This is a genomic window from Sphingobium sp. L-44 (assembly GCF_056859495.1).
Genome location: NZ_JBSXOQ010000055.1, coordinates 1 through 49,065 on the forward strand (window position 1 = coordinate 1; position 49,065 = coordinate 49,065).

Genomic DNA, 49,065 nt, shown 5'->3' on the forward strand with positions numbered 1-49,065 from the left:
TCAATCCGTAAGCGAGGTACCAGCGCACACATAGCAGGATGATTGTTGCGTCAAAATGCCGACCCTTGAACATCAAACCTCGCCACAAAAGCCAATCCTTTCGATGTCATAATCGGCATCGCGGGAATTTGCGACAGAACCTCATTATCGCGGTATGGCGGTGGGCAATATCCTGCACGGCCACGTCCCGGCGCTCGGGCGCGACGCCGACTTCAAAGTGTATCTGGTCGCGCCGCGCGGGGATTTCGCCACCTGGCGCGCGACGCGGGAAGCGTCCGGTTATGACGTGCGCTCGTTTGAAGTGCGCGCGCGCCCGGTGAGCGCCATTAAGGGCCTGCGTCCGGGCATGAGCGTCCTGTTCGACTGGCCGCAATGAGCCCGTTCCGGCGGGCTCTGGGCCGGGAGCTGTGGCACCTGCGGCATTCCCGCTGGGATCTCGTCGGCTTGATCGTGATGCCCGCGATCCTGCTGTTTCTGGTTTCGGCAATGCTCTGGCACGGTGCAATGCGCGACGTGCCATTGATAGTCGTCGACAGCGACGGCAGCGCGGCAAGCCGCGAGATGATCCGCGTGCTCGACGCGTCTCCCATGATTCATGTCACCACCTACCGCACCAATGAGGAACAGGCCGTGCGCGACGTCCGGCGGGACGATGCGATGGGCTTCATCCACTTGCCGGCCGGCCTTGGCGAAGGATTGCGGACACATCGCACACCCGTGGTGCGCGTGCTCTACAATGCCAGCTTCCTGTCCGCGGGCATGCTGTTGGCGCGCGGCGTGGAGGAGGCGATGCAGGATGCGGCGCCCGCGATCATCGCCGGTCAGCTGTCGGCCCATGGCCTGCCGCCGGTCCGCACCCGCCGCATCGTGGTCGAGGCGACCGCCCTGGGCAATCCGGCGTCCAGCTTTGAATGGTATCTGGGCCTGTTGATCTATCCCGCAGTCCTGCACCTGCTGACGGCGTGTGTGTGTGCCCTGGCGCTCGGGCGCGAACTGCAAGGCCGCTCCCTTGCCCGATGGGCGTCGGAAAGCGGCGGGATCACGCCGGCGCTGGTCGGCAAGATGCTCCCCTATGTGGCGGTGGTCAGCCTATGGGGCGTCGTCTGGTTGCTCTACCTTACGCTGGGCCGCGGCTGGCGCGTCGACGGGAGCATCGCCCTGATCGTCGCTGCACAGACGCTATTCTATGCCGCCACTGCCGCAATCTCCTCGTTGCTGATTGCCGCGACGCGGGAGACAGCGACGGCCCTGTCGGCGAGCGCTGTCTATGCAGGCTCGGCCCTCGCCTATTCGGGCGCGACGCTGCCGCTCAACGGCGCCCATCTCTTCGCCCGCTTCTGGAGCAACGTCCTGCCCTTGACTCATTACGTGGCATTGCAGATGGGCCAGATCAGCGACCTCGCGCCAACGGCGGCCATTTCCCCGGCGCTGGCGCTGCTGGGCTATGTCGTGATCGCGGGCGGGATCGCGGTCCTGCTGATCGCCCGGCAGGCCCGCCGCGCATGACCTTCGGCCAGGCCTTTGTCGGGACATGGCGCGCTATCCTGCGATCGCGCACCCTGCTCAGCACCATGCTGCTCTCCGTTGCGCTTTACGGCTTCTACTACCCGGCGCCCTACGCGCACGAGACGGCGCAGCGGCTGCCGGTCATCATCGTGGACCAGGACAACAGCGCGCTCAGCCGCGCCATGGTTCGCGACCTCGACGCGACCCGCGCGGTCGAGATCGTTGCCACGGCGTCGGACGTCGCCGAGGCGCGCCGGCGGATGCGCCGGGGTGATGCGGATGGCGTCATCCTCGTCACCCAAGGGCTCGAGCGCCAGCTGCGCACGGGCGCGCCAGGCGCGGGCATCGGGGTGTGGGTCAATGCCACTTATCTGCTGCGGGCCAGCACCATCGGCGAGGCGATTACCTCGGTCGTCGAGGACCTGGCCGCAGAGCGGCTTCTTCCCGGCGGCCAATCGGTGCGGGCGGGATTACCGATCAAGGTGACGGCCGAGCCCCTGTTCAACCGTACCGGCGGGTACAAGAGCTATGTCTTTCCGGCCGTGGCCGTTATCATCGTGCAGCAGACGCTGCTGTTCGGCGCCGCGACCTTCATGGGCGGCCGCCGACGCGAGGGGCGCTGGCGGATGCGGCCGCTCGAATTTGTCGGCAGCCTGGCGGCGCTTGCGTCGGTCGGAATCCTGAACTGCCTGTTCCTGTTCGGCCTGATCTTCTGGTTGCAGGACGTGCCTACGAACGAGAACCTGCCGGCACTGCTGTTGGCGGTGCCCCTGTTCGCGACGGCCGTCGCCGCTCTGGGACTGTGGATCGGCAGCTTTTTCGACTGCTCCGAACGCGCGATGGTCATCTTGGCACCCACATCGGTGCCGCTGTTCTTTCTGACCGGGACGGCCTGGCCGCTGGGGCAGATGCCGCGGTTCGTCCAGCTGCTCGCCTCCCTCGCCCCCTCGACGCCCGGCGTGCATACCTTTGTGCCGCTGAACCAGATGGGCGCCTCGATCACCGATGTTTCGGGGGGAATGGCGCTGCTTGCGATGCTGGCGCTGATCTACGGGTTAGCTGCGGGGGTGCGAGTGATCGGCGGCCGGTCGAGCAGATGAGGAGCGTGGCCCCCTGTCCTGACCTACCCGGGTCGAGCCAGATAATCCGGATGTCAGAGCGCCACGCATTGATTAGGTAAACCAAGCGGTGTATATCGTCATGGACATGGCCTCAGCAGTCTGATCTTGAAGGCTAGAGCAAGAGCGGAGACGATTGTGGATGCAGGTCGGATCGGTCGAGTAGCGTTCGGCGCACTCCTGGGCATAATCGGGCTCATCCTCGCCGCAGGGGGCGCCTGGCTCGTCTCTCTGGGAGGCAGCGCCTATTACGTTATTGTCGGCGTCCTGCTTGCGGTCGCTGGCCTGCTCTTCATCCGCCGAAAGCCCTTGGGGCTGTACGTCTACGCTTTTGCGTTCCTTTTCACGCTGTTGTGGTCATTCTCGGAGGTTGGGCTGAAAGGCTGGTCTCTGGTGCCGCGCTTGGCCGGGCCGGCCATATTGATGTTCTTCGCGCTCCTGCTCGTGCCCCAGCTGCCGATCTCGAAGGCACGGCGCGTCCGAAACTACGGTCTGCTCTCTCTCGCGGCGGTGCTCGTCGCTACCACCGCGGCAGTCCTCGTGGTAGAAGAGCCTCGTCCCGGCCAGATCGCGATGGCCTCGGCCGCCCTTTTCGACAGCCCCGCCAATGGCCCGGCTCGCGGCGAGTGGGGGGCCTATGGCGGCGGTGCCAGCGCCCAGCGTTATTCGGATTCGTCACAGATTACCGCCGGAAACGTCGGCTCCCTCAAGCTCGCCTGGACCTACCATACCCGGAACATTCCCAAAGCGTTCGGATCCGAGCTGACGCCGCTGAAGATCGGCGATCGTCTCTACGGGTGCACGGGCATGAACCGCATGTTCGCGCTCGACCCCGCGACCGGTCAGCAGATCTGGTCGTTCGATCCGCACGTCGACAAGAAGTGGGTGCCGTACACCGCCGCCTGTCGCGGAGTCGCTTACTACAAAGTGCCTGACCAGCCTGCCGGCGCGCTTTGTGCCGAACGGATCATCGAAGGCACGCTGGACATGCGCCTCATCGCCGTCGACGCGGCGAGCGGGCGGCGTTGTCCGATGTTCGGCGCCAACGGCGAGGCCGACCTGCGGGTGGGTCTCGGTCAGAAGGAGAGCCTGAACGCGGCTCCGAAACCGCTCATCCCCGGCACGGCCGCCATCACGGCGCCGCCATTGATCGTGCAGGGGATCATCGTCACCGGTCAGCAGGTTACTGACGGGCAGCGCCGCTGGGCGCCCTCGGGTGTCATTCGTGGTTACGATGCAGTGACCGGCCAGCTGGCCTTCGCCTGGGACATCAACCAGCCGGAGGTCACCAAGGCGCCTCCTTCGGGCGGATATTATTCGTTCGGCACGCCCAACAGTTGGGCCACGGCGGCCGGCGATGAGAAACTCGGTCTCGCCTACATCCCCATGGGCAATTCCGCGGCGGACTATTGGACAGGCCTGCGCAGCGCCGAGGAGAAGAAGTTCAATTCGGCGATCGTCGCGCTCGACGTGCACACCGGCAAGCCCCGATGGGTCTTCCAGACGGTCCACGCGGACGTCTGGGACTATGACCTTGGCTCCCAGCCCAGTCTCATCGAGTATCCGACGCCTCGTGGACGCGTTCCAGCGCTTCTCGTCGCGAGCAAGCAAGGCGAGATGTACATCCTCGATCGCGCCACGGGCCGGCCGCTTCATCCCGTGCAGGAGCGGCCGGCGCCCGGCGGAGGCGCCGAGCCTGGACTGCGCTCGAAGACGCAGCCCTATTCGGGTTTCCACAGCCTCGCCTATCCGGACATCACCGAGAAGGACATGTGGGGGCTGTCGCCCATCGACCAGATGATCTGCCGGATCAACTTTCGACGTGCGGCCTATCAGGGGCGTTATACGCCGCCGCGCGCCGGCCAATACAATATCGAGTGGCCTGGCTATAACGGCGGCTCCGACTGGGGCAGCGTCGCCATCGACCCGTATCGCGGCGTGATGATCGCAAACTACAACCTGACCGCAAACTACAACAAGCTGATTTCCCGAACGACTGCGGACAAGAAGGACTTATACCCGATCGGGGATCCGAGAGCCGCAGGCGGATCCGGCGCAGAAGGCAACGGAGCTCAAACCGGGGCACCCTATGCCATTCTCGTGAATGCGGGCTGGACGATGCCGACAGGAGTGCTCTGCACCGCACCGCCATATGGCGGCATCCGTGCCATCGACCTTCGGACTGGCAAGACCGTGTGGGATCGCCCGTTCGGAACGGCACGGAGGAATGGTCCGTTCGGCATACCCTCCTTCCTGCCCATGTCCATCGGGACTCCAAACAATGGCGGTTCCGTGGTGACCCGTTCGGGCTTGGTCTTCATCGCGGCGGCCACGGACAACCTGATCCGGGCCATCGACATCAGAACAGGCAAGACATTGTGGAGCGATGTCCTGCCAGGCGGCGGACAGGCCAATCCGATGATCTACGAGCAGAACGGGAAGGAATATCTCGTCATCATGGCAGGGGGCCATCACTTTATGAAGACGACGCCCAGCGATGCCCTGGTGGCGTATGCGCTACCGCGATGATGAGAATGCGACGCTTTGGATCGCGGCCTTGCCTGGATGAGATCGCGGCTGGTCTGGACGCCCGGTGCCAGGGCAGGGGCGCCGAAGCCGTCGAGCGCAGGCAGGAGCCGGTCGGCGGCTCTTGCCTTGCGCTCCGCCCGGCTCGTTCAACGGTCGTCAACGTCTGACTGATGCTGGCTCGACCGACTAGCAGTTCGAACGCATCGCCCCGCCGGGACGGGGTCAGTCCGCGCGCTACCAGCCCGGCGCCGGGTTCCCCTTCGTCTCTAGGACAAAGGGCATGAAGCCATGACTTGTCCGCCTTTAACGACCGATCCAGCATCCTCTCCTGATCGGGCCACACCCTCGTGCTGACGCGATCCGCGCGGCGAGCCATGGTCGCGCTCCCGCTGGCGCTCGGGAGCGCCTGCGCTCCCGCGACGCTCGATCCGGCCGGCCCGGTCGCCGCTGGCGAAAAGACGCTGCTTTTAAATTCGCTGGCGATCATGCTGGGCATCGTTGTGCCGGTGATCATTGCGACGGTTGCCTTTGCCTGGTGGTTTCGCGCGTCCAACACGCGTGCCAAGTACCGCCCAGACTGGGCGTACTCTGGAAAGCTGGAGCTTCTGGTCTGGTCGGTGCCGTTGCTCGTCATCATCTTTCTGGGTGGCATCGGCTGGGTCGCGAGCCATGAACTCGATCCGCAACGCCCGCTTGCCTCGCGGCAACGGCCGATTACCATTCAGGTCGTTGCGCTCGATTGGAAGTGGCTCTTCATCTACCCCGAGCAGCGCATCGCCAGCGTCAACCGGCTTGTTATACCAGCGGGCGTCCCGATCAGCTTTCGGATCACGTCCGGAACTGTGATGAACAGTTTTTTCGTGCCGCAGCTCGGCAGCCAGATCTACGCGATGGCGGGCATGGAGGCGAAACTCAACCTTATGGCCGATCGACCCGGCCGGTTCCGCGGCCTATCTGCGCACTACAGCGGCGAGGGCTTTTCCAACATGAGCTTCATCGTGGACGCCGTCCCCGCCCAGGACTTTGCCGCATGGACGGCGCGCGCAAAGGGGCAAGGTCCTGTGTTGAACGGGCAGAGCTATCTCGCCCTTGCTAAGCAACAGGGGAATTTCGCACCCGTCGTCTATAGCAGCGTGCCGCCTCGCTTCTTCGAGGCGGCAGTCAGACATGCGGGCGCACCTGTTCACGAGGTTGACCGTGCAGGCAGGGAGGATTGAGCATGCTTGGCAAGCTCACCCTCCAATCGATTCCCTGGGATCAGCCGATACCTCTCGTCGCGGCCGCCGTCGTCGGGGGCGCATTGCTCGCCACACTGTTATGGACGTGGCGCGCCGGGCATGTGCCGTATCTGTGGAGCGAGTGGATCACTTCCGTGGACCACAAGCGCATCGGGGTCATGTATTGCATCTTCGCCCTGGTGATGCTGGTCCGCGGCTTCATCGACGCGGCCATGATGCGCAGTCAGCAGGCGATCGCGTTCAACAACCCGGGCTACCTGCCGCCGGATCACTATGATCAGATCTTTTCCGCGCACGGCACCATCATGATCTTCTTCGTGGCGATGCCGTTCATGGTGGGACTCATGAACTTCGCCGTGCCGCTGCAACTGGGGGTTCGCGACGTCGCGTTTCCGACCTTGAACAACGTCAGCTTCTGGCTGACCGCCAGCGGCGCGCTGCTGGTAAACGTCAGCCTGGTGGTCGGCGAGTTCGCCAAGACCGGTTGGCTCGCCTACCCGCCCTTGTCGGAGCTGCGCTTCTCGCCCGGTGTGGGCGTGGACTATTACCTATGGGCGCTTCAGATATCCGGCGTTGGCACGCTGCTTTCAGGCGTGAACTTGGTCACCACGATCCTGAAGATGCGTGCGCCAGGCATGGGCTACACGCGTATGCCGATGTTCTGCTGGACGTCGCTGGCGTCCAACCTGCTGATCGTCGCGGCCTTTCCCATCCTCACGGCGACGTTCGCGATGCTGTTGCTCGACCGCTATCTGGGGTTCCACTTCTTCACCAACGAGCTTGGCGGCAACCAGATGATGTTCGTCAACCTTATCTGGGCCTGGGGACACCCCGAGGTCTACATCCTGATCCTTCCCGCCTTCGGCATATTTAGCGAAGTGGTGTCCACCTTCTCCGGCAAGCCGTTGTTCGGCTATCGATCGATGGTCATCGCGACGATGGTGATCTGCATTCTGTCCTTTATGGTGTGGCTGCACCATTTCTTCACCATGGGGGCCGGCGCGGACGTCAACGGCTTCTTCGGCGTGACGACGATGATTATCGCGGTACCAACGGGCGTGAAGGTCTTCAACTGGCTATTCACGATGTACGGTGGCAGGATCCGTTTCGACGTCCCGATGATGTGGGCCGTGGCATTTATCGCCACCTTCGTCATCGGCGGGATGACGGGTGTACTGCTCGCAGTTCCACCCGCCGACTTCGTGTTACACAATTCGCTGTTTCTCGTAGCACACTTCCACAATGTCATTATCGGCGGCGTGCTGTTCGGGGCCTTCGCGGGCTACAACTATTGGTTTCCCAAGGCGTTCGGGTTCCGCCTGCACGATGGCTGGGGCAAAGCCGCTTTCTGGTTGTGGGTGACGGGTTTCTACGTCGCCTTCATGCCCCTCTATGTGCTCGGGCTGATGGGCATGACGCGGCGCATGCAGCACTACGACGTTCCCGGCTGGCACCCTTGGCTGGTCCTGGCCGCGTTCGGCGCGACATTGATCGCCGGCGGAATCGTGTGTCAGGCGATGCAGCTTTACGTCTCGATCCGCCAGCGGGAGATGTTGATCGACGAAACCGGCGACCCGTGGGATGGCCGCAGCCTGGAATGGATCACGACGTCACCGCCCCCGCCGTTCAATTTCGCCGCACTCCCCAATGTTGAGGGCGAGGAATCCTATTGGGATCTCAAATTGCAGGCGCACCAACGCCGCGAGCTGTCCGAGCGACCAGACTATGCCGCATTCTCGATGCCGCGCAATTCGCCCACCGGCTTCGTCACCGCGTTCTTCACCACCGCCATCGGCTTTGCGGCCGTATGGCATATCTGGTGGCTGGTCCTCGTCGGCTTCCTGGGCGCGTGGGCGACCTTCGTTGCGTTCGCGTGGCGCGACGAGAACAAATACGAGGTCAGCGCGGAGCGGGCCAAACACCTCGATGACAGGCGCCGCGCGGCCAAGGCCAGGATGCTCAACCTCCCCGCAGAGAACCCTGCATGAGCGCTGTAGCCGCCCGCCAACGGCACGCGGGAAAAGGTGATCCCCACAAGCTGGGCCGCGACGTTCCGCGAAGCGAACGGGGCCCTGCGCCCGAGAAAATCGTCGTCGCGTATGGCTTCTGGATTTTCCTGCTTAGCGACTTCATCATGTTCACCGGCTTCTTCGCGGCATACGCGGTACTGGCGAAGGCCACCGCGAACGGCCCCGCCGCGCATGACATCGTGGAACTGCCGCTAGTCGGCGCCGAGACGGCCCTGCTGCTGACATCGAGTCTCACATGCGGAATGGCAGGCATCGCGACCCGCGTGCAGAACCAGCGGTGGTTTCAGGTGGCGATGGCGATAACGGCGCTACTCGGCACCGGATTCCTTGCGCTGGAAGGCTATGAGTTTCTCAAGCTGATCGGCGAAGGTCACGGACCGCAGCGCAGCGCCTTCCTGTCCGCCTTCTTCGCACTGGTCGGATGTCATGGCATTCACGTCGCGCTCGGCCTGAGCTGGCTCACGACGATGATGGCGCAGGTATACGCGAAAGGCTTCCGCCAGGAGATCGTTCGCCGCATCGCATGCTTCAGCCTGTTCTGGCATGCGCTCGACATCATCTGGGTCGCTTTGTTCACTACCGTATATCTGTTGGGAGTCGCCGGATGAACGACCAGGCTAGTTCTGACGACGACCGCGAGCCGGGAAAGTATAACAGCGACGAGGTTGATGTCCGTGCTGAGGTGAAGACCTACCTTGTCGGATACCTGCTCGCCGCCATCCTCACTGCTGCGTCGTTCCTAGCAGTAAACAGCGGCTTCATCTACGGTCCGGGTATCCCGGTTGCGCTAATCGCCCTGGCCGTGGCGCAGATGGGCATCCATAACGTCTTCTTTCTGCATATCACGACTGGACCTGACAACACCAACAACGTCCTTGCGCTTGCGTTTGGCGTGCTGATCATCGGTCTCGTCCTGATTGGCTCCATCTGGATCATGAGCCACCTCGATCACAACCTGATGTCGGCCGCCATGCCATCGATGTAAGCGAGGGGTGTCGATGCGGCATGGTGATCGGACCAGCACGCACAGCCGGATCGTCTTCCGGCTCAAATGGGCGTGCCGACCATGTCCGCGGAGAGGCATGCGGATCAACGTCTATGACGGTGGCAGGCCTGTACACGGCCCCTCTAAAGTCTACCTCCCCGTTCGCGCCGCCTTTCCGTTAGGCTTGATCACGGGCTGGTCGCTGATCGACCGCCGAGCCGAGGAGCCGATCGGTCACCATCGCATCACATCCTTGCTCCGACCGATCCAGATGAACGCCGATCATAGACTTGCTGAACGGCGAACCTGACCGCCATCCCATCGAGGACGCGCTAGAGCGCTGCGTCGTCGATACGACATCTCGCAGAGGCCGTATCGGGGCCGCGTCAGCGGAAACTGCCCTTGGACAGCGGACCGGCCTGCCTTTTCGATCGGCCCGACTGCCATGAGCGAACCATTGGGGCACTAGCACGAGAGGTGTTAATTCGTTGTCACGCGGTATGGCCGCCGCCGCCGCGCTCAGATCACCTCGCCGAAACCACTTGACCATTTGGTAGCCTAACTGCCCTTTACGTCAATTGGAATTTGCGACAGGAGCAAGTCATGGTTGCGTGCAGCAGCATCGGCGACTGGCGCAGAGTGGGATGAAGGGCGGAGCGATGCTGTGGACGGCTAAATCGGCGACAGCGGCCGCCTTCGCTGCCGAATGCTGGCCAGTTGCCCGCCGGAAGAGGGATGAGAGGCACGGGATCGTCGAGATCGGATCGTGCGGCGGACGCATCTGCGACCGACTGCTCACCCCGGGGGCTCGCGCGACCGCGAGAGGATGGGGCATTGCGCGCCGCGGCTCGCGGACTGGTCAGATCTTATCCGCCGGCGAATGGCACCAAGCGGCCAGGCGCGCGGCATTCACGAGAGGACGAAACGCGATGGGCTGACGCGGCTTCCCGCGAAGCTGCGGTCAGCCGAGTCGAGTAGGGATGGTTTGCATGACCGAACGTGACGTGATGACCTTCGATGTGGTGGTCGTGGGGGCGGGCCCGGCCGGGCTTTCGGCCGCGATCCGGCTCAAGCAGTGCGCAGCCGCGGCCGGTTGTGAGGTGTCGGTGTGCGTGCTGGAAAAGGGATCGGAGGTTGGCGCACACATCCTGTCGGGCGCGGTGGTGGATCCGATCGCGCTCGACGAATTGATCCCAAACTGGCGCGAGACGGGCTGCCCGCTCGCCGCCGTGCCGGTGACGGAGAACCATCACTGGTTCTTGACGGAAGCGCGCCAGTTCGGGCTACCGCAGACTGTGCTGCCCGGCTTCATGCACAACGAAGGCACCTACACGGGCTCGCTCGCCAACCTCTGTCGCTGGCTGGCGAGTCGGGCCGAGGAATTGGGCGTCGAGATCTATCCGGGGTTCGCGGCGGCCGAACTGCTGCTGGACGAGGTGGGCGCGGTCAAGGGAGTCGCCACGGGAACGGCGGGAATTGCCCGGGACGGTACGCACCGGCCCGACTACCAGCCCGGTGTCGAGCTCCATGCCCGTTATACGCTGCTCGCGGAGGGCGCACGCGGAAGTCTGACGAAGCTCGCCAAGCAGCTGTTCGACCTGGAGCGCGATTGTCAGCCGCAGATTTACGGTCTGGGCATCAAGGAGCTCTGGGATGTCCTGCCGGAGAAGCACGCGCCCGGTCGCGTCATCCACACGCAGGGCTTTCCGCTGAACGACGCGGTCGGCGGCGGCTTCCTCTACCATCAGGCAGACGGACAGGTGGCGCTCGGCTTGGTGACGGGGCTGGGCTACCGCAACCCCTACCTGTCGCCCTTCCAGGAGTTCCAGCGCTGGAAACAGCACCCCGCCATCCGCGGGGTGATCGAGGGCGGGCGCCGCGTATCTTACGGTGCACGGGCGATCAACGAAGGCGGATGGCAGTCGGTACCGCGGCTCGCCTTTCCGGGAGGCGCGCTGATCGGCTGCTCTGCGGGGTTCGTGAACGTGCCGCGCATCAAAGGTACCCACACCGCCATGAAATCCGGCATGCTCGCGGCGGAATCGGCCTTCGCTGCGGTTGCGTCGAACCGCGGTGGCGACGTGCTGGCCGACTACCAGCCTTCCGTAAACGCGAGTTGGATCGCGACGGAGCTCAAGCTGGTGCGCAACGCCGAGCCCGCCCTCGCGAAGTTCGGTCCGGCGTTCGGGACGCTCTGGGCCGGCGCGGACATGTGGATGCGCTCCTTCGGCTTGGGCCTGCCCTATACGTTTCGCCACCGCCACGATCACCAGGGCCTGCGTCGCCGCAATCAGGCCAGGCCCATTGCGTACCCGAAGCCGGACGGAGTGGTCACCTTCGACCGGCTGTCGTCACTCTTCCTGTCCAACGTCAACCACGAGGAGGATCAGCCGAGCCACCTCCGGCTGAAAGATGCGGCGGTACCGATCACAGTCAACCTGCCGCTCTACGACAACCCCGAGCAGCGATACTGTCCGGCGAACGTCTATGAAATCGTGGGTGCCGAGGAAGATAGGCCGCGGCTCCAGATAAATGCGCAGAATTGCGTCCATTGCAAGACGTGCGACATCAAGGATCCGACTCAGAACATCGAGTGGGTCGTGCCCGAGGGCGGTGGCGGCCCCAACTACCCCAACATGTGATGGAGACGCCATTGCCCGAAAATCCGACCACCGCCGTCGAAGAACTAGTTAATCTGCTGAACATGGAGCAGGTCGGACCCGACCGGTTTGAGGCATCATGCGCTGTTGGCGACCGGTCGCCCCGTACCTTCGGGGGGCAAACGGTGGCGCTGGCGCTGGTGGCCGCTCAGCGCGCCGGGCCGGAGGGCATGACGACGCACGCGCTGCATGCCTCGTTCCTGCGGCCGGGCGATCCCCGCCAGCCCGTCGACCTGGAGGTCACCCGCCCGTTCGAGGGCCGCAGCTTCGCCCACCGGGCGGTGGTCGCCGCGCAGGGCGGCGTGCCGATCCTGCATCTCGCCGCCTCGTTCCACCGGTCGGAGGACGGCTTCGCACACGCGCCCGCGATGCCGGACGTGCCAGGGCCGGAGGCGTCATCCGACTTGAAGGCGCAGGCGGCGGCAGGGAAGAGCGGGCGACCGCCGGTCGCTCTGTTGAGCCGGCTGAACGCGTTCGACGTGCGGGTCGCCGCCGTCCGGACGGACACACCCCCCAGTCAGGCCTTCTGGTTCCGTCTTGCCGCCCCCCTCCCCGTACCGGAGCTGGCGGAAGCGGTGCTCGCATTCGCCAGCGACTTTGCGCTGATCACCACCGCCGTACTGCCGCATGCCGTCAGCTATTTCTCGCCCGCTCTGCAGACCGCGAGTCTGACGCATGCCATCTTCTTCCACGAGCGGCCGCCGGTTTCCGATTGGATGCTGTACGCCATGGACAGCCCTTGGGCCGGAAAGGCGCGCGGGTTGGCACGGGGCAGCATCTTCGGCCGGGACGGCCGCCTGCTGGCGAGCGTTGCTCAGGAAGGTTTGATCCGGCGGCGCACGCCGGACGCTTCGCGCGCACGCTGATCGAACTCGGCCCGTCGGGATGATGTTGACTGCCGGACCCTTAGAGGGACGGAGACCGCCCGGGACACTGACGCGATAACGGATGCTGCTGCGGCGAGTCCCGCTCAACCGCTTGGGCGGCTTCCCGTGCGAGCGCACCTTTCCGGGCCGTCAGAGGCGACGGGATCATCCGGCAAAAAACGAAGCAACGCTCCGGAAATTGTTAGGTGGAAGGGCGCAGCGTCGGTCACATCTGGAGAGAAACTCTTCGGTGCAGGCCGACGGATCACGAGCCAAGCGGAAGGCAGGATGGGCATCTGTGGCGCCGGCGAGAAGGCATGCCCGACGAGATCTGGTCGTCACGCCCCTTCGTTCGCCCGGAACCGAATGGGACCTTGAGTTGTCGGTGCAGGGACGCCGCGACGATCCGAGGAAAGATTCAGATCCTGCACCGTGCATCCATGCTTCTCTTCAGTCATCCGCATAGCCGAGCGGCGCTCGTCCGCGATGATAGTCGTCGGGCAGGATCTGCCGTCCGATGGGCGGCACTTCGGGCCGAACGCGCCCGAGGGGTGGGAGGACGCCTTCAAGCCCGGCACGTGCCACATAGCCCTCACCATCTATGCGCGTGACGATGCCGCGGTGAAGGTCGCGGTGGATCACGCGATGACGGAATATGATCGGTCGCGCGGGGTGACGCTGGTCGGCACGCACAGCTTTGGTGCCGACGCCGACGCCAAGAATCCGTTCGGCTTTCGCGACTCGATCTCGCAACCGAGCGTCGCGGGCAGCGGCGTGGAGCCGCAGCGCGGCCAGAAACGGTCGATCGCGGCAGGCGAGTTCATCCTAGGCGAGAACAGCGAGACGGGTAGCCCCGTGGCGATGCCGGAGCCTGCCGAATTGGGGCGAAACGGCTCGTTCGTGGTGCTTCGCAAGTACGAGAGCGCTGTCGGCGCCTTCAACGACTTCCTTCGCAGCCGGGTGGATGGCGAGGCGGCGGAAGAGAAGCTGGGGGCCAAGATGTTCGGCCGCTGGCGCAGTGGCGCGCCGCTGGTCCTGACGCCCGAGAAGGATGACGAGGCGCTTGGCGCTGATCACTTGCGGAACAACGGCTTCGACTTCTCCGAAGATCCCACGGGGCTTGCCTGTCCGCATTCAGCGCACATGCGCCGGCTCAACCCTCGTGACAGCCAACTCACAATCATGACCGACGTCAACATCCACCGGGTAATCCGCCGATCATCGACTTTCGGTCCAAAATGGAGCCGGGACGTAACGGCTGCCGATGATGCAAGGGGCGATCGCGGTATCTTCTTCATCTTCATCAGCGCCCGCGCGTATGACACGATCGAAATTCTCCAGCAGGAGTGGATCAATCTCGGCAACTTCATCGATCTGGGGTCCGAGCGTGATCCGGTCGTGGGGCTGCACGAGGAGCCCGGCACCTTCACCATCCCGAATGAACCGGCACGCCAGCGGGTTGCCGGCGTTCCTACCTTCAACCGCCTGAGGGGCGGCGAGTATTTGTTCATGCCGTCGTTGACCGCGCTCCAGTGGATCGGGGGAGCAGGCTGGCAAGGTGAGTGATACGCCTGTGCGGCTTAACTGTTAAGCTCGCGCTGGAACTCGCTTGCGATAGGTCGGACGCGATCTCCAACCACGCCTGCCTGGCCGTGCTGACGTGAATGGAACGTCATCGCTGGTTCAGAATATGGGCGAGATTGAGGATGCTGACGCGAGCGGCCTCTCTACGTCGAGCCTCTCAACGTAGTCCTTGATGTCCAGCGATGCGTTGCCGTTATGCGACCTTCTTCCGGCATTACGACGATGTGCCGGCGCTGGTGGCTAACACGGTGGCGGCTCTCGCAGCCGCGGCGCGCGAGCGCGCGACGAGGTCGCGCCGGCCCTGGTCGGAGGTGACCGCGCCGAGACAGGGCGGATCGTGATGCGCTATGTGGTCGGACACGAGGGCGCCTGCCGCGCGCTGCTGGTCGGGGCCGGCGATGCGGTTCAGGGCATCGTGCTGCGCGAGATCGCCCAGCAGACGGCCGCCATCGGCGACTTCGCGCCGGGTTGGCTGCCAGGCACGCTGGCCGTGCGGTTCGCGGTCGCGAGCATGAGCGCGGTCGTCCGATGGTGGCTTGTCGAAGCGCCGGAGAGAAGCTGGGAGGAGACCGCCACCCTCCTGGACCTGCTCGTCAGCCTGCCGCCGGCGGCGCAGCCGCGCAACGAACTCGGCACCTGATTGCGGGGTTGTAAAGCCGCGGCATGCCTTCGCCGGATCCCAGGGCATATCAATTTGTCATCGAGCAGTGCACGGGGATCAAAAAGTCTGCGTCGCGCATTCGAGATCGGGACAAGGAGAACTGCCCAGTGCTTCGCTCGTTCCTCATCGGCCTGGTGGCTGGCCAGCGCGGCATTACGCCGCTGGCCGTAACTGCGACGGCGACTCGTCGCGGTGAGATCCCTGCCGAACTGCCACTGCAAAAGCTGATGCTGAACCCCGTGATCGCGGCCGGAACCGCCGCTTTCGCGGCAGCGGAAATGGCCGGCGACAAGATGAAGACGGCGCCCGACCGTACCGTGCCAATCGGGCTTGCGGTCCGCAGCATCACCGCCGCCTATGCCGGAGCCGCACTCGCCCCGCGTGACAAACGCTTGTCCGGTGCGGCCATCGCCGTAGCCGCCGCGGTCGTATCGGCCTATCCCGGCTTAGCCGCCCGCAAGTTTGCGATGAAACGTTACGGACAGACCGCGACCGGCTTCGTCGAGGACGCGATCGTGTTCGCGAGCGGGCTTGCCATCGCCAATCCCAAGCTCATTGCGGAAAAGGCCTAAGTAGGCGCGATAGCGGCCGCTTGAGATGCAGCAGTCTCAAATGGCCTGCCCTTTGTGCGTCGGTGCTTGATGCCGCAAGCGCAACAGCGCTATCGCAGAGAAGCCTTACCTAGAGCATGATCGTGTCACGTTGACGCATATCCCGAGTTCCTGAGGTAGTTGGCGCATTCGTCGGGAGTGAAGCAGTCGAGCAGTTGGCCGATGCGCCGCCAGGTGGCCTCGACCGATCGCTCGGCGGCTTGGCGCATCAGGTGCTTGAGCTTGGCAAAGACCTGCTCGATTGGATTGAGGTCAGGGCTGTAGGGCGGAAGAAAGAAGAGCTTGGCGCCGGTGGCGCGGATGGCGCGCCGGACGGCCAGGCCCTTGTGGCTGCCGAGATTGTCCATCACGACGATGTCGCCCGCCCGGAGCGTTGGCGCGAGGATCTGCTCGACATAGGCCTCTGTGCATTGTAGGGACACGGATTCACGGTAGGCATCGACGTCAGGGGTAGCGAACTATTTGCGCAGGTTCTCGATGCCAAGTTCGCGCCATATCCAAGTGAAGTCGTAGGTGGCCATCGGGTCGTTCGCGTCGAGTTGGCTGCTGCTGCGGTTTTCGAGATGCTTGAGCCACCCGGCTACTCGGTGCCGGCCTGCGGCAGTTTGAACGGCTGCGCGCGGGGTGATGTCGCCGAGCATGCCGACGGGTTCATCGAGCGTCGCGCGGTACTGACGGTCGAGCATGGCATGGATGAGCGGGGTTGCAACCTCTGGCGCAATGGCGGGTGCCGGTTCGGATGATGTCAGCCCCTCGGCCCGCGCCGCCATGGCCTGTTCGACCGTCTCAATCGTGGTCAGCGGCGAGCCGACCAACCCGGCGAGCGCATCGTTGATAAGCGCGGTGCCGCGTTTCGCTCGCTCGGCCGAGGTGACGGCGAGCATCAGGGCGCGGCCTTTCAATTCGACATTGCCGAGCACCGGGGTGCCGTCCGCCATCGTCACACCCCACGCCATGCGCCCGGTGCTTTTCGCTTTTCCGTTCGGTTTCTCGCCCAGCCAGTTCCAAAAGTGCGTGGTTTCCCGCTGAAGCGCAGGGACAGTATCAAGCCGCTCGCCGACCAGCGCCTGGGTCACGCCGCGTGCGAAGGGAAAGCGCACGCGGTGGAACATCACCTCCTCGCCATCAATGTTGTGCAGCGTGGGGATGGGCGCCGGTCCCATGGTCTTGGGAACGACATCGAACAGCCATGCCGTGCTGATGAGGGCCGGAAGTGCAGCCAGATCGTCGGCGTCTAGGTTCAACGCGGTGCGCGGGCTGCGCTTGCCCTTCGAGCGCCGTAGATCGGCGACGAGCGCCTCGGCCGCCTCCATCGTGAACGACAGCACGCCGCCCGACAGGAGGTGCTTGCCTCCGACCTGCACGACGCGGGCACCGATCCTGTCCCATTGCTTCAGCGTCTGCGAGGCGCTGCGCTCGGATACTCGAAGCGGCTCGCCGCCCCGGATCAGGTCGCGCACGAGGAAGCCGCTGCCGGGCTCGACCTCGCTGACCTCGTGGAGGCTCATCACTGACGATCGAAGGGCACGCAGGTAGATTTTGGTCGGGCCGCTCTCATTCCAGCCCCGGCGCCGAATATAGTCATCGACGATGTTCCGGTCGGGTTGGATGGTGCGCGTCAGCAGATCCTCGAACGCGCATCCCCACAACACGCCGGCCCAATGATCGCCGACGATGTCCGCCAGCTCGTCCGCTTCGAAGTCGAACTCCTCCATCGCCAGCCCGAGATGATCGCCGAGCGCCTCGCCCAGATGCTCGCCCCAGGCCGGCGAGGTGGCGAACTTCATGACGCCGGACAGATCGTGACCACGCTTCATGCCTGTTCCCTCTGCTGCTGACTGAATTGCTGGCGGTGCGCGGCGACGATGCGCGAGACGGTGGGTTCACTGACGCCGTAGAGCCGCGCCATCTCGGCACCGGACTTGCGGCCGGACGTGACGGACTCGGCGATTTCGCGGCGCTGCTTGTCGCCGAGCTTGGGCCGACGCCCGCCGATCCGTCCTTCTGCGCGAGCCTGGGCAAGGCCGGCGCTGGTACGCTCGCGGATCATGGCCCGCTCGAACTCGGCGAAGCTTCCCACCATCTGCATCATCATCCGCCCTGCCGCGGTGGTGGTGTCGATCGCCTCGGTCAGTGAGCGGAAGCCCGCGCCTGCCAGCTCGATCCGCTCCATGATGTGCAGCATATCCTTTAGGCTGCGCGACAGCCGGTCAAGCTTCCAGACGACGACGACGTCTCCGTCGCGCAACTGGCCGATCATCTCCAGAAGCTTGGGTCGGTCCCACCGCCCACCGCTGGCGGTCTCCTCGAACACCCGCTTGCAGCCGGCCGCATCGAGCGCGCGCCGCTGCGCGGCGTTCGACTGGTCGTCGCCCTTCGACACGCGGGCATAACCGATCAGATAGGGTTCGCGCGTCATCTGCGTCTCTTTCACAAACGGCCGTATCTGGAGGCGGAAACAGCATGCACCAATTTCCGCAGCCTTGGGTCTTTCACAATCCTCTTTCACTAAGCCAACAAAAGGCAAGAGGTTTTTGGAGGATGAAACATGCCCGCACGTATTCCGATGACCCAGCGGCAGCGCGCCGCGTTGCTTGCTTTGCCCGACAGCGAGGCGGCGGTGGTGCGACATCATGGCCTCGATGCCGAGGACCTTGCTGCGATCGGCTTCGCACGCACTCCGGCGACCCGCTTGAGCTATGCCCTGCAACTCTGCTGCCTGCGCTATCCGGGGCGACATCTGCGCACAGGCGAGCTGTTGCCTGCAATCATGCTCGACCACATCGCCGAACAGGTCGGAGTGGATGCAGGCGTCGTCGCCGACTTCGCGCGGCGAGCGCCGACCCGCTACGATCAGCTTGCCGCCATCAAGGCGCGCTTCGGATTCACCGATCTGAGCCGGCCAGCGCGCGGCATCATGATGACTTGGCTGGAAACCGAAGCCATGGCTATCGTGGACGGGCGCATTTTGCTTGATCGATTGCTGGACGAGCTGCGCACGCGACGCATCGTCATCCCTGGCATCAGCGTCGTTGAGCGGATGGCGGCCGAGGCGATGCTTCGGACGGAAACCGATCTGGTCGCCGCGGTCGATGCTAAACTCGATGCGGATATGCGTCAGCGTCTCGATATGCTGATCGATGAGAAGGTACATGACCGGCAGAGCCGCTTGTCCTGGCTGCGCGAACCAGAGCCCCGCGTCGCGTCAGCCTCGCTTGCCGAAATCCTCGAGAAGGTCGCGATAATCCATAGGACCGGTATTTCCAGCATTCCGGTCGATCCCCTGCACGAGCCCCGCCTGACGCAGTTCGCCCGCGAAGGCGTGCGATATACAGCCCAGGCTTTCCAACAGATGCGCGTCTCCCGCAGGCGGGTCATCCTGCTTGCAACGCTGCGCGAGATGGAGGCCACGCTTACCGACGCGGCGATCGCCATGTTCAGCGCCTTGATGGGACGCGCTCACCTTCGTGCTCGCAAACGCCTGGAGCAGAGGGTCGCGATTTCGGGACGCGAAGGCCGCGATCGGCTGATGCGGATCGCCACTGTGCTGGAAACAGTTAGCCAGGCAGCACGCGCCGGCGGAGATATCGGTGCGGCCCTCAGGGATATCGTGCCTCTCGACATGCTCGATGCTGATGCCGCAATCATCCGTCGTACCGCGGCACCTCACAGGGACGATGTGCTGAGCGAGATCGCAGCCGAATACCGGACCTTCAAGCGAACAGGGCCTCTATTCCTGCAAGCGCTCGATTTCCACGGTCGGGCCGGCACCGCGGCATTGCGCGACGCGATGGCGATCCTGTCGAATCTTGATGGCGACTGGCGCAAGCCCCTCCCTGCCGACGTTCCGCTCGGTCATGTCGAGCGGCGCTGGCACCGCCATGTCGTGGTCGCCGGCAAGATCGACCGGACGCACTGGGAGATGGCGACTTACGGCGCGCTCACCAATGCACTGGCCTCGGGTGATATCTGGGTGCCGAGGTCAAGGCTGCACAGGTCGCTGGACGTGCTGCTCGCGCCGTTATCCGGCGCAGCGCTGCAACCGCCGTTCTCGCTCGGTAATCCACACGCATGGCTCGATCAGCGCGCCGCGCAGCTCGACAGCGCCTTGCGCGACGTCGCCCACAATCTGGCCGGACGCGATGCTGCCCTGTTCGCTGGCGAGCGATTGCGATTTCCCAAGGAACTGAAGGACGATGATGCCAGGCACGACGAAGGACGGCGCCTGACGCTTGCCTGCTACGACATGCTGCCTGCCACGCGTATCACCGACGTGTTGTCGCAAGTCGAACGCTGGACCGGCTTCACCCGGCACTTCGGGCACGTCTCGACCGGGTTGCCGCCTGGCGATGAGCAGGCCTTCCTCGCCACTCTGATTGCCGAAGCGACCAATCTTGGGCTGTCGCGCATGGCCGAGGTATGCGGCGCAGGGTCACGCCGCGCGCTGCTGCGCATGCAGACATGGCACATGCGCGAGGAAACCTTTCGGGCGGCGCTCGCCTGTCTGACCGACGCCATCCACGCCGAGCCGATCGCCGCCTGGTTTGGGCAAGGACACCGGGCTTCCGCGGATGGCCAGGCCTTCTACCTGGGCGGGCCGGGCGAAGCCGGCGGAGCGGTCAACGCCCATTATGGTCGCGACCCAGTGGTCAAGATCTACACCACCATCACCGACCGCTACGCGCCGCTGCACCAGACGGTGATCGCCGGCACGGCAGGAGAAGCCATCCATGCGCTCGATGGGCTCCTCGGCCATGACAGCAACGCCGATCTGACCGCGCTGCACGTCGATGGAGGCGGCGTTTCCGACATCGTATTCGCGACGATGCATCTCCTCGGGCTCGATTTCGAGCCGCGCATTCCTCGCCTGTCCGACCGGCGCCTCTACGCTTTCGAACCCTCGAAGCGCTATGGCAGGCTTGCGCCACTGTTCGGTCACAGGCTCAACCGGGACCTGATCGTCAGCCACTGGCCCGATATTGAACGTGTCATTGGCGCGATCCGTCACCGCACCGTCACGCCATCGTTGATCCTGAAGAAGCTGTCCGCCTACCGCCAGCAGAACAGCCTCGCTGCGGCGCTGCGGGAGATCGGGCGGATCGAGCGCACGCTGTTCACGCTCCGCTGGTTCGAGGATCCGGCTCTGCGCCGTACCGTCACTGCCGAGTTGAACAAGGGCGAGGCCCGCAACAGCCTTGCCCGGGCGGTCGCCTTCCATCGGCTCGGCCGTTTTCGCGACCGTGGCCTGGAGAACCAGCAGACCCGAGCGGCCGCGCTCAACCTCGTCACCGCAGCGATTATCCTGTTCAACTGTCGCTATCTGGGGCGCGCCGTCGACGAAATGCGTCGTCGAGGAAGCCCCATCGATCCAGCTATGCTGTCCCGGCTCTCGCCGTTGGGTTGGGATCGCATCAATCTCACCGGCGATTATGTCTGGTCCGATCACCTCGATCTCGACGCCAACGGCCTCATGCCGCTGCTCATCAAACCGCTACCGTGAATCCGTGTCCTGATAATGCACAGGGGCCTTTTGAGGCAGATGAAACGACTCCTGACGAAACGTCGTGCGACGAGTCCGGCGACCTGAGATCGTCGCGCAGCCACTGGGTCACTTGGCGATGATCCAATCCGGTTCGGCAGTGGCGGCGCAGTCCTCGAACGTCGATCGCATCCGCGGAGCCGACGGGCCGGCTTGTGCATGAGCCGCCCTGATTTTGCCGCTGGGCAGTACGGCAGGTTGCGAAAAATGCTTGCTGTGTCCCGGTCGGCGCGCGGGCGTGCAGCTCGCGCCTCGCACGATCACACGCGCAGCAGTCGCCCCACCGCCCGCATGATCGTCGCCCGGCGCGCCGCGTGCTCGGCAGCGTCGCGTGCAGCTCCGGTCATGCACCAGAGCTGGGTGAGGGCGGCGACAAGCCGGACGACATCCAGGGGCGTGAAGTCGGCGACGATCCGCCCCTCGGCCTGCGCCGCTGCGATCCCGTCCAGCTTCTCCCCGAGAAGGACCTCGCCGGCCGGGAGCATCAGAACATCCTGGCCACGCTCCAAATGATGCCAGGTCAGCAGCCTCCACAGGCGCGGGCGTTCGACCAGCAAGTCATAGGTGCGCCCCGCATAACCCTCAAGATCATTGGGATCGAAGCGATCGGCCTGCGCCGCGTCCATCACTTCCTGCGTCAGCGCGGCATCGAAGAGCGCCTCCTTGTCCCCGAAATAGGTGTAGAGCATCGGCTTGCTGATACCCGCCGCCTGCGCAATCCGGTCGATCCGCGCGCCCGCCAGCCCATGGGACGCGAACTCCTCGGTCGCTGCAGCCAGGAGCGTCTCGCGGCTCTGTGCGGCATTCCGCCGGGTTCGTTGCTTCATCACACCTCCAAGCATTGACGCATTCCAGGTTTCAAGTTACCTACCAGTTGGTAATATATGGAGTAACATATGTCCAATCACTGGTTTCTCACGGGCGCGTCCAGCGGTATCGGCCGCCATCTGGCCGAACTGATCCTGGCCGCTGGCGACGACCTTACCGCGACGGCCCGCAAGCCCGAAAGCCTCGATGATCTCGCGGCGAAATATCCGAGCCAGCTGCGCGTCGAAGCGCTCGACGTCACGGTCAAGGACGATATTGCTGCGGTCGTGGCCCGGGCGCAGGCGCGTCGACCCGTCGATATTCTGGTCAACAACGCCGGCGGCGGCGTGATCGGCGCCACCGAAGAGATGTCGGACGCCGAGGTCGAAGGCCAGATCGCGCTCAATCTCATGGCGCCCATCCACATCACCCGCGCCTTTGTCCCCGCCATGCGGCTGCGCGGGAGCGGCCGGATCATCCAGATCTCCAGCGCTAGTGGTCAGGGCTCGCTTCCGACGAGCAGTCTCTATCATGTGGCCAAATGGGGCCTGGAGGGCTTCAGCGAATGCCTCCGCCAGGAGCTTGAACCCTTCAACCTGTTCGTGACACTGATCGAGCCGGGCGGGGCGCGCACCAGCTTCAGCCACAATCTGCAATTCGCCAGCGAGATCGCCGCGTATCGCGATACGCCCGCCGGCCATATCCGCAAGATGTTCGAGACCGCCGGAAACGAGCTCTACACGCTCGACCCGCAAAAGATCGCGCAAGCGATCGTTGATGTCGCAACCAGCGACCATCCGCCGCTGCGCGTGACTCTGGGGGGTGACGCTTTCGGCGTTGTCCAGGCGGCGCTGCAATCGCGGCTCGCCTTTCTGCAGTCCCAGGAAGCGCTCGCGCGCTCGGTCGCTTTCGACAGTTGAGCTTTTCCGTCTTCCAGCTTTCGTCTCCGCGCGGTGCGACGCGCCTCACCGGGGCCCGGCAACCCTGTCGTCAGCGCCGTTATCCGATACTTAGGTATAGTCATCCGACACGATTGCAGAGGCGCCACACGGGCAATCGCTTGGTACCATCGCAAGAGAGGAAAACCCTCGCGGTCGCCAATCAAGGGTGCGCAGACCTTCGCAGTCGCGTGCCCTTGATGCGGCAGCGCGCCGCCCAGCCACGCGCGTCATGAACGGGAGCGGCCTTCTGCGAAACCCAACGCTCCGCCGCATTTTCTATAAGCTCTCGCTCGAATTGCTGCGCGCCGCCTTCTTCTTCCTGCGATTGGGCTTGAAGAATGACGAGTGTTTGTGCGCGCGTCTCAATAGGCGAGGCACACGGCTTCCGGTCGCCGCCGCCGTTCTTTGTCACAATGGCAAACGGCTACGGCCGGCGACCCTGATCGATCCGGCGTGCGAGCACGTCGGCAAGGATGACTTCGTGTGGATCAAAATGTCCCAGCCCAGCGAAACAGAACTTGCCGACATCGCCGGGAATTACGGCCTTCATCCGCTTGCCATGGAAGGTGCCGACAACGGCCACCAGATTTCGAAGCTCGACGATCACATGCTCAGGGTTGAGAGCGCCATCACCGGCATCCGCGACATCCTGATCTCGGTGTTCGAGGCGAGTCACCTGCTCGAACAGCAGCGCCAAGGTGCGATCACCCGTTAGCTTGCCGCCCGGGATGCGATCCTCGCGGTGCCTACCGCGATTGCCGGAATCTACGGCATGAATTTCGAGAATATGCCCGAACTGAAGACGCAATGGGGATATTTCGTCATCCTCGGCGTCATCGCTGCGGTCTGCATTGGGCTCTACATCCGGTTCAAACGTAGCCACTGGCTTTGACGGCGCAGATTGGCTTTCCACATCGCGCCGGGCTGAGGCTGCCGGGGGCCGGCCGCCATAACTCAATGCTTTCGCAGAACCTCGGCGCGGTGCCGGTCCAACGCATCGAGCAAAGCCCTGCCGATCAAAGGCTTTGCGAGAACGTGATCGAAGCCCGCCTCGGCGGCCCGCCAGGCCAGCAGCGTGTCGTGAAAGCCTGAGATCATGATGGCGCGTCCCGACCATCCGATCTCGCGAAGGTGACGCAGCATCGCGAATCCGTCGATGTCGGGCATGCGATAGTCGAGGATGACGCAGTCTGCCTCCTTCGCGCGGGGGTCGGCCAACAGCGCGTGGCCGGTCGTATATCCCCACACGGCATAGCCGCGCGATCTCAGCAGCAGCTGGAGGCCACGCCGCACGCCGGGATCGTCGTCGGAGACGAGGATGGTGTATCTGCCATCATGCTGAGTGGAACGGACCGATGGCATTGCGAGAAGCGGACACCCGTGTGACGATTGCACCATCGATCGCATATCGCGCCTCGTCCCGTCGCTACGTAGAGGTCGCAGTCACTTCGGCTTGCGGCCCATGCCCGCGGCAAAGGCGATCCGCAGGGCTTCGGACAAATTGCGGACCTCGAGCTTGGCCATCAGGCTCGCGCGATGGACCTCGACCGTTCGCGATGAACAGCCCAGGTCATAGGCGATCGTCTTATTGGGCAGGCCGTTCGCCAGCCCTTCCAGCACTTCACGCTCCCGGGGCGTCAGTGCAGCGACCCGCACGCCGGCTTCAGAGGTTTCCAGAGTGCGAAAGTCGACATCGTCGAGACGCGCGAACGCGCGGCTGACGGCGCCGAGCAGGGCGGCTTTCTCGAAGGGCTTCTCGAGAAAGTCGACCGCGCCGCCTTTCATGGCCTGCACCGCAACCGACACGTCGCCATGGCCGGTCAGGACGATGACCGGCATATTGACCCCGCGTGCTGCCATGGCGGCCTGAACCTCGAGACCGTCCATCTCGGGCATGCGCACGTCGAGGATGACGCAGCCGACGGCCGCCGACTTCGCCTCCTTGAGAAACTCCACGCCCGAGGCATAGGTCACGACGTCGTAGCCCGCGGTCTTGAGCGCAAAGCTCGCCGCCTTGCGGATGCTCTCCTCGTCGTCGACCAGATGGATGACGCGTCTATCCCCCATGTTCCTCCTCCGCCCGCGCATGGATCAAGGTAAAATGAAAGCGCGCGCCGCCGCGGACGGGGCGCTCCATCCAGATACGGCCCCCATGCGCTTCGATGATGGTGCGGCAGATCGAAAGGCCGAGGCCCATGCCGTCGGCCTTTGTCGACTTGAACGCCGTGAAGAGCTGCTCCCGGACCTCGTCGGCGATGCCGGGGCCGGTATCCGCCACGGTCACCTCGATCAGCCCGTCAGGGCGCAACCTGGTCGCCACCTTGAGGTCGCGAACCGGACACTCCGCCATCGCCTCGATGGCATTGCGCATCAGGTTGACCAGCACCTGCTGGATCTGCACCCTGTCGACGAGGACCGGCGTCGCGGCGGGATCGACTGCAAAGAAGCTGCGGATGCCGCGCTCGCGGGCGTCGACCAGCGCGAGCTGGCTCGCCTCGGCGATGACCCGCGGCAGCTCGTGGAGGCTCTTGTCGACCTCGCCGCGGGCGACGAAATCGCGCAGGCGCCGGACGATATGGCCGGCCCGCAGCGTTTCCTGTGCCGCATCATCCATCACCGACCGTAGCGACACGAAGGGTTCGTCGTCCCGCTCGTCGAGCATGTCGCGGATCGTCTCGAGATAGAGCGCGACCGCGGCAAGCGGCTGGTTGAGCTCATGCGCGAGGGTCGAGGCCATCGTGCCCATCGCGCTCAGCCGGAAGACATGGACCAGCTCTGCCTGCAGTTCCTTGAGCCTGAGCTCATCCTGCTCCTTGGCGGTGAGATCCCGGATGAAGCCGGTGAACAACCGCTGCCCGTCTTCACCGGCCTCGCCAACCGACAGCTGCATCGGGAAGGTCGAGCCGTCGCGGCGCTGGCCGACCACGACGCGGCCGAGGCCGATGATCCGGCGCTCGCCGGTCTGGAGATAATGCGCGATATATTCGTCGTGCCGGTCGCGATCGGGCTGGGGCATCAGGCAGGAGACGTTGCGGCCGACGAGCTCGGTTTCCGAATAGCCGAACAGGCGTTGGGCGGCCGCGCTGAACGACGTGATGGCGCCGGTCTCGTCGATGATGATCATCGCATCGGGGACGGTCGCCAGGATCGACTGGAGATGCTGCTCGCGGGTCTCGATTGACGCCCGGACCGCCGCCTCGTCGGTGACATCGCGACTGATGCAGGCAAAGCCTCGATGTGCGTCGCCTTCGAACAGGGCGCTGATCGTCAGGCGCGCGAGATATTCCGCGCCGTTCTCGCAGACCCGCCACGCTTCGCGCTCCAGCGTGCCTTCGTGAAGGGCGGCCGCCAGGTCTGCGCACGGGCGGCCGGCCGCAATCTCGTCGGGCGGGTAGAACAGGTCATGGGGCTGTCCCAGGACGCGATCGAGGGGCCAGCATTCGGCACGCTCGCCTTCTTCATTATAGCTCAGCACGATCCCGGCAGGATCGAGCAGCGTCAGGACGTGGCCGCCAGCCTGTCGCAGGAACAGCGGCGCAAGCCGCGCTACGTCGCTGGCAATCTCGTCCGGCCCGCGCCTCGTGTCGACCATCGTCCCGGCTCACGGGCCTGGCCGGGCGCACGGATCCGGGCGTAGCCCGACCGTGCCACTCAGCGCCGCGCGAGTATGGCCTTCATCTCGTCGATTTCCTGCCGCTGCGAGCGCTTGATCGCTTCGCAAAGCCGGATGACTTCCGGATCGCTGAGCTTTGCTTCCTGGCACATCAGGATCGCCCCGGAATGATGCGGGATCATCGAGCGCAGAAAGGCCGTGTCGCCGATCGTGGTCTGGGTGCGGATGAGCGCAAAGCTGCCGAAGAAGGCGACCAGCGACGCGGCGATCAGCGCGATGTTGGCGGCTTTCGACGCGAACATGTGCCGCATGGCGACGATCATCAGCACCACCATCGGCGCGACCATCATCAGCGTCATGTAGAGCATGTTGAGGTTGTTGTAGAAGCTGTCGAGCCCGTCGATCATGACGAACATCACCAGATACATGATGACGCCGCTGATGACGGTCTGAACGGCAAGGCTCCAATAGGCGCCCATCTTCCGGGTGTTCATGTGGGACGAATGGTCCATGGCGTATCTCCTTCGCTCGGCGCCGGCCGACCTTGGTATGAGTGTAACGCCCCGCTCTCCTGTTCGCCCCCGCCATCAGCCGTCCTGATGCTAAAACCAGAAGCGAACGCCGGCGACGAAGCTGGTCGCATGGACGTCCTCGCCGGCAAGCCTCGACAGCCGCGCCGTGTCGCCGGCTTTGCGCAGATAAGAGACGCCGATATAGGGTGCGAACTGGCGGCTGAACTCATAGCGCAGGCGCGCGCCGAGCTCTATGTTGACCAGCCCCGAACCGATGTCGTTCTCCGGAATATCCTGCGCGGCGAAATTGACCTCGGCGCGCGGCTGCAAGATCAGGCGCTGGGTAATGCGCTGGTCGTAATAGCCCTCGACCCGGCCCAGAACATCGCCCTTGGTCGAGAGGAACAGCGCGCCTTCGACTTCGAACATGCCGGGAGCCAGGCCCTCGACGCCGACCGTCGCGTAAGTGCGGTCGGGCCCGCGGCCGAAGTCCTGGCGGATACCGCCCTGAAGATTGAAATAGGGGTCGATGGCCCGGCTATAGAGCACCTGCACCTCCGCGCTGTCGATGCCGCGGCCGAACTCGCCTTCGCCCTCGCTCTTGAGCCAGAGCCGGTTGATATCGCCGCCGTAAAAGCCTTCGCCATCCCAGCGATAGCCATCGCGACCGCTATGCGCTTGATACTCGAACAGGTTGAGCAGCACCTGCCCGAAATTGTTGCCGCCGCTGTCCTTCATCATGATGTCGCGTGAGCGCGCCATCTCGGCGCCGGGAAAATCACGATCGGCGAAGTGGTCGCTGGGGGGAGGCGGCGGGGGCGCATTGCCGGCCGGAAGCGCCGTGCCGGTCATTTGCATGCCGGGCATGGCGGTCTGGCCATGCTGCGAATGGTCCATCCCGGGCATGTCCGGCATCGCGCCGTCCTGATGCTGGGAGTGGTCCATGCCCGGCATGTCCGGCATCGCGGGAGACGCGGGTTGCGGCTGACCGGCCGCATCTCCCTGCGGCGCAGGACTGGCCTGGTGCTGCGAATGGTCCATCGCCGAGGTGGCGTCTGGCGCTGGTGTCTGAGCGCGCGGCCTGGCGGCGGCCTTGTCCTTCTTCTTCTCCTGCGCCGGCGGCACCTCGCCCGGCGGCGCCATGCCGGGCATGCCGTGCATTGAATGATCCTGGGCAAAGGCGGGCGCGGCAGCGAAAAGGGCGATCGCGCTCACCAGCGGCGTGAGGATGCGGGTCATTACGCGTCTCCCTTCGGACGGACGCTCACGACCCGCATCATCCCGGCATGCATGTGGTAGAGGAGATGACAGTGGAAGGCCCAGTCGCCGACCGCGTCGGCGGTGAAGTCCCAGGTCACCTTGCCGCCGGGCTGGACGATTACCGTATGCTTGCGTGGCGCATGATCGCCATGCCCCGTCACCAGCTCGAAAAAATGCCCGTGAATATGGATCGGATGCCCCATCATCGTGTCGTTGATGAGATTGACGCGCACCCGCTCGCCTTCGATGAAGGGGATCGGCTCGTGATGGTCCGACATTTTTTCGCCGTCGAACGACCACATGAACCGCTCCATGTTGCCGGTGAGGTGAATGTCGATGCTGCGGCTCGGCGCGCGCACGTCCGGATTGCGATCGAGCGCCATCAGGTCCCTGTAGACAAGCACCTTGTGGCCGACGTCGGCGAGGCCCTGGCCGGGCTCGCCGGTGCGGTCGACGGGCATCGGCGAGATGGTCTGGACGCTCGGGTCGCGCTTCACCTGCGGCGCGTTCGAGAAGTCTCGCATCTTCATCGACCCCATCGCGTGCCTGCCATGGTCCATGCCCGCCATCTGGCCATCGGCGCCCATCGCGCCGTGGTCCATCCCGCTCATCGCGGAATGATCCATCCCCGAATGATCCATGCCTGCCATGGCGCTATTGTCCATGGTCGCCATCGCTGCCGCCGCGCCGGTCGCGAGGCGCGCGGACGCGTTCTTCTCGGCCGTCGGATCGACGCCCCGCATAGCGCCGCCCGACATGTCCATGCCTTCCATGCCCGGCATCGAGGACATGTCCATGCCCATGTCCTTCATGTCGGCGAGCGGCCGTTTGCGTAAGGGGGGAACCTCGCCGGCCATGCCGGCGCGCGGCGCGAGCGTGGCACGCGCCATGCCCGAGCGGTCGATCGCCTCGCCGACAAGGGTGTAGGCCTTGTCATCGCCTGGGCTGACAACGACGTCGTAGGTCTCGGCAACACCAACCTGGAACTCGTCGACGGTGACCGGCACCACATTCTGCCCGTCGGCCTGGACGATGGTCAGCGGCAGGCCGGGGATGCGGACGTTGAAGGTGGTCATCGCCGACGCATTGATGACCCGCAGCCGCACCCGTTCGCCCGGGGTGAAGAGCGCGGTCCAGTTGTCCATCGGACCATGGCCGTTGACGAGATAGGTGTAGGTGGATCCGGTCACATCGGAGATGTCGGCCGGGTCCATCCGCATCTGGCCCCAGTCGAGCCGGTCCTTGAGCGGCTGATCCTTGCCCGACAGGAGCCCGGCCAGGGTCTGGCGCTGGAAATTGAAATGGCCGGGGTTGACCTTGAGGCGCCGGAAGATCGCCTGCGGCGAGAGCGCGCTGTGATCGGCGAGCACGATGACATGCTCGCGGTCATAGGCGACCGGATCGGCACCGGCGGGATCGATGATGATCGGGCCGTAATGGCCTTCCTGTTCCTGCAGGCCTGAATGGCTGTGGTACCAGTAGGTGCCGCTTTGCACGACGGAGAACTGGTAGAGGTAGTTCGAGCCCGGCTTGATGCCCGGAAAAGACACGCCCGGCACACCGTCCATATTGGCCGGCAGGATCAGCCCGTGCCAGTGGATCGAGCTGTCCTCCTCCAGCTGATTGATGACGTTGAGCCGCACGCGCTGGCCCTCGCGCAGCCGGATCAGCGGGGCGGGGACCGTGCCGTTGAGGCCGATTGCCCGGAACTTGCGCCCGTCGATGGTCATCGACTGCCGGGCGATGGTGAGCGTAATGTCTTCGCCCGACACGGTCGGCAGCGTCGGTCGCATCCCCGGCGAGATCGTCTGCGCCCAGGCCGGCAGCCAGGCTGACAATGCTGCGCCGCCGCCGGCGAGGGCCGCGCCGCGGAGGAACTGGCGGCGGTCGAGAGCAGAAATCATTCGGTTGTCTCAGCTTTAAGAAAGAGGGCGTACCTATTGGGAATACGCAGCATGGCCTCATCCCCCTCAAACTTTCTTTAATATTTCCGAAAGGCGTGCCCTAGCTCGATAGAGGCGCGTTTCGACCGCCTTCTGGCTGATCCCGAGAATTTCGGCGGTTTCAGCTTCCGATTTCTCGTCGATCGTACGCAAAATAAGCGTGTCCTTGAGGGAAGACGGCAGGGCAGCAATCGCTTTCATTGCTTGCGCGAGCTGCTGTTCGGCCCCGATCGCCTGATCGGGCAGCGGTGCGTCGTCGGCGACGCCGTCCGCCTCGCCGAGCGGTAGGGCTAGGGCAAAGAAATTTCGAACCGCTCGCCGACGCCGCCAGTCATGGCATTTGTTGATGACAATCCGGGACATCCAGACCTGGAAGGGTCGGGTTACGTCATAGCGGTTGAGTGCGGCAAAGGCCGCGACGAAGCTCGCCTGGGTGACATCCAATGCCTCATCCATAGATCCGACATGGCTGCGCACGAGCCGGTGAACCCAACCTTGATGCCGGCGGACCAGCTCGCCATAGGCCGCTTGCCGGCCTCCAAGCGCCAGAGCCGCGAGCTCCCCGTCCGAGCAGTCGGGGAGGCACGCGGTCATTCGGATTTGGCCGTCAGCGCTTTCACCACGGCATCGTCGAATTTGTCCGTCTGATCCGGGCGCAGCACGGCCCGCATCGCGAAGATATGCTCAAGTGTTTCTTTCTGCAGCGCGCCCATGGCCTGGTGCGAGCGATCCACCGCAGTTGCGACTTGCGGGCCATAGCCATGCTCCGCTTCGATCGCTTCCGCGAGACGCGCATTGTCGGCGCGCAATTCGGCCTCCAGCGCTTGACGCCGGATCGCGTAGTTCTTCTCGATTGTCTCGAGTCGGCTGTGTTGCGCTGAATTCAGCTTCAGATCGCGATGGAGCAGCTCGTGCAGCTCATTTTCGACCGGGCGCACTGGAACCACATAGACGCGGCCAATGACAACGCCAGCGATCGCCGCGGCGAAGGTCACCAGGACGAGGAGCAGGAGCCGGCGGCGGTCGCGCATCACTGCGAGCTCAGCAGCGTCGAGGGCGCAAGCGCGAGCCGAGCATCGAAGGGCGATAGCGGTTTGGCATCAGCAGACCGTGTCGGAACTGCCGAGCCGGCAATTCCGATGAACAGCGCAGTTGCGGCCGCGATGCCGAACGTCATAGCGCCAAGGCTTGGTATGGCCCGGATGCGCGCTATTTCCGCCATGACCCGGCTTTCCAGGCCGCCGAGCCTGGGATCGAGAGGCGCATCGCGCAACCGCGAGAGCAGGTGGTCAAGTTCATCCATGGTGCTTCTCCGTCTTCATCCTTCAATACGCACGATGGTCCAGGAACCCTTGCTGTAGATTGAAAAGAATAATTGCGAGGGGTGGGGGCTCGGGCTGCGTATTGTCTCATGGGATCTACAGGAGAATGTTCCAATGCGTTTCTTTTCGCCTCTCGCAGTTATCGCCGCCGTCGGCCTGAGTGTTTCTGCTCCGGCCTACGCGCATCCCAAGCTTGTGTCCTCGACGCCCGCCGCGAACGCCAGCGTCTCGGCGCCTTCGCGTATCACGCTCACCTTCAGTGAAGGTCTGATGCCGAAGCTGTCGGGCGCCGAGATCGTGATGACCGGCATGCCCGGCATGCCCAACCACCGCATGGCGGTAACCGGCTTCAAGACGTCCGTCGAAGGCGACAAGACGCTCGTGCTGACGCTCGCCAAGCCGCTCATGGCGGGCAGCTATCAGGTCGCCTGGCACGTCGTCTCGACCGACACGCACCGCATCCAGGGCAATCTCGCCTTTACCGTCAAGTGACGCCATGAACGACGTGGCACTCGTCGCCGTCCGCTGGGCGCTCTACGTCGATCTCGGCCTGTTGTTCGGCCTGCCGCTGTTCGCGCTCTATGCGCCCGGCGGCGGCCGGATGGTACAGCGGCATCTGCCGATGGTAGCAATGGTGGCCGGTCTCGCCTGTCTCGCCCTCCTGCTGTCGGCGCTGGGGTTCGCGTTGCAGGCAGCGGCCATGACCGGGCTGCCGCTCACCCAGCCTGATCTTTCCATGGTCGCAGAGCTGTTCAACGGCACGTCCATGGGAACGGCGCTGAAGGCGCGCCTCGTCGCGCTCCTCGTTCTTCTGCTCTCCATCCCCTTCTATCGCCGGCAATCCCGTCCTGCCTTCATCGCCTCCACTCTGGCAGGCGCGGTCGCACTCGCGACCCTCGCCTGGAGCGGGCATGGCGCGGCCGGCGAAGGCGAGGCGGGCTGGCTGCAACTGGGGGCCGATCTCATCCATCTGCTCGCCGCGGGCGCCTGGGTCGGCGCGCTTGCCGCATTCCTTGCGCTGGTTCTTACCAGGCTCGCAACCGATGATCTCGCCACTGAAGACATGGACCGGGTCATGCTCGCCGAGGAAGCGCTGCGGGGCTTCTCCCTCGTCGGCACGATCATCGTCGCCCTGCTGATCCTGACCGGGACGGTGAACGGCTGGTTCCTGGTCGGCCCGGGCAACATCGCGTCTCTCGGGCAGTCGACCTACGGCCTGCTGCTCATCGCCAAGCTGCTGCTCTTCGCCGGCATGCTGGGCCTGGCCGCGCTCAACCGTTATCGCCTGACCCCGGCACTTGCGCAGGCGATCGAGGAAGAGGACGCGCCACGGGCGCAGGCGCTGCTGCGCGCGAGCCTCGTCGTCGAAGGCGGTCTTGCGATCGTCATTCTCGGGCTGGTCGCCTGGCTGGGGACACTGTCGCCACCCATGTCGATGTAGTTTATCGTTTCGAACGCCTCGCGTTGGGAGAAGCCAATGCAATCGTACACCCCGCCGCGCGGGACTGGATCGACGAAAGACTATGATCGCGCGATCCGCCTGTGGGCGCGGGAGAAGCGGTGGCGTGCCGCCATGCTTGCCATGCTGCGCCCGGATTGGCGCCTGGTAATCGCCGATTATGGCCGCCAGCACGGGTCTCATGCGGCTCGCCTTCCGCCTGACCGTGCAGCGGGCTCGATGGCATCGACGATACCCAGCCCAATGCCGACGGCGTGCTCCCCGGCCTGATGGCGGCCAAGCGAACGGGCCCGCCGATTTGGCCACTTAGGCGATTACGTATTGACCCTGACACGGTGTCAGACCCTAGATCGTCAGGCGTCGAAAGGAGCGAGGCGATGAACGAGACACATGGAGCGGCGCATGGCGGCGGTTGCTGCGGCGGCCACGGCACCGCTAAAGCGGCGACCGGCGTCAAGGACCCGGTCTGCGGCATGACCGTCGACCCGGCGACCACGGCGCATCACGCCGAGCATAGCGGTGAAAGCTATCATTTCTGCAGCGCGGGCTGCCGGACCAAATTCATCGCCGATCCCGAGCGCTATCTCGGCCCGCCGACGCCGCCGGTCGCGGCGCCCGAAGGCACGATCTGGACCTGCCCGATGCATCCCGAGATCCGCCAGGACCATCCCGGGTCCTGTCCGATCTGCGGCATGGCGCTCGAACCCGCGACCGTGACCGCCGACAGCGGCCCCAGCCACGAGCTAGTCGATTTCACGCGGCGCTTCTGGGTCGGCCTCGTGCTGGCTCTCCCGGTGCTGATCCTCGAGATGGGCGCGCATGTCTTTCCCGCGATCCATCGCCTCGTGCCGATGTCTATCTCGGTATGGATCCAGTTCGTGCTGGCGACACCCGTCGTGCTGTGGGCGGGCTGGCCGTTCTTCGAGCGTGGCTGGGCCTCGCTCAAGACCCGCAACTTCAACATGTTCACCCTGATCGCGATGGGGACCGGGGTCGCCTGGATCTACAGCGTCATCGCGACGCTCGCGCCTCAGCTGTTCCCGCCGGCCTTCCGCGGCGAGGACGGCATGGTTGCCGTCTATTTCGAGGCGGCCGCGGTGATCACCGTCCTCGTGCTGCTCGGCCAGATGCTCGAACTGCGCGCGCGGGAACGCACCTCGGGCGCGATCAAGGCGCTGCTCAACCTTGCACCAAAGACCGCGCGCCGGATCGGTTCTGATGGGAACGAAGAGGAAATCAGCCTTGATCTGGTTGCGGTGGGCGACCGCCTGCGGGTGCGGCCGGGCGAGAAGGTGCCGGTCGACGGCGTAGTCGAGGACGGCCGCTCCTCGCTCGACGAGTCGATGGTCACCGGCGAATCCATGCCCGTCACCAAGGCAAAGGCCGACACAGTGATCGGCGGCACGCTCAACCAGACCGGTGCGCTGGTGATCGTCGCCGACAAGGTCGGCCGCGATACCATGCTCGCACGCATCGTCCAGATGGTCGCTGAGGCGCAGCGCTCGCGCGCGCCGATCCAGCGCATGGCCGATCAGGTGTCGGGCTGGTTTGTGCCCGTGGTCATCGCGGTCGCGGCCGTCGCGTTCATCGCCTGGGGCATCTGGGGTCCCGAGCCGCGCTTCGCCTATGGGCTGGTGGCGGCGGTCGCCGTGCTGATCATCGCCTGTCCCTGCGCACTGGGGCTGGCAACGCCGATGTCGATCATGGTCGGGGTCGGCCGCGGCGCCGGGCTCGGTGTCCTCATCAAAAATGCCGAAGCACTCGAGCATATGGAGAAGGTCGACACTCTCGTCGTCGACAAGACAGGTACGCTGACCGAAGGCCGGCCTGCCGTCACCCAGGTCGTGCCGGCGCCCGGCTTCGACGAAGCCGAGCTGCTGCGTCTTGCCGCCTCGGTCGAGCGGGCGTCCGAGCATCCGCTCGCGTTGGCAATCGTCGAGGCCGCGAAGGATCGCGGCATCGTCACGAGCGACGTCATCGACTTCGACTCGCCGACCGGGCGCGGCGCGCTCGGCACGGTCGAAGGGCGGCGCATCGTCCTCGGCAATGCGCAGTTCCTTGCCGACAAAGGGGTTGCGACCGATGCGCTCGCCAGCCAGGCCGACGCGCTGCGCCGGGATGGCGCCACCGCGATCTTCATCGGGGTCGACGGCACAGTCGGCGGCGCCTTCGCGATCGCCGATCCGGTGAAGGCCACGACACCAGAAGCGCTCGCCGCGCTCAAGGCGGAGGGCATTCGCGTGGTCATGCTGACCGGCGACAACCGCACGACCGCGGAAGCGGTCGCCCGACGCCTGGGCATCGACGAGGTCGAAGCCGAGGTGCTGCCCGATCAGAAGAGCGCCGTGGTCGCCAGGTTCAAGCGCGAGGGGCGGGTCGTCGCCATGGCCGGCGACGGTGTCAACGACGCCCCCGCGTTGGCCGCCGCCGACGTCGGCATCGCCATGGGTTCCGGCACCGACGTCGCGATCGAGAGCGCTGGCGTCACGCTGCTCAAGGGCGACCTGACTGGCATCGTCCGGGCGCGGCGGCTCAGCCAAGCGACCATGTCGAACATCCGCCAGAATCTCGTCTTCGCCTTCATCTACAATGTCGCGGGCGTGCCCGTAGCGGCGGGTGCGCTCTATCCGCTGTTCGGTATTCTGCTCTCGCCCATTATCGCGGCGGCGGCGATGGCGCTCTCTTCGGTGAGCGTGGTCACCAACGCGCTGCGCCTCAACCGGAAAGCACTGTGAACATCGGCGAGACGTCACGGCAGAGCGGCGTCTCTGAGCGGATGATCCGCCATTATGAAAAGATCGGCCTCATCCCGGCGCCGGCGCGTCGGGGTGCTGGCTATCGTGACTATGGCGAGCGCGACCTCCATCGCCTCCGGTTTATCGCCAATGCCCGCGATCTCGGCTTCCCGATCGAGGAGATCCGCACGTTGCTCAGCCTTTGGGCCAATACCGGCCGTGCCAGCGCGGAGGTGAAGCGGCTTGCCCTTGCCCGCGCCGATGAGTTTCAGCGCAAAGCCGAGGCGTTGACGGCGCTGCGCGACACGCTAATCGACCTGGCCGAGCGCTGCCAAGGCGACGAGCGGCCGGATTGTCCGATCATCGCCGAACTGGCCGCGGCCCGATCCGCATAGCATCCGGCATCGCACGGCCGAGAATTTTAGGGGTGCCCGTTTTCGGTCGATTCGTGCAGGTCGACGGCGAAAGCGATCCGCAACAGGTCGGGCAGGCTTTGCGCGTTGAGTTTGATCATCAGACTGGCCCGATGCAGCTCGACCGTGTGCGACGTGACGCCGAGTTCATCTGCGATAAGGCTATTTGGATAGCCTCGCGAAATTCCTCTCAGAACGGCCCGTTCGCGCTGCGTCAGTCTCGCGGCTTTCGAAAGAGCGTCGGCCTGTTCGGAGGCACGACGGGCTATACTCTCAAGCCAGCTGAAGCCGCGGTCGATCGCGCCGAGCAATGCGGCCTTCTCGACCGGTTTGGCGAGAAAGTCGGCAGCGCCCGCCTTCATCGCCTGTACGGCGAGCGTAGGATCGCCATTGCCCGTCAGCACCACGACGGGCATGTCGATACCGCGTCGCGTCAGCTCCGCCTGAACCTGCAGGCCGTCCATGTCGGGCATGTGCATGTCGAGAACCACGCAGCCTTTCTCGGCGTCCTCTGCGCTCAACAGAAACTCCGGCCCCGAAGCGTAGGCTTCTACGGCAAACCCTGCGGTCCGCAACGTGAAACTTAGTGCTTTTCGTATTGTCTCTTCGTCATCGACGATATGCACGACGCGCTTGTTCCCCATAGCCCCCGAGATCGATCAATACGCAGTGCCGCGAGGGCAGCGCTTCAAGGGATACTTCTCTGCACGTTGGACTATGGTCCCAGGTCAAGAGTAAAAATTTGGCGAGGCAAAACGGCGAAGGACAGCGAAACTGTGAGGGTTCGGCTACTCCGCTCACACCAATGCCGCGGTCGCTGCGGCTCATTGCCGGGTCTCTGCTCCGGACGATGCATGCGAGTTGCCCGCGCCGCCCTCGGCGCGATCGAGCCATCGCTACGCTTCCATCACATCGTCGACCGGCAGCGGGTTACTGGCGCCCGGCGGGCGAGGGGGGCGGGTTGGCCCTTGACGGCTGCGCGATCGGACGCCCAGGATAGCAGGGTGGCGCGCTTTACTTCGGGCTCAAGCTTCAGGTGCCCAGCAACGTCGAGGGGATCGATGAACGAGCGTGTGTGCGACACGACATATCCTCCTTCCCTGCCGCGATTTTCTCCGAAAGGGAGATCTCAGGAGATTGGTTCGGACTCGTTTAGGGTCAATGGATGAGGACGCGCACAGCGTTTGCCGGGCGTTCATTTCCGTCTTAGAACTGACGCGCAGCACGCCATTCAATCCGGTGGCGAACGGCCTCCGCGATCGCTGGCATGACATCTATATCATTCGACGCATGTGCAACCGCGTTCGTGCTGACGATCCTTTCGACAAGCCCACCCAGAACCTGCGCTGCATCGCCGGCAAAAAGCGGATGCACGACCACGCAATCCGGTCGCGCGAACCCCATGCCGACCAGTTGGCGCGCCGCCTCGGTGAGGGTCCGACCGGATGAGGCGATATCGTCGACCAGCACCGGCTGGCGATCGAGAAACGCTGGTGCATTCGGAATCGAGATGGTGACGTGACGGTCGCCGGATCGGATTTTCTCGCACACGAGAAACGGAGCATCGGCATCGGCCGCCACCTGCGAGACCCACTGTTCGCTTTCCAGGTCCGGACCGATGATCAGCGGGCGAGCGACATTGCGCTTGATCCACGAGGCCAAAAACGGCGCGGCATGAACAACCTGGGTTGGGATGCGGTAGATTTCCGACAATTCATGGTAGCGATGGAGATGCGGATCGACCGTCACCAGCCAGTCGAGATGGCGAGACAGGATCGCAGCAAAGGTTCGCGACGTCACCGCCTCGCCGGCATGGAAGCGTATGTCCTGGCGCATGTAAGCGAGGTAAGGGGCGACGAGCCCGATCCTGCGAGCGCCAAGATCGCGCGCGGTGTCGGCTGCGAACAGCAGCGGCAACAGCTTGGCGTCCGGATGATCGAGACTGGACAGCAGGATGACCTCGCGGTCGCTGACGTCGTTTCCGACCCTGAGATAGGTTTCCCCGTCAGGAAATTGACGATGCTCGATCGTGCCGACCTCTGCATCGAGCGCGGCGGATAGCGGCTGTGCCAGGGCCTCGCTGCCAGGCAGCGCGAACAGGACGGGACGGTTCATAGCGCTTCAATCCCGAAGATCGGCCCGTCGCTCACGGCATAGGCCGCCGCATAGTCGAGCTCGCCCGGGCTCTCGGCATGAATGCTACACAAGGGAGCCCCGGCATCCACCATCTGGTTCAGCCGACACTGCAGTGCGACGCCAGCGGCCTTGGCCACCGGCGCGCCGGCGAGCTTCGCGACCGTCGCGAGCTTGCGATTGTCGATACTCACCAGGCGGCCGCTATAGGGAGCGATCATATCCTGCTGAAACCGGGCGACCGGTGGAGCCCGCATGCCGCCCTGCGCTTCGCAGATACGTTGGAACTTGGCCCAGGCCCCGCCGCTTTCGAGACACGCCCGCGCACGCGCATAGCCTTCGCCGGCCGGGGCCGCGTCAGCGAGCTCAAGCAGTCCTCCCGCCAGCTCGCAGGCCCGGTGGGCGAGATCCTCGGCGCCCGGCTGCCCCTGGAGGACGGCAAGGATATCCTGCGCCTCGAGCGCCGGGCCGATGCCCCGTCCGATCGGCTCCGCGCCGGGGCCGCGCATCGCGCGCGTGCGAAGCCCGAAGGCTTGGGCGACCGAGCTCAGCGCGCGCTCCAGCGTATCGGCGGCATCGGTTCCGCGTACCTTGGCGGTCGGCCCGACCGGGATATCGATGACCAGATGGGTCGCACCGGCCGCGATTTTCTTGGACAGCACCGAGGCGACCATCTGCCCTACGGCATCGATATCGAGCACTCGTTCAACGCCGATGATCACATCGTCGGCCGGGCTGAGATTGACGGCGCCGCCCCAGGCGATGCAGCCGCCTTCGCGCTCGACCACCTTGCGGATGGCGGAAACGTCGAGGTCGACAGGTGCAAGCACCTCCATCGTGTCCGCCGTGCCGGCCGGCGAGGTGATCGCCCGCGACGATGTCTTGGGCATGATCAGGCCCTCCGCGGCCATGATCGAGACGATGATCGGCGTGGTGCGATTGCCCGGCAATCCACCGACGCTATGCTTGTCGACGATGACCGCTCCGGACCACTGCAATCGCTCGCCGACATCGACCATCGCCCTGGTCAGGCTGATCGTTTCGTCCGTATCGAGCGGGACCGCTGAGCATGCCGTGATGAACGCCGAGAGATGGACATCGCTATAGCGTCGCTCGGCGATGTCGGTCATGATCGCTGAAAAAGCCCCTTCACTGAGACGATTGCCATAGATGCGCCGACGCACTTCGGCGAGCGAGGCGAGAGGCTGGGCGTGCGCGATCTCGACCGGATCGCCCTCGCTGACGCCGAGCCGCCGCCATGCGGATTCGGACAGGCCGATCTCGCCGGGCGCTGGAGCCTCCGCGGAACTGTGCAGCAGCGAGACGACGATTTCCCGCCCGCCGGCGTGCAGCGCGACCTGCGCGCGCGACGCGAGACCTTCCGAGCGGCAGACGGGACAGTCTTGGCGCATGACCGCGATCAGATCACCTCCGGCAGCCGACAGGCCGAGGCGGTGTGCCCGCAGCGTCGTCGCGACAGGCTCTACTTCGGCGTCCTCGATGATCCCGGGCTTCACGCGAGCATGCCCCAGCTACCCAGCGCCGGTACGCTGCATGCCCAGCCCAGATCCTCCGAGACACGCTTCGCCAGGACCTGGGCGCCGGTCGGCTCGCCATGCGTGACATAGACATGGCGCGGGGGCTCTTGCAGCGACCCGAGCCAGCGCATGAGCTCGTCGCTGTCGGCATGCGCCGAAAGCATCGTCAGGTTGGCGACATCGGCTTCGACCGGGATATACTCGCCGTGGATCTTGATCGTCCGGGCGCCCCCGATCATGGCGGCGCCGCGGGTGCCCGCCGCCTGGAAGCCTGAGAAGAGGATGAGGTTCTTCCCATCCGGCGCGAAGCGCTTGAGATGGTGGAGCACGCGGCCGCCCGTTGCCATTCCACTGGCCGAGATGATGACCTTGGGAGCGGGGTTGGCGGTGAGTTCCTTGGATTCCTCCACTTCGCGCACATAGTGCGCGACGCTGCACGCCGCTTCGCACTCGGCGCGGGCCAGGCGATGCTCGTCCATGAAATCGCACATCAGCCCGCTCGCGTTGATCGCCATCGGGCTGTCGAGGAAGATCGGGATGTCGCGGAGGCGTCCCTGCGCGCGCAGACGCGAGAAATGATAGAGAAGCGACTGAACCCGTCCCACGGCGAAGGCCGGAATCACCACCGTCCCGCCTCTCTCGACGCATCGTTCGACATGATCTCCAAGCGTCTTTGTCGGATCGACCTGCTCGTGGCGCCGATCGCCATAGGTCGATTCCACTAGGACATAGTCGGCGCGCGCGGGCGGCTCGGGATCCTTCATCACCGCATCGCCGTAACGGCCGATGTCGCCTGAGAAGAGGATTGTCCGCCCCTTCCAGTCGATCTCGATCGACGCCGCGCCGAGGATGTGGCCGGCGCGATGGTAGCGCACCCTGATGCCGTCCGTGACTGCATGCCACGCTCCGAACTCGATCGGGCGGAAGAGCTGCAATGCCAGACGCGCGTCGGCCTGGGTGTAGAGGGGCAGCGCCGGCTGGTGCCTGGAGAAGCCGTGCTGGTTGGCGAACTCCGCATCCTTTTCCTGCAGATGGCCGCTGTCGGGAAGAAGGAGCTCGCACAGGGCCGCGGTCGCCCGCGTGGCAAGGACGGTCCCGTCCCAGCCCAGGCGCGCCATGCGCGGTAGTGCGCCCGAGTGATCGAGATGGGCGTGGGTCAGCAGCACCTGGCCGACATCCGCGACTTCGGGTGGGATCGATGCCCAATTAAGGCGGCGCAGATCCCTGGGTCCCTGAAACAGGCCGGAATCGACCACGATCTGAGTTTCACCATCGTCCACCAGATAACGCGACCCTGTGACCGTTCCCGATGCGCCGAGAAAGGCAACGCCGAGACCATCGGCCGGGCGCTTGGCCAGATCGATCCTTGCTTCACGCTCGAAGATGGTCACGCGGGAATGGTGCCGTTTCTTTCTCTTTTGCATGGACGCGGGCCTGCCTCTCACGATTATGTTCGTGAGCGCAGCATTGGTTCGCGGACGCCGCACGCCTATACGCAAAATCCGCAGCACGACTGCTGCTCCCCGACAGCTGCGTCGCCCGAACGCCGATGGCCGATCCCATCGATCGCCTTACCCATGCCTGCGCGATGCCCGGGGGACTTCGGTCTCTACTTATACCTTGCTCCTTGGACTCGAGCCTATGCTGCCCGGACGTTGACCAGAAGAGGACGGCATATGGGCGAACATGACCATCGCATGCGCAAGCGCGGCAAGATCGTTCTGATCGGCTTCCTGCTCGTCGCTAGCTTCTTCCTCCTCACCGAGTATACCGCGCACTTCCTGGGTGTGCTGCCCTATCTCATCCTGCTCGCCTGCCCGCTCATGCACCTGTTCATGCACCGCGGCCATGGTGGGCATCAGCATGGCCATGAGCCCGGTCAGGCACCCGCCGGCTTACCGGCCAATCCCAACGGCCGCATCGAAGGAGAGTCGCGATGACGCACGCCGACTATGGCTATGGTCTGTGGGGGCTCGCGCTGGTTAACGCCGCCGTTTTCATCCTCTTTGCGTTCAGCTTCTTCAAGCCGGCAACTAAACGAGACTGGCGCAGTTTGGGGGCGTTCAGCGCTTTCATCATAGCGCTCTTCGCGGAAATGTATGGCTTCCCGCTCACGATCTTCGTGCTTTCGGGGTGGCTCCAGTCGTATTTCCCCGCTGTCGACTGGTGGAGCCACGATGCTGGACATCTCCTGGAGATGATGTTCGGCTGGCGAGTTAATCCCCATTACGGTCCATTCCACATCGCCAGCTTTGTGCTGATCGGCGTGGGTTACTGGCTGATCTCGGTTGCATGGACGGCCCTTCACTTGAGTCAGCGCAAACACCAATTGGCCCTTACTGGGATTTATGCCCGGATCCGGCACCCGCAATATGTCGGCTTCATTCTCGTCATGCTCGGCTTTTTGCTACAATGGCCGACCCTTTTGACCCTTGCTATGTTTCCGGTGCTCGTCGTGATGTATATTCGGCTGGCTCGGCATGAGGAAAAGGAGGCGCTAGCCAGCTTCGGCGAGGTTTACCGCGATTATATGGCTCGCGTGCCCGGCTTCATTCCGAATCTGACAATCCATTCGCGTCGAAGAAGGCCATGGCGATCCTTTGACGGGAATGGCTGATGTAATTGCCGGCAAGGTCAATGCTGACGTTCTGACTGGCCTTATTATTCGGACATCGTTACCCGACCTCACAGCACACTACTGCAGCAACCCCGGTTCGACTGCGCAATCATCTTGGGAGGGCAAGTTCGCCTTGCACGGGCAGATTCGGTGTGGAGCTGATGCCCGGCACTAGACGCAGAGCATCGCCGATCAAGGTATAGACGGCGTGGCGCTGGCCGCCACGGTTCCGATGGTCGACGCGATAGCCCTGATAATGTCGGCGGAGCAGGCCTGCATTCACCAGTTCGGAAACGGCGCGACTGAGATTACTCTTGCCGGCTGTGCGAATGCGTGCCCGCATTTCCTCCGCGATCACGCCGCGCCTTTTCTCCAGATCGCCGGGGAGCAGTCCGTTTCTAGCGAGGTCGCTCTCGACCCGCTCGGCCAGCGTAATGCTGCGCGGACCACGCTGGGCCATCGGGGTCAATGCGTCGCATAGCCAATCGCGCAGGGAAACGAGCCCATCGTTCCGCCTGACCCAGGGACCGGCGCTTCCATCTGGCCCCGCCACCTGGGCGATCAGGTTGAGCAGCATGAAGGCATAACGGGGCCGGCTCGATACGGTCGCCAGCGTCTCGAGCACGGCCGCGACATCACAGCCAATGGAGGGTTCAAGAGGCTTGCCTGCATGAAACATAACATGATGGAATCAAGCACAAAGCAGGATCAATGTGAATCCCAAATCGGCGGCCGCAGACGGGTTGTCAGCTATGACACTTTGCCGGCGGATAAAGTGTCATAGGCGATCCATTCTAATCGTAGATTGTTGCGAATCGTTCTCAACTCATTTTGATAATCATGGCGCTCGCCGCTTAGGTCTGGACGAGCCGTCTCCTCGCGGACGAGCTTCCGTCGCCTATGGCGAACAGGATAAAAGACTGCGGCCGCCTTGATGATCTCACGCGCTTTGCGGAGGACTGTCAGCGTGCTGAAACCCTTGGCGATTTACATGGCACGATCGATGCCGCCGTGCGCGATCTTGGCTTCCGCTGGTTCACGCTGCTTCACAATATCGACCTTCGGCGCGGAGGCGAGCAAAGCCTGTTCCTCACAACCTATCCATCGGCCTGGCTCGAGGAAGTTCTCGAAGAACGCCATTATCTCGAAGATCCGATCCATGCGGCCTGCGCTCGCACCCCGTCAGGGCTCGCCTGGGACCGGATCGGCGACGTACTGGAGCTCACGCCGCGCCAGCGAAGCATCCTCGACCGCGCCAGGGACCATGACCTTGCGTCCGGCTACAGTTTGCCAATCCGGACCCCGGGGGAACCCGAGGCGATCTTTACCGCCGCCCGATCGCGCGACGAGCCGCTCAGCGCAGAGGAGGTTCTGACCGCCCGTCTGCTCGGCTCGGTCGCTTATGATCGGGCGCGCGAGCTGCTTGGCGAAAGGGCAGGGCCATTGGCCTGCGTCCCTCTCAGCCCTCGCCAGGTCGAATGCATCGCGCTCGTCGCGCAAGGCAAAAGCGACTGGGAGATCGGCCAGATCCTCGGCCTCAGCCGCGACACCGTGCACGAATATGTTGAATCGGCCCGCAGGCGTTATGGCGTGCGACGACGCACGCAGCTGGTGCTGCGCGCGGTTCGCGATGGTCATCTCAACATGGAAGCGCTGCTCTGATCTCGCCGGCCATATGATGATCGGGCTTGGGCAAGTTCAGGATTTCTGCGCTGTCGCTGGCGCGATCAAGGACGCTACGGCCTTGTCTGACCTGATGGCCGAAATCACGAAGGCCATGGGCTTTCGGCACTATGCCCTGGTCCATCATGTCGACCTGAAGCCTGCGGTTCGCTCGGTCCACATCGTCGACTATCCGCAAGACTGGGTGGAGCGCTTCCAGGCGAGACGCCTCTATGCGAGCGACCCGATCCACCGCGCCAGCCATCGCACCAATGTGGGCTTTGCCTGGTCGGCGGTTCAGTCGATCATCTCTCTGACGGCCGCCGATCGCTCGATCCTGGCAGAAGCCTACGAGGCCTCACCTCAAGATTTGTTCGCCAGACAACGCTAAGCTGGAAATACTGAGAACATCCTAGGCGACGAGCCGAAGTCTGCCGTTCGGACATTGGCAATCCCAACATTACTGGCGACCCCGCCGCCGGCCTGTCGAAGCGCCTCGTCGGCCGTGGTGGCGCGATGATAGGTAAAGGGGGTCATTGGGCGACCTCCGCAAAAGTCTCCAGGATTGCGTCAACAATGCCATTATGCGCGCCGCAGCGGCACAGATTGCCGCTCATCCGCTCGCGTACCTCGTCGCGCGTCATTGCGATGCTGCTGCCGAGCGCTTGCGTTACATGGCTGGGGACGCCGCGTTTCAATTCGGCGGCCATTCCGACTGCCGAACATATCTGTCCCGGTGTACAATAGCCGCATTGGAAGCCGTCATGCTCGACAAAGGCTTGCTGCAGGGAGTGCAGATTGTCGGCGCTGCCCAAGCCTTCGATTGTTGTAATCTCCTGCCCCTCATATTGAGCGGCGAGCGCGAGACAGGACAGGATCCGCTCCCCGTCCGCCAGCACGGTGCAGGCGCCACATGCGCCTTGATTGCAGCCTTTCTTCGATCCGGTGAGGCCCTGTTGCTCCCGCAGGAAGTCGAGGAGAGAAATGCGGGGATCCTCAGGACCCTCGACCACGGCGCCATTTATAAGGATGCTCATCCATCACTCCCCAAAGTCGGGTGCGTAAACATGGTAGAAATGCGCGGGTGGAGGTTTCGGGCCCATCATCTCCTTTTTCAAATGACGTTGTTGATCGGACTCGGGGCGGTGACGCTGGAAGCTACGGCTTGCGCGAGTGATGATCGATCCGGTCGCGCTGCCTTTCCGAAAGCAGAAACATGCGGCCGGACGCCCGGAATTCAAGGAGATGGCGCGCATAAGCTGAGACCCAGAATATTCCCGGTTTCGTCTGTCTGATCTGCCTATTTGGGGGGGCGTTGCCTTCAGACCCGATGATGCATCGAATCGCTGGATCGTGCGCGGCCAAGCGCTAATGGTGCGCTCATGCGTAGACTGATCCTGACCGCCGCTCTCTTCTCGATGACTTCGCCCGCTCTCGCCTGGGGACCGATCGGCCACCGGGTGACCGGCGCCATTGCCGATCGGAACCTAAGCGGCCTGGCCCGAGCCAATGTCCAGCTTCTCCTGGGCGAGGAGAAGCTGGCACAGGCGGCAACCTGGCCCGACGACATGAAATCCGACCCCGCCGATTTCTGGCAGAAACAGGCCAACCCCTGGCATTATGTGACCGTCCGCGAGGGCGATGCCTATACGAACGTCGACGCGCCCGCCGAAGGTGACGCAATGACGGCCCTGACACGCTTTACGGCGACCCTTCGCAATCCCGCGGCGTCGATCGACGACAAGCGCCTTGCCCTGCGCTTCGTCGTCCATATCATCGGCGATCTTCACCAGCCGCTTCATGCCGGTGGCGGCAATGACCGGGGCGGCAACGACATGAAGGTGAGCTGGTTCGGCCGCTCGACCAATCTCCATTCGGTCTGGGACAGCGCTATGATCGAGCAGCGATCCTTATCCTATTCCGAACTTGCCGACTGGCTGGCGCGCGCGATCACGCCCGAGCAGGTCATAGCCTGGAATAATCGCGATCCGGGCACCTGGATCCGCGAAAGCATCGCGCTGCGCAAGACCATCTATCCCACCGACACGAATCTGTCCTGGGACTATGCCTATCAGCACCGTCTCGAGCTTGATGATCGGCTGAAGCGCGGCGGCATCCGTATCGCCGTCTATCTCAACTGGGTGTTCGAAAATTCTCAGGACCAGAACGGGGTCGAGGCCCGATCCCCGCGCAAGCCTGCAAGGCGCAAATGACATGCCACGCGGCACGCGGCACGAACTTGTCGGCATGCTGCTTGGCGATGGTCCTTACCCCGTGCTGCGTGTCGCCGATGGCGGGGAATGGCGGCTCGATTGCACCAGATCCTGCCGCCATCTTCTTGGTCGACGAGTCCGGGTCGTAGGGACAAGGTCTGATTTCGACATGCTCGATGTCGAGCGGATCGAACCCACCTGAGCATTATCGGGGAGGCGCCGCCTCTCAGCGAAAATCTCGTGTCTTGACCTTGATGCCCTCTGTCGGCTGGCCCGGAATGATGCCCGAGCCCAGGCGCAGGTCGGGATCGTAAAGATCGCGGGGGCCGCGCCCGAGCGGCCTGTTCGCCGCATCGCGCGGATCGGGGGCCATGGCGCTTCTGACGATATCGGCGCGGCTGACCTGATAGATGCTGGCGACATCCGCCCGCTGCCCTACGCTGGCAAGGAGGGGCGAGAGGTCGTCGAGCCGCTGGGCGATGAGATGGATCACATCGCCCTCCTTCTGGACCTGACCGCGCACACCCATCATCGAGGCGCCCAGCACCACGCGCCGATGCTTCTCGAAGAGATTGGGCCAGACGACGAGATTGGCGACATCGGTCTCATCCTCAAGCGTGATGAACATGGTGCCCTTGGCGGAGCCGGGCTTCTGCCGCAGGAGAACGAGGCCGGCGAGATTGACCCATCGCCCGTCGCGAATATCCTTGAGCGCGGCGCAGGTCACCATCTTCCGGCGCGCCAGTTCGTCGCGCAGGAAGGCGAGCGGATGGGCGCGCAGCGAGAGCCCGATCGCGCGATAATCCTCCACCACTTCCTCGCCTTCGCCCATTTGCGGTAGCGCCACCTCCGGCTCGATGGCTTCAGGCTGCAGCTTGCCGGCCCGCGCGTCCGCAGCGGCAAAGAGCGGCAAGGCTTCTTCGCCAAGACCCTTCACTTCCCAGAGGCCGGCGCGGCGCGAGAGCGCCAGCGATCCAAAGCCACCGGCATGGCCGATCCGGTCGAGCGCGCGGCCGCTGACGCCGGCGCGGCGCTGGATTTCCTCGACACTGGCATAGGGTTCATTGCCCCGTGCCAAGACAATCGCGGCGCCATCTGCATTTTTGAGCTCGCGCACATAGCGCAGTCCGATCCGCACCGCATGATAGCGGCCCCAGGTTCGCTCGAGCGTGCATTCCCAGCGGCTGTGATTGACGTCGATCGGGCGGACCTCGACCCCATGCTGGCGCGCATCCCGCACGATCTGGGCGGGCGCATAAAAGCCCATGGGCTGGGCGTTTAGGAGCGCAGACGCTCGAGCTCCTGCTGCGGGGTAAGGCCGCTTTCCCCGATCTCGTCGGGATAGGTATAGGTCAGCTGACCAAGGTCGAAGCGGCAGGCCCGCGCAATCTCGACGCTGCGGCGGAGCGGCGTCACGTCGCCCAGATAGCGGGTGAAGACGGCGACGGCCCGCAAGATAGCTGTGCTGTTCTACAATAGTCTACGGTATGGCATGGCCTATCACGATCCAGGCGCATCGCAGTACGAAGAGCGGTATCGCAGCCGGGTCATCGGCAATTTGCAACAGCGCGCCAAGGCCTTCGGCTTCTCGCTCCAGGAACTGCCGTCGGAGCCCGAGACAGCTGTTTCTTAGGAAAGCCACCGCGTATTTGACCTGCGGTCACTTCGTTCCGCCAGGGATGCAAAGTGAGATACGCATTTGTCGCCGAGCATCGTGACCAGTTCGGGGTTCGATCGATGTGTCGGTGTCTGCGCATCCAGCCCAGCGGTTTCTATGCTTGGCAGAAGAGCCCACTGAGCACGCGGGCCCAGGAAGATGCTCGGCAGACAGAGTTGATCCGGCAAGCCTGGAACGACAGCGGCAAAGTCTATGGCTACCGCAAGCTGCACGACGACCTGCTGGATCAGGGCGAGACCTGCTGAGCTGGTCCGGAATTGCCAACGTTGCGCTAGAACGGCGCGATTTGCTCGCGAGCTGCCGAAAAATGAAAGGTCTGCGCCTGAGCAGTTGTACTCTGGCTCTATGCGTCTTGAATGGGGCGCCTAGTGCCGAACCTCTCAATCCGCGAAGCCTCATTCGAGAGATGGTTCTTTTCCACTGTCAGACGTTATCGGCCTTTAATTATTCCGAACAATGTGATGTCGGATTCTTCTTGCCGAGCAGGCCGAATGGATCATTCCAAGCGGCAAAACCATTTGGAGAGGCTGGTACGAACATGCGCGAGGCTCCGGTCCCACATAGCGAAACGCAGTTAGCGACAGGCCGGAAACCATCTGTAATCAATCTTCATTTTAGTGCCGCATTTTATTACTGCAGGCTCAAAATAAGCATTGATTGTAGGTGCGAACCGTGAAGCGCGCGATAATTGCTGTCATTGCTCTCCTCGCCGCCTGCGATATGTTGCCTCGCGATCCGGCCGGCACATCGAAGGTTAGCGTCCGCGCTCGTGGTGTAATTTCCGGTGTAGATTGAGGTGATCGCATGGGGTTGGGCATGCCCAACCCCATGCGATTTCGAACTCGGTGGCCACCGGGCTCATCGGTAAGGTGGAGTTACCACACGTCACACG

At 64.1% G+C, this 49,065-nt stretch carries 47 protein-coding genes and 3 pseudogenes; 29 read left to right on the forward strand and 21 right to left on the reverse strand.

Annotated features, from left to right (window positions below; translation table 11 throughout):
* Positions 1-154: 154 nt before the first annotated feature.
* The 14 genes from AC13EK_RS05180 (at position 155) to AC13EK_RS05245 (ending at position 15,749) form a co-directional block, all read left to right on the forward strand.
* A complete protein-coding gene (locus AC13EK_RS05180; RefSeq protein WP_483022068.1) occupies positions 155-376 on the forward strand; it encodes a hypothetical protein in 222 nt (73 codons plus the stop codon).
* Between the two features lie 68 nt (positions 377-444).
* Positions 445-1,506 (forward strand): ABC transporter permease, encoded by a 1,062-nt coding sequence (locus AC13EK_RS05185; protein ID WP_454281043.1) that lies wholly within the window; start codon positions 445-447, stop codon positions 1,504-1,506.
* Positions 1,503-2,606, forward strand: a complete 1,104-nt coding sequence (locus AC13EK_RS05190; RefSeq protein WP_483022069.1) for an ABC transporter permease — start codon at positions 1,503-1,505, stop codon at positions 2,604-2,606. Before AC13EK_RS05185 ends, AC13EK_RS05190 begins: the two co-directional genes overlap by 4 nt.
* 156 nt (positions 2,607-2,762) lie before the next feature.
* The gene (locus tag AC13EK_RS05195) at positions 2,763-5,153 is read left to right on the forward strand and encodes a membrane-bound PQQ-dependent dehydrogenase, glucose/quinate/shikimate family (RefSeq protein WP_454281045.1); all 2,391 of its coding nucleotides are present in this window, start codon (positions 2,763-2,765) and stop codon (positions 5,151-5,153) included.
* A gap of 374 nt (positions 5,154-5,527) precedes the next feature.
* Positions 5,528-6,370 carry a ubiquinol oxidase subunit II gene (gene cyoA, locus AC13EK_RS05200; RefSeq protein ID WP_483022070.1) on the forward strand — a complete coding sequence of 281 codons (843 nt, stop codon included), beginning with the start codon at positions 5,528-5,530 and terminating at the stop codon, positions 6,368-6,370.
* A gap of 2 nt (positions 6,371-6,372) precedes the next feature.
* Positions 6,373-8,379, forward strand: coding sequence for a cytochrome o ubiquinol oxidase subunit I (gene cyoB, locus AC13EK_RS05205; protein WP_454281047.1), 2,007 nt, complete (start codon positions 6,373-6,375; stop codon positions 8,377-8,379).
* Positions 8,376-9,029, forward strand: coding sequence for a cytochrome (ubi)quinol oxidase subunit III (locus AC13EK_RS05210; RefSeq protein ID WP_454281048.1), 654 nt, complete (start codon positions 8,376-8,378; stop codon positions 9,027-9,029). Before cyoB ends, AC13EK_RS05210 begins: the two co-directional genes overlap by 4 nt.
* Positions 9,026-9,406, forward strand: coding sequence for a cytochrome o ubiquinol oxidase subunit IV (gene cyoD / locus AC13EK_RS05215; RefSeq protein WP_483022071.1), 381 nt, complete (start codon positions 9,026-9,028; stop codon positions 9,404-9,406). The genes AC13EK_RS05210 and cyoD overlap by 4 nt, the downstream gene beginning before the upstream one ends.
* A gap of 97 nt (positions 9,407-9,503) precedes the next feature.
* Positions 9,504-9,716 carry a hypothetical protein gene (locus AC13EK_RS05220; RefSeq protein WP_483022072.1) on the forward strand — a complete coding sequence of 71 codons (213 nt, stop codon included), beginning with the start codon at positions 9,504-9,506 and terminating at the stop codon, positions 9,714-9,716.
* A gap of 679 nt (positions 9,717-10,395) precedes the next feature.
* A complete protein-coding gene (locus AC13EK_RS05225) occupies positions 10,396-12,048 on the forward strand; it encodes an electron transfer flavoprotein-ubiquinone oxidoreductase (protein ID WP_483022073.1) in 1,653 nt (550 codons plus the stop codon).
* 11 nt (positions 12,049-12,059) lie between these two features.
* On the forward strand, positions 12,060-12,932 hold the full coding sequence (locus tag AC13EK_RS05230; protein ID WP_483022074.1) for an acyl-CoA thioesterase: 873 nt from the start codon (positions 12,060-12,062) through the stop codon (positions 12,930-12,932).
* A 486-nt stretch (positions 12,933-13,418) separates the two neighbouring features.
* Entirely contained in the window at positions 13,419-14,498 is a 1,080-nt protein-coding gene (locus AC13EK_RS05235) for a Dyp-type peroxidase (RefSeq protein ID WP_483022075.1), read from the forward strand.
* Positions 14,499-14,856: 358 nt separating this feature from the next.
* The gene (locus tag AC13EK_RS05240; RefSeq protein WP_483022076.1) at positions 14,857-15,156 is read left to right on the forward strand and encodes a hypothetical protein; all 300 of its coding nucleotides are present in this window, start codon (positions 14,857-14,859) and stop codon (positions 15,154-15,156) included.
* Between the two features lie 128 nt (positions 15,157-15,284).
* The gene (locus AC13EK_RS05245) at positions 15,285-15,749 is read left to right on the forward strand and encodes a DUF4126 domain-containing protein (RefSeq protein ID WP_483022077.1); all 465 of its coding nucleotides are present in this window, start codon (positions 15,285-15,287) and stop codon (positions 15,747-15,749) included.
* A gap of 125 nt (positions 15,750-15,874) precedes the next feature.
* On the opposite strand, the gene AC13EK_RS05250 is transcribed toward AC13EK_RS05245, so the two are convergent.
* Genes AC13EK_RS05250 through AC13EK_RS05260 form a run of 3 tightly spaced genes read right to left on the reverse strand, consistent with a single transcriptional unit; the run spans position 15,875 to position 18,207 of the window.
* Positions 15,875-16,210 (reverse strand): transposase, encoded by a 336-nt coding sequence (locus AC13EK_RS05250; protein WP_483022078.1) that lies wholly within the window; start codon positions 16,208-16,210, stop codon positions 15,875-15,877.
* 36 nt (positions 16,211-16,246) lie between these two features.
* Positions 16,247-17,605 (reverse strand): DUF7986 domain-containing protein, encoded by a 1,359-nt coding sequence (locus AC13EK_RS05255; protein WP_007015766.1) that lies wholly within the window; start codon positions 17,603-17,605, stop codon positions 16,247-16,249.
* A complete protein-coding gene (locus AC13EK_RS05260; RefSeq protein WP_026109404.1) occupies positions 17,602-18,207 on the reverse strand; it encodes a recombinase family protein in 606 nt (201 codons plus the stop codon). Before AC13EK_RS05260 ends, AC13EK_RS05255 begins: the two co-directional genes overlap by 4 nt.
* A gap of 129 nt (positions 18,208-18,336) precedes the next feature.
* Here AC13EK_RS05260 and AC13EK_RS05265 point away from each other — a divergent pair, with 129 nt between their 5' ends.
* Positions 18,337-21,288 carry a Tn3 family transposase gene (locus AC13EK_RS05265; protein ID WP_228168062.1) on the forward strand — a complete coding sequence of 984 codons (2,952 nt, stop codon included), beginning with the start codon at positions 18,337-18,339 and terminating at the stop codon, positions 21,286-21,288.
* Between the two features lie 299 nt (positions 21,289-21,587).
* Here the strand turns inward: AC13EK_RS05265 and AC13EK_RS05270 are convergent, their stop codons facing one another.
* A complete protein-coding gene (locus AC13EK_RS05270) occupies positions 21,588-22,154 on the reverse strand; it encodes a TetR/AcrR family transcriptional regulator (protein ID WP_015449258.1) in 567 nt (188 codons plus the stop codon).
* 69 nt (positions 22,155-22,223) lie between these two features.
* Between AC13EK_RS05270 and AC13EK_RS05275 the strand changes: the two genes are divergently transcribed.
* Positions 22,224-23,054 (forward strand): SDR family oxidoreductase, encoded by an 831-nt coding sequence (locus tag AC13EK_RS05275; protein WP_037479754.1) that lies wholly within the window; start codon positions 22,224-22,226, stop codon positions 23,052-23,054.
* 610 nt (positions 23,055-23,664) lie between these two features.
* Positions 23,665-23,967: pseudogene (locus tag AC13EK_RS05280) on the forward strand (CorA family divalent cation transporter); the annotation flags it as partial.
* Between the two features lie 62 nt (positions 23,968-24,029).
* Here the strand turns inward: AC13EK_RS05280 and AC13EK_RS05285 are convergent.
* From AC13EK_RS05285 to AC13EK_RS05325, 9 genes are all read right to left on the reverse strand, one after another.
* Positions 24,030-24,437, reverse strand: a complete 408-nt coding sequence (locus AC13EK_RS05285) for a response regulator (RefSeq protein WP_007683354.1) — start codon at positions 24,435-24,437, stop codon at positions 24,030-24,032.
* An 81-nt stretch (positions 24,438-24,518) separates the two neighbouring features.
* Positions 24,519-25,142, reverse strand: a complete 624-nt coding sequence (locus tag AC13EK_RS05290) for a response regulator transcription factor (protein ID WP_007683357.1) — start codon at positions 25,140-25,142, stop codon at positions 24,519-24,521.
* Positions 25,132-26,667 (reverse strand): PAS domain-containing sensor histidine kinase, encoded by a 1,536-nt coding sequence (locus AC13EK_RS05295; protein ID WP_483022079.1) that lies wholly within the window; start codon positions 26,665-26,667, stop codon positions 25,132-25,134. The genes AC13EK_RS05290 and AC13EK_RS05295 overlap by 11 nt, the downstream gene beginning before the upstream one ends.
* Before the next feature lie 59 nt (positions 26,668-26,726).
* On the reverse strand, positions 26,727-27,200 hold the full coding sequence (locus AC13EK_RS05300; protein WP_004212732.1) for a DUF305 domain-containing protein: 474 nt from the start codon (positions 27,198-27,200) through the stop codon (positions 26,727-26,729).
* Positions 27,201-27,290: 90 nt separating this feature from the next.
* Positions 27,291-28,439, reverse strand: a complete 1,149-nt coding sequence (locus tag AC13EK_RS05305) for a copper resistance protein B (protein WP_020820521.1) — start codon at positions 28,437-28,439, stop codon at positions 27,291-27,293.
* On the reverse strand, positions 28,439-30,364 hold the full coding sequence (locus AC13EK_RS05310; protein WP_483022080.1) for a copper resistance system multicopper oxidase: 1,926 nt from the start codon (positions 30,362-30,364) through the stop codon (positions 28,439-28,441). The genes AC13EK_RS05305 and AC13EK_RS05310 overlap by 1 nt, the downstream gene beginning before the upstream one ends.
* Positions 30,365-30,430: 66 nt before the next feature.
* Positions 30,431-30,997 carry an RNA polymerase sigma factor gene (locus tag AC13EK_RS05315; protein WP_007683367.1) on the reverse strand — a complete coding sequence of 189 codons (567 nt, stop codon included), beginning with the start codon at positions 30,995-30,997 and terminating at the stop codon, positions 30,431-30,433.
* Positions 30,994-31,434, reverse strand: coding sequence for a periplasmic heavy metal sensor (locus tag AC13EK_RS05320; protein ID WP_007683368.1), 441 nt, complete (start codon positions 31,432-31,434; stop codon positions 30,994-30,996). Before AC13EK_RS05320 ends, AC13EK_RS05315 begins: the two co-directional genes overlap by 4 nt.
* Positions 31,434-31,706 carry a hypothetical protein gene (locus tag AC13EK_RS05325; protein WP_004212738.1) on the reverse strand — a complete coding sequence of 91 codons (273 nt, stop codon included), beginning with the start codon at positions 31,704-31,706 and terminating at the stop codon, positions 31,434-31,436. The genes AC13EK_RS05320 and AC13EK_RS05325 overlap by 1 nt, the downstream gene beginning before the upstream one ends.
* A gap of 133 nt (positions 31,707-31,839) precedes the next feature.
* Here AC13EK_RS05325 and copC point away from each other — a divergent pair, with 133 nt between their 5' ends.
* The 4 genes from copC to cueR all read left to right on the forward strand — a co-directional run bounded on the left by copC (position 31,840) and on the right by cueR (position 36,314).
* Positions 31,840-32,217, forward strand: a complete 378-nt coding sequence (gene copC / locus AC13EK_RS05330) for a copper homeostasis periplasmic binding protein CopC (protein ID WP_007683372.1) — start codon at positions 31,840-31,842, stop codon at positions 32,215-32,217.
* 4 nt (positions 32,218-32,221) lie between these two features.
* Positions 32,222-33,166: a copper homeostasis membrane protein CopD gene (gene copD, locus AC13EK_RS05335; protein WP_020820523.1), complete on the forward strand. Its 945-nt coding sequence runs from the start codon at positions 32,222-32,224 to the stop codon at positions 33,164-33,166.
* Between the two features lie 395 nt (positions 33,167-33,561).
* Positions 33,562-35,919 (forward strand): heavy metal translocating P-type ATPase, encoded by a 2,358-nt coding sequence (locus tag AC13EK_RS05340; protein WP_125988685.1) that lies wholly within the window; start codon positions 33,562-33,564, stop codon positions 35,917-35,919.
* Positions 35,916-36,314, forward strand: a complete 399-nt coding sequence (cueR, locus tag AC13EK_RS05345) for a Cu(I)-responsive transcriptional regulator (RefSeq protein WP_004212744.1) — start codon at positions 35,916-35,918, stop codon at positions 36,312-36,314. The genes AC13EK_RS05340 and cueR overlap by 4 nt, the downstream gene beginning before the upstream one ends.
* 26 nt (positions 36,315-36,340) lie before the next feature.
* Here the strand turns inward: cueR and AC13EK_RS05350 are convergent, their stop codons facing one another.
* From AC13EK_RS05350 to AC13EK_RS05365, 4 genes are all read right to left on the reverse strand, one after another.
* Positions 36,341-36,976, reverse strand: a complete 636-nt coding sequence (locus AC13EK_RS05350) for a response regulator transcription factor (protein WP_004212746.1) — start codon at positions 36,974-36,976, stop codon at positions 36,341-36,343.
* Positions 36,977-37,538: 562 nt separating this feature from the next.
* Entirely contained in the window at positions 37,539-38,447 is a 909-nt protein-coding gene (locus tag AC13EK_RS05355) for a ribose-phosphate pyrophosphokinase (protein ID WP_004212748.1), read from the reverse strand.
* Positions 38,444-39,982 (reverse strand): thymidine phosphorylase family protein, encoded by a 1,539-nt coding sequence (locus AC13EK_RS05360; RefSeq protein WP_278987628.1) that lies wholly within the window; start codon positions 39,980-39,982, stop codon positions 38,444-38,446. Before AC13EK_RS05360 ends, AC13EK_RS05355 begins: the two co-directional genes overlap by 4 nt.
* Positions 39,979-41,427: an MBL fold metallo-hydrolase RNA specificity domain-containing protein gene (locus tag AC13EK_RS05365; RefSeq protein WP_031304554.1), complete on the reverse strand. Its 1,449-nt coding sequence runs from the start codon at positions 41,425-41,427 to the stop codon at positions 39,979-39,981. Before AC13EK_RS05365 ends, AC13EK_RS05360 begins: the two co-directional genes overlap by 4 nt.
* A 252-nt stretch (positions 41,428-41,679) precedes the next feature.
* Here AC13EK_RS05365 and AC13EK_RS05370 point away from each other — a divergent pair, with 252 nt between their 5' ends.
* Positions 41,680-41,943: a DUF2933 domain-containing protein gene (locus AC13EK_RS05370; protein ID WP_004212752.1), complete on the forward strand. Its 264-nt coding sequence runs from the start codon at positions 41,680-41,682 to the stop codon at positions 41,941-41,943.
* A complete protein-coding gene (locus AC13EK_RS05375; RefSeq protein ID WP_004212753.1) occupies positions 41,940-42,620 on the forward strand; it encodes a methyltransferase family protein in 681 nt (226 codons plus the stop codon). Before AC13EK_RS05370 ends, AC13EK_RS05375 begins: the two co-directional genes overlap by 4 nt.
* Before the next feature lie 109 nt (positions 42,621-42,729).
* Here the strand turns inward: AC13EK_RS05375 and AC13EK_RS05380 are convergent, their stop codons facing one another.
* Entirely contained in the window at positions 42,730-43,299 is a 570-nt protein-coding gene (locus AC13EK_RS05380; protein ID WP_004212754.1) for a hypothetical protein, read from the reverse strand.
* 221 nt (positions 43,300-43,520) lie between these two features.
* Here AC13EK_RS05380 and AC13EK_RS05385 point away from each other — a divergent pair, with 221 nt between their 5' ends.
* Together AC13EK_RS05385 and AC13EK_RS05390 are read left to right on the forward strand one after the other, a co-directional pair.
* Positions 43,521-44,282 (forward strand): helix-turn-helix transcriptional regulator, encoded by a 762-nt coding sequence (locus AC13EK_RS05385; RefSeq protein ID WP_063976096.1) that lies wholly within the window; start codon positions 43,521-43,523, stop codon positions 44,280-44,282.
* A gap of 13 nt (positions 44,283-44,295) precedes the next feature.
* Positions 44,296-44,673, forward strand: a complete 378-nt coding sequence (locus tag AC13EK_RS05390; protein WP_230588645.1) for an autoinducer binding domain-containing protein — start codon at positions 44,296-44,298, stop codon at positions 44,671-44,673.
* A 142-nt stretch (positions 44,674-44,815) separates the two neighbouring features.
* Here the strand turns inward: AC13EK_RS05390 and AC13EK_RS05395 are convergent, their stop codons facing one another.
* Positions 44,816-45,319, reverse strand: a complete 504-nt coding sequence (locus AC13EK_RS05395; protein WP_037521880.1) for a 2Fe-2S iron-sulfur cluster-binding protein — start codon at positions 45,317-45,319, stop codon at positions 44,816-44,818.
* A 345-nt stretch (positions 45,320-45,664) separates the two neighbouring features.
* Here AC13EK_RS05395 and AC13EK_RS05400 point away from each other — a divergent pair, with 345 nt between their 5' ends.
* Both AC13EK_RS05400 and AC13EK_RS05405 read left to right on the forward strand, forming a co-directional pair.
* Positions 45,665-46,495 (forward strand): S1/P1 nuclease, encoded by an 831-nt coding sequence (locus tag AC13EK_RS05400; RefSeq protein ID WP_069339016.1) that lies wholly within the window; start codon positions 45,665-45,667, stop codon positions 46,493-46,495.
* Position 46,496: 1 nt separating this feature from the next.
* The gene (locus tag AC13EK_RS05405; protein WP_080727313.1) at positions 46,497-46,697 is read left to right on the forward strand and encodes a DUF5818 domain-containing protein; all 201 of its coding nucleotides are present in this window, start codon (positions 46,497-46,499) and stop codon (positions 46,695-46,697) included.
* 24 nt (positions 46,698-46,721) lie between these two features.
* On the opposite strand, the pseudogene AC13EK_RS05410 reads toward AC13EK_RS05405, so the two are convergent.
* Both AC13EK_RS05410 and AC13EK_RS05415 read right to left on the reverse strand, forming a co-directional pair.
* A pseudogene (locus AC13EK_RS05410) lies at positions 46,722-47,786 on the reverse strand (helix-hairpin-helix domain-containing protein); the annotation flags it as partial.
* Positions 47,774-47,950, reverse strand: coding sequence for a hypothetical protein (locus AC13EK_RS05415; RefSeq protein ID WP_164522485.1), 177 nt, complete (start codon positions 47,948-47,950; stop codon positions 47,774-47,776). The gene AC13EK_RS05415 and the pseudogene AC13EK_RS05410, both read right to left, overlap by 13 nt.
* Positions 47,951-47,987: 37 nt before the next feature.
* Between AC13EK_RS05415 and AC13EK_RS05420 the strand changes: the two genes are divergently transcribed.
* Positions 47,988-48,128 carry a hypothetical protein gene (locus tag AC13EK_RS05420; protein WP_202907004.1) on the forward strand — a complete coding sequence of 47 codons (141 nt, stop codon included), beginning with the start codon at positions 47,988-47,990 and terminating at the stop codon, positions 48,126-48,128.
* 38 nt (positions 48,129-48,166) lie between these two features.
* Positions 48,167-48,412: pseudogene (locus AC13EK_RS05425) on the forward strand (IS3 family transposase); the annotation flags it as partial.
* Positions 48,413-49,065: the final 653 nt, after the last annotated feature.

Coding starts and splice junctions, on each gene's coding strand:
- AC13EK_RS05180 (WP_483022068.1), top strand. CDS start 155: ATGGCGGTGGGCAATATCCTGCACGGCCACGTCCCGGCGCTCGGGCGC.
- AC13EK_RS05190 (WP_483022069.1), top strand. CDS start 1,503: ATGACCTTCGGCCAGGCCTTTGTCGGGACATGGCGCGCTATCCTGCGA.
- cyoA (WP_483022070.1), top strand. CDS start 5,528: ATGGTCGCGCTCCCGCTGGCGCTCGGGAGCGCCTGCGCTCCCGCGACG.
- cyoB (WP_454281047.1), top strand. CDS start 6,373: ATGCTTGGCAAGCTCACCCTCCAATCGATTCCCTGGGATCAGCCGATA.
- AC13EK_RS05210 (WP_454281048.1), top strand. CDS start 8,376: ATGAGCGCTGTAGCCGCCCGCCAACGGCACGCGGGAAAAGGTGATCCC.
- cyoD (WP_483022071.1), top strand. CDS start 9,026: ATGAACGACCAGGCTAGTTCTGACGACGACCGCGAGCCGGGAAAGTAT.
- AC13EK_RS05220 (WP_483022072.1), top strand. CDS start 9,504: ATGCGGATCAACGTCTATGACGGTGGCAGGCCTGTACACGGCCCCTCT.
- AC13EK_RS05225 (WP_483022073.1), top strand. CDS start 10,396: ATGACCGAACGTGACGTGATGACCTTCGATGTGGTGGTCGTGGGGGCG.
- AC13EK_RS05235 (WP_483022075.1), top strand. CDS start 13,419: ATGATAGTCGTCGGGCAGGATCTGCCGTCCGATGGGCGGCACTTCGGG.
- AC13EK_RS05240 (WP_483022076.1), top strand. CDS start 14,857: ATGCGCTATGTGGTCGGACACGAGGGCGCCTGCCGCGCGCTGCTGGTC.
- AC13EK_RS05255 (WP_007015766.1), bottom strand. CDS start 17,605: ATGAAGCGTGGTCACGATCTGTCCGGCGTCATGAAGTTCGCCACCTCG.
- AC13EK_RS05260 (WP_026109404.1), bottom strand. CDS start 18,207: ATGACGCGCGAACCCTATCTGATCGGTTATGCCCGCGTGTCGAAGGGC.
- AC13EK_RS05265 (WP_228168062.1), top strand. CDS start 18,337: ATGCCCGCACGTATTCCGATGACCCAGCGGCAGCGCGCCGCGTTGCTT.
- AC13EK_RS05270 (WP_015449258.1), bottom strand. CDS start 22,154: ATGAAGCAACGAACCCGGCGGAATGCCGCACAGAGCCGCGAGACGCTC.
- AC13EK_RS05275 (WP_037479754.1), top strand. CDS start 22,224: ATGTCCAATCACTGGTTTCTCACGGGCGCGTCCAGCGGTATCGGCCGC.
- AC13EK_RS05285 (WP_007683354.1), bottom strand. CDS start 24,437: ATGCCATCGGTCCGTTCCACTCAGCATGATGGCAGATACACCATCCTC.
- AC13EK_RS05290 (WP_007683357.1), bottom strand. CDS start 25,142: ATGGGGGATAGACGCGTCATCCATCTGGTCGACGACGAGGAGAGCATC.
- AC13EK_RS05295 (WP_483022079.1), bottom strand. CDS start 26,667: ATGGTCGACACGAGGCGCGGGCCGGACGAGATTGCCAGCGACGTAGCG.
- AC13EK_RS05300 (WP_004212732.1), bottom strand. CDS start 27,200: ATGGACCATTCGTCCCACATGAACACCCGGAAGATGGGCGCCTATTGG.
- AC13EK_RS05305 (WP_020820521.1), bottom strand. CDS start 28,439: ATGACCCGCATCCTCACGCCGCTGGTGAGCGCGATCGCCCTTTTCGCT.
- AC13EK_RS05310 (WP_483022080.1), bottom strand. CDS start 30,364: ATGATTTCTGCTCTCGACCGCCGCCAGTTCCTCCGCGGCGCGGCCCTC.
- AC13EK_RS05315 (WP_007683367.1), bottom strand. CDS start 30,997: ATGACCGCGTGCCTCCCCGACTGCTCGGACGGGGAGCTCGCGGCTCTG.
- AC13EK_RS05320 (WP_007683368.1), bottom strand. CDS start 31,434: ATGCGCGACCGCCGCCGGCTCCTGCTCCTCGTCCTGGTGACCTTCGCC.
- AC13EK_RS05325 (WP_004212738.1), bottom strand. CDS start 31,706: ATGGATGAACTTGACCACCTGCTCTCGCGGTTGCGCGATGCGCCTCTC.
- copC (WP_007683372.1), top strand. CDS start 31,840: ATGCGTTTCTTTTCGCCTCTCGCAGTTATCGCCGCCGTCGGCCTGAGT.
- copD (WP_020820523.1), top strand. CDS start 32,222: ATGAACGACGTGGCACTCGTCGCCGTCCGCTGGGCGCTCTACGTCGAT.
- AC13EK_RS05340 (WP_125988685.1), top strand. CDS start 33,562: ATGAACGAGACACATGGAGCGGCGCATGGCGGCGGTTGCTGCGGCGGC.
- AC13EK_RS05350 (WP_004212746.1), bottom strand. CDS start 36,976: ATGGGGAACAAGCGCGTCGTGCATATCGTCGATGACGAAGAGACAATA.
- AC13EK_RS05355 (WP_004212748.1), bottom strand. CDS start 38,447: ATGAACCGTCCCGTCCTGTTCGCGCTGCCTGGCAGCGAGGCCCTGGCA.
- AC13EK_RS05365 (WP_031304554.1), bottom strand. CDS start 41,427: ATGCAAAAGAGAAAGAAACGGCACCATTCCCGCGTGACCATCTTCGAG.
- AC13EK_RS05370 (WP_004212752.1), top strand. CDS start 41,680: ATGGGCGAACATGACCATCGCATGCGCAAGCGCGGCAAGATCGTTCTG.
- AC13EK_RS05375 (WP_004212753.1), top strand. CDS start 41,940: ATGACGCACGCCGACTATGGCTATGGTCTGTGGGGGCTCGCGCTGGTT.
- AC13EK_RS05380 (WP_004212754.1), bottom strand. CDS start 43,299: ATGTTTCATGCAGGCAAGCCTCTTGAACCCTCCATTGGCTGTGATGTC.
- AC13EK_RS05385 (WP_063976096.1), top strand. CDS start 43,521: ATGGCGAACAGGATAAAAGACTGCGGCCGCCTTGATGATCTCACGCGC.
- AC13EK_RS05390 (WP_230588645.1), top strand. CDS start 44,296: ATGATGATCGGGCTTGGGCAAGTTCAGGATTTCTGCGCTGTCGCTGGC.
- AC13EK_RS05395 (WP_037521880.1), bottom strand. CDS start 45,319: ATGAGCATCCTTATAAATGGCGCCGTGGTCGAGGGTCCTGAGGATCCC.
- AC13EK_RS05400 (WP_069339016.1), top strand. CDS start 45,665: ATGCGTAGACTGATCCTGACCGCCGCTCTCTTCTCGATGACTTCGCCC.
- AC13EK_RS05405 (WP_080727313.1), top strand. CDS start 46,497: ATGCCACGCGGCACGCGGCACGAACTTGTCGGCATGCTGCTTGGCGAT.
- AC13EK_RS05420 (WP_202907004.1), top strand. CDS start 47,988: ATGGCCTATCACGATCCAGGCGCATCGCAGTACGAAGAGCGGTATCGC.